Annotated in this window: 49 protein-coding genes and 1 other annotated feature (2 of these 50 cut by a window edge); of the genes, 37 read left to right on the top strand and 12 right to left on the bottom strand. The window is 54.6% G+C overall.

Features of this window, described 5'->3' with window-relative positions:
- The 3 genes from AC3WQH_RS09235 to AC3WQH_RS09225 all read left to right on the top strand — a co-directional run.
- Positions 1–1,262, top strand: the 3' portion of a protein-coding gene (locus tag AC3WQH_RS09235; protein ID WP_005832021.1) for a YcdB/YcdC domain-containing protein. The gene continues 106 nt to the left of window position 1, outside the view; 1,262 of the gene's 1,368 nt are visible here — the last part of the coding sequence; its start codon lies beyond the left edge, outside the window; its stop codon occupies positions 1,260–1,262.
- 250 nt (positions 1,263–1,512) lie between these two features.
- Positions 1,513–2,205: a hypothetical protein gene (locus AC3WQH_RS09230; protein ID WP_025847483.1), complete on the top strand. Its 693-nt coding sequence runs from the start codon at positions 1,513–1,515 to the stop codon at positions 2,203–2,205.
- Entirely contained in the window at positions 2,195–2,752 is a 558-nt protein-coding gene (locus AC3WQH_RS09225; RefSeq protein WP_221843362.1) for a peroxiredoxin family protein, read from the top strand. Before AC3WQH_RS09230 ends, AC3WQH_RS09225 begins: the two co-directional genes overlap by 11 nt.
- A 271-nt stretch (positions 2,753–3,023) precedes the next feature.
- On the opposite strand, the gene AC3WQH_RS09220 is transcribed toward AC3WQH_RS09225, so the two are convergent.
- Positions 3,024–4,253 carry a cation:proton antiporter gene (locus tag AC3WQH_RS09220; RefSeq protein ID WP_025847481.1) on the bottom strand — a complete coding sequence of 410 codons (1,230 nt, stop codon included), beginning with the start codon at positions 4,251–4,253 and terminating at the stop codon, positions 3,024–3,026.
- Positions 4,254–4,255: 2 nt separating this feature from the next.
- Positions 4,256–4,753 (bottom strand): cation:proton antiporter regulatory subunit, encoded by a 498-nt coding sequence (locus AC3WQH_RS09215; protein ID WP_025847479.1) that lies wholly within the window; start codon positions 4,751–4,753, stop codon positions 4,256–4,258.
- Positions 4,754–5,033: 280 nt separating this feature from the next.
- On the opposite strand from AC3WQH_RS09215, the gene AC3WQH_RS09210 reads away from it, so the two are divergent.
- Positions 5,034–5,288 (top strand): hypothetical protein, encoded by a 255-nt coding sequence (locus AC3WQH_RS09210; protein WP_005832027.1) that lies wholly within the window; start codon positions 5,034–5,036, stop codon positions 5,286–5,288.
- A gap of 171 nt (positions 5,289–5,459) precedes the next feature.
- Here AC3WQH_RS09210 and AC3WQH_RS09205 read toward each other — a convergent pair whose 3' ends face one another.
- Complete coding sequence (locus AC3WQH_RS09205; protein WP_005832028.1) at positions 5,460–6,755, bottom strand: dicarboxylate/amino acid:cation symporter; 1,296 nt, start codon at positions 6,753–6,755, stop codon at positions 5,460–5,462.
- Positions 6,756–7,112: 357 nt separating this feature from the next.
- Between AC3WQH_RS09205 and AC3WQH_RS09200 the strand changes: the two genes are divergently transcribed.
- From AC3WQH_RS09200 to AC3WQH_RS09185, 4 genes are all read left to right on the top strand, one after another.
- Positions 7,113–7,568: a hypothetical protein gene (locus AC3WQH_RS09200; RefSeq protein ID WP_309479446.1), complete on the top strand. Its 456-nt coding sequence runs from the start codon at positions 7,113–7,115 to the stop codon at positions 7,566–7,568.
- Between the two features lie 1,181 nt (positions 7,569–8,749).
- Positions 8,750–9,493, top strand: coding sequence for a stalk domain-containing protein (locus AC3WQH_RS09195; RefSeq protein ID WP_309479447.1), 744 nt, complete (start codon positions 8,750–8,752; stop codon positions 9,491–9,493).
- 168 nt (positions 9,494–9,661) lie between these two features.
- Positions 9,662–10,342 carry a response regulator transcription factor gene (locus tag AC3WQH_RS09190; protein ID WP_309479449.1) on the top strand — a complete coding sequence of 227 codons (681 nt, stop codon included), beginning with the start codon at positions 9,662–9,664 and terminating at the stop codon, positions 10,340–10,342.
- Positions 10,332–11,759, top strand: a complete 1,428-nt coding sequence (locus AC3WQH_RS09185; RefSeq protein WP_492331994.1) for a HAMP domain-containing sensor histidine kinase — start codon at positions 10,332–10,334, stop codon at positions 11,757–11,759. Before AC3WQH_RS09190 ends, AC3WQH_RS09185 begins: the two co-directional genes overlap by 11 nt.
- Before the next feature lie 23 nt (positions 11,760–11,782).
- Here AC3WQH_RS09185 and AC3WQH_RS09180 read toward each other — a convergent pair whose 3' ends face one another.
- Complete coding sequence (locus AC3WQH_RS09180; RefSeq protein WP_492331993.1) at positions 11,783–12,832, bottom strand: DctP family TRAP transporter solute-binding subunit; 1,050 nt, start codon at positions 12,830–12,832, stop codon at positions 11,783–11,785.
- Between the two features lie 127 nt (positions 12,833–12,959).
- Between AC3WQH_RS09180 and AC3WQH_RS09175 the strand changes: the two genes are divergently transcribed.
- From AC3WQH_RS09175 to AC3WQH_RS09130, 10 genes are all read left to right on the top strand, one after another.
- Positions 12,960–14,519 carry an ATP-binding protein gene (locus AC3WQH_RS09175; RefSeq protein WP_025847468.1) on the top strand — a complete coding sequence of 520 codons (1,560 nt, stop codon included), beginning with the start codon at positions 12,960–12,962 and terminating at the stop codon, positions 14,517–14,519.
- Positions 14,519–15,277, top strand: a complete 759-nt coding sequence (locus AC3WQH_RS09170) for a response regulator (protein WP_005832033.1) — start codon at positions 14,519–14,521, stop codon at positions 15,275–15,277. The genes AC3WQH_RS09175 and AC3WQH_RS09170 overlap by 1 nt, the downstream gene beginning before the upstream one ends.
- Positions 15,274–16,644 (top strand): sigma-54 interaction domain-containing protein, encoded by a 1,371-nt coding sequence (locus AC3WQH_RS09165; RefSeq protein WP_122952897.1) that lies wholly within the window; start codon positions 15,274–15,276, stop codon positions 16,642–16,644. Before AC3WQH_RS09170 ends, AC3WQH_RS09165 begins: the two co-directional genes overlap by 4 nt.
- A 231-nt stretch (positions 16,645–16,875) precedes the next feature.
- Positions 16,876–17,805 carry a S66 peptidase family protein gene (locus tag AC3WQH_RS09160; protein WP_007785781.1) on the top strand — a complete coding sequence of 310 codons (930 nt, stop codon included), beginning with the start codon at positions 16,876–16,878 and terminating at the stop codon, positions 17,803–17,805.
- Positions 17,802–19,016 carry a M20 metallopeptidase family protein gene (locus AC3WQH_RS09155; RefSeq protein WP_005832036.1) on the top strand — a complete coding sequence of 405 codons (1,215 nt, stop codon included), beginning with the start codon at positions 17,802–17,804 and terminating at the stop codon, positions 19,014–19,016. Before AC3WQH_RS09160 ends, AC3WQH_RS09155 begins: the two co-directional genes overlap by 4 nt.
- A 113-nt stretch (positions 19,017–19,129) precedes the next feature.
- The gene (locus AC3WQH_RS09150; protein ID WP_007785779.1) at positions 19,130–19,582 is read left to right on the top strand and encodes a Dps family protein; all 453 of its coding nucleotides are present in this window, start codon (positions 19,130–19,132) and stop codon (positions 19,580–19,582) included.
- Positions 19,583–19,604: 22 nt separating this feature from the next.
- Positions 19,605–20,270 (top strand): RNA polymerase sigma factor, encoded by a 666-nt coding sequence (locus AC3WQH_RS09145; RefSeq protein WP_005832038.1) that lies wholly within the window; start codon positions 19,605–19,607, stop codon positions 20,268–20,270.
- Positions 20,261–21,238, top strand: coding sequence for a hypothetical protein (locus tag AC3WQH_RS09140; protein WP_221843367.1), 978 nt, complete (start codon positions 20,261–20,263; stop codon positions 21,236–21,238). The genes AC3WQH_RS09145 and AC3WQH_RS09140 overlap by 10 nt, the downstream gene beginning before the upstream one ends.
- 169 nt (positions 21,239–21,407) lie before the next feature.
- Positions 21,408–22,340 (top strand): type I pantothenate kinase, encoded by a 933-nt coding sequence (gene coaA, locus AC3WQH_RS09135; RefSeq protein ID WP_005832040.1) that lies wholly within the window; start codon positions 21,408–21,410, stop codon positions 22,338–22,340.
- A gap of 22 nt (positions 22,341–22,362) precedes the next feature.
- Complete coding sequence (locus AC3WQH_RS09130) at positions 22,363–22,803, top strand: 2-thiouracil desulfurase family protein (RefSeq protein WP_005832041.1); 441 nt, start codon at positions 22,363–22,365, stop codon at positions 22,801–22,803.
- Between the two features lie 654 nt (positions 22,804–23,457).
- On the opposite strand, the gene AC3WQH_RS09125 is transcribed toward AC3WQH_RS09130, so the two are convergent.
- The gene (locus AC3WQH_RS09125; protein ID WP_327945097.1) at positions 23,458–24,327 is read right to left on the bottom strand and encodes a LysR family transcriptional regulator; all 870 of its coding nucleotides are present in this window, start codon (positions 24,325–24,327) and stop codon (positions 23,458–23,460) included.
- Positions 24,328–24,472: 145 nt separating this feature from the next.
- On the opposite strand from AC3WQH_RS09125, the gene AC3WQH_RS09120 reads away from it, so the two are divergent.
- The 9 genes from AC3WQH_RS09120 (at position 24,473) to AC3WQH_RS09080 (ending at position 34,816) form a co-directional block, all read left to right on the top strand.
- A complete protein-coding gene (locus AC3WQH_RS09120; RefSeq protein WP_221843368.1) occupies positions 24,473–25,765 on the top strand; it encodes an NCS2 family permease in 1,293 nt (430 codons plus the stop codon).
- An 83-nt stretch (positions 25,766–25,848) separates the two neighbouring features.
- Entirely contained in the window at positions 25,849–27,255 is a 1,407-nt protein-coding gene (locus AC3WQH_RS09115) for a competence protein CoiA (protein WP_310670341.1), read from the top strand.
- 135 nt (positions 27,256–27,390) lie between these two features.
- On the top strand, positions 27,391–28,176 hold the full coding sequence (locus AC3WQH_RS09110; RefSeq protein WP_007782858.1) for an ABC transporter ATP-binding protein: 786 nt from the start codon (positions 27,391–27,393) through the stop codon (positions 28,174–28,176).
- The gene (locus AC3WQH_RS09105; RefSeq protein ID WP_122952893.1) at positions 28,173–30,095 is read left to right on the top strand and encodes an AMP-binding protein; all 1,923 of its coding nucleotides are present in this window, start codon (positions 28,173–28,175) and stop codon (positions 30,093–30,095) included. Before AC3WQH_RS09110 ends, AC3WQH_RS09105 begins: the two co-directional genes overlap by 4 nt.
- Positions 30,095–30,979 (top strand): branched-chain amino acid ABC transporter permease, encoded by an 885-nt coding sequence (locus AC3WQH_RS09100; protein ID WP_005832048.1) that lies wholly within the window; start codon positions 30,095–30,097, stop codon positions 30,977–30,979. The genes AC3WQH_RS09105 and AC3WQH_RS09100 overlap by 1 nt, the downstream gene beginning before the upstream one ends.
- 4 nt (positions 30,980–30,983) lie before the next feature.
- A complete protein-coding gene (locus AC3WQH_RS09095; protein ID WP_310670340.1) occupies positions 30,984–32,045 on the top strand; it encodes a branched-chain amino acid ABC transporter permease in 1,062 nt (353 codons plus the stop codon).
- 47 nt (positions 32,046–32,092) lie between these two features.
- Entirely contained in the window at positions 32,093–33,337 is a 1,245-nt protein-coding gene (locus tag AC3WQH_RS09090) for an ABC transporter substrate-binding protein (protein WP_007782849.1), read from the top strand.
- Between the two features lie 20 nt (positions 33,338–33,357).
- Entirely contained in the window at positions 33,358–34,146 is a 789-nt protein-coding gene (locus AC3WQH_RS09085; protein WP_005832051.1) for an ABC transporter ATP-binding protein, read from the top strand.
- A 205-nt stretch (positions 34,147–34,351) separates the two neighbouring features.
- Positions 34,352–34,816: a GNAT family N-acetyltransferase gene (locus AC3WQH_RS09080; RefSeq protein ID WP_007782845.1), complete on the top strand. Its 465-nt coding sequence runs from the start codon at positions 34,352–34,354 to the stop codon at positions 34,814–34,816.
- 210 nt (positions 34,817–35,026) lie between these two features.
- On the opposite strand, the gene AC3WQH_RS09075 is transcribed toward AC3WQH_RS09080, so the two are convergent.
- The gene (locus AC3WQH_RS09075) at positions 35,027–36,085 is read right to left on the bottom strand and encodes a YybI family spore inner coat protein (RefSeq protein WP_005836656.1); all 1,059 of its coding nucleotides are present in this window, start codon (positions 36,083–36,085) and stop codon (positions 35,027–35,029) included.
- Between the two features lie 281 nt (positions 36,086–36,366).
- On the opposite strand from AC3WQH_RS09075, the gene AC3WQH_RS09070 reads away from it, so the two are divergent.
- From AC3WQH_RS09070 to AC3WQH_RS09055, 4 genes are all read left to right on the top strand, one after another.
- Complete coding sequence (locus tag AC3WQH_RS09070; RefSeq protein WP_007782840.1) at positions 36,367–37,047, top strand: queuosine precursor transporter; 681 nt, start codon at positions 36,367–36,369, stop codon at positions 37,045–37,047.
- 854 nt (positions 37,048–37,901) lie between these two features.
- Entirely contained in the window at positions 37,902–38,558 is a 657-nt protein-coding gene (locus tag AC3WQH_RS09065; protein WP_005836666.1) for a SurA N-terminal domain-containing protein, read from the top strand.
- Positions 38,559–38,611: 53 nt separating this feature from the next.
- The gene (locus AC3WQH_RS09060; RefSeq protein ID WP_005836668.1) at positions 38,612–38,833 is read left to right on the top strand and encodes a hypothetical protein; all 222 of its coding nucleotides are present in this window, start codon (positions 38,612–38,614) and stop codon (positions 38,831–38,833) included.
- Positions 38,834–39,443: 610 nt separating this feature from the next.
- Positions 39,444–44,960 carry a DUF8508 domain-containing protein gene (locus tag AC3WQH_RS09055; protein WP_492331992.1) on the top strand — a complete coding sequence of 1,839 codons (5,517 nt, stop codon included), beginning with the start codon at positions 39,444–39,446 and terminating at the stop codon, positions 44,958–44,960.
- 136 nt (positions 44,961–45,096) lie between these two features.
- Here AC3WQH_RS09055 and trpS read toward each other — a convergent pair whose 3' ends face one another.
- Positions 45,097–46,080 carry a tryptophan--tRNA ligase gene (trpS, locus tag AC3WQH_RS09050; protein ID WP_005836084.1) on the bottom strand — a complete coding sequence of 328 codons (984 nt, stop codon included), beginning with the start codon at positions 46,078–46,080 and terminating at the stop codon, positions 45,097–45,099.
- Positions 46,081–46,148: 68 nt separating this feature from the next.
- Positions 46,149–46,413: a binding site (T-box leader), on the bottom strand.
- Between the two features lie 138 nt (positions 46,414–46,551).
- Between trpS and AC3WQH_RS09045 the strand changes: the two genes are divergently transcribed.
- From AC3WQH_RS09045 to AC3WQH_RS09025, 5 genes are all read left to right on the top strand, one after another.
- Positions 46,552–47,160, top strand: a complete 609-nt coding sequence (locus AC3WQH_RS09045) for a TetR/AcrR family transcriptional regulator (RefSeq protein ID WP_007782827.1) — start codon at positions 46,552–46,554, stop codon at positions 47,158–47,160.
- Positions 47,153–47,692, top strand: coding sequence for an HXXEE domain-containing protein (locus tag AC3WQH_RS09040; protein ID WP_005836087.1), 540 nt, complete (start codon positions 47,153–47,155; stop codon positions 47,690–47,692). Before AC3WQH_RS09045 ends, AC3WQH_RS09040 begins: the two co-directional genes overlap by 8 nt.
- Before the next feature lie 72 nt (positions 47,693–47,764).
- Entirely contained in the window at positions 47,765–49,063 is a 1,299-nt protein-coding gene (locus AC3WQH_RS09035) for a helix-turn-helix domain-containing protein (RefSeq protein ID WP_327953273.1), read from the top strand.
- A gap of 227 nt (positions 49,064–49,290) precedes the next feature.
- A complete protein-coding gene (locus AC3WQH_RS09030; RefSeq protein WP_026557928.1) occupies positions 49,291–50,520 on the top strand; it encodes a Zn-dependent hydrolase in 1,230 nt (409 codons plus the stop codon).
- A gap of 102 nt (positions 50,521–50,622) precedes the next feature.
- Complete coding sequence (locus tag AC3WQH_RS09025) at positions 50,623–51,804, top strand: M20 family metallopeptidase (protein ID WP_007782819.1); 1,182 nt, start codon at positions 50,623–50,625, stop codon at positions 51,802–51,804.
- A 77-nt stretch (positions 51,805–51,881) separates the two neighbouring features.
- On the opposite strand, the gene AC3WQH_RS09020 is transcribed toward AC3WQH_RS09025, so the two are convergent.
- Genes AC3WQH_RS09020 through AC3WQH_RS09000 form a run of 5 tightly spaced genes read right to left on the bottom strand, consistent with a single transcriptional unit; the run spans position 51,882 to position 55,724 of the window.
- Positions 51,882–52,358, bottom strand: a complete 477-nt coding sequence (locus AC3WQH_RS09020) for a DinB family protein (RefSeq protein ID WP_005836091.1) — start codon at positions 52,356–52,358, stop codon at positions 51,882–51,884.
- Between the two features lie 28 nt (positions 52,359–52,386).
- Entirely contained in the window at positions 52,387–52,893 is a 507-nt protein-coding gene (locus tag AC3WQH_RS09015) for a HugZ family pyridoxamine 5'-phosphate oxidase (protein WP_007782816.1), read from the bottom strand.
- A 28-nt stretch (positions 52,894–52,921) separates the two neighbouring features.
- The gene (locus AC3WQH_RS09010) at positions 52,922–53,701 is read right to left on the bottom strand and encodes an ABC transporter ATP-binding protein (RefSeq protein ID WP_005836095.1); all 780 of its coding nucleotides are present in this window, start codon (positions 53,699–53,701) and stop codon (positions 52,922–52,924) included.
- Between the two features lies 1 nt (position 53,702).
- Positions 53,703–54,698: a FecCD family ABC transporter permease gene (locus AC3WQH_RS09005; RefSeq protein WP_007782812.1), complete on the bottom strand. Its 996-nt coding sequence runs from the start codon at positions 54,696–54,698 to the stop codon at positions 53,703–53,705.
- A gap of 15 nt (positions 54,699–54,713) precedes the next feature.
- A complete protein-coding gene (locus tag AC3WQH_RS09000; RefSeq protein ID WP_492329267.1) occupies positions 54,714–55,724 on the bottom strand; it encodes a helical backbone metal receptor in 1,011 nt (336 codons plus the stop codon).
- A 547-nt stretch (positions 55,725–56,271) separates the two neighbouring features.
- Between AC3WQH_RS09000 and AC3WQH_RS08995 the strand changes: the two genes are divergently transcribed.
- Positions 56,272–57,671, top strand: partial view of a polymorphic toxin-type HINT domain-containing protein gene (locus AC3WQH_RS08995; RefSeq protein WP_197187252.1) — the 5' portion only. 715 nt of this gene lie beyond the right edge of the window; the window shows 1,400 of its 2,115 coding nt (coding positions 1–1,400); its start codon is at positions 56,272–56,274; its stop codon lies off the right edge, out of view.

Below are 57,671 nucleotides of genomic sequence, written 5' to 3'. Positions count from 1 at the left end.
CAGTTGAGCAAAAATCCGCAAAGCTTCTTTCAGAACAACAGGCTGTAGAAGCGGCGAAGAAATGGATGGATATCCCCGCAGGCTACCAATATTCTTACGGATTATACTTCGAACCGTACGAAGAGGACAAGACACCGTACGGAGCATGGTTTCTCGCCTGGCATCACCCAGACGGTTCGTTCATTTCGTATAAAATTCATCCTGTCTCAAGCCGCCTGTTGAGCTACGATCGTTACGACAATGACACTAAACCCGCTGGCACTGCTCCCCCGATTCAAAAGCAAATGGCCCGTGAGAGAGCGTTGCAGTTTCTTGCAAAATTCGTTCCCTCAGAGGAGCGGGCAAAGCTGATGGAGCCAGAGGAATGTACATATACGAGATACGGTTCGCCAAGATATGGAATTAAATTTAAACGTGTTGAAAACAGCATTCCTTTCAAAAACAATTCGATTGACGTAGTTTTGGGAGGAGACGGAAAGCTTCTCCACTTCGTGCGGCACTGGTATGAGGGAGAGGTGCCCGACGCAAGCAAGATCATGGCAGAAAAGGCAGCGCGGGAACTTCTGGAGCAAAATGCGGAGCCGACCTTGTACTATAGGGAAACGCCTGATAACTTGCAAGGGAAATACAAGCAAAAATATATGTTAGTCTATGATTATTTGCGGGGCGACCCCCAATTCGTCGATGCGATCTCAGGTGTGATGGTGGACAAGTATGGAACCTTGGCAAAGCCGAAGCAACCGATCAAGAGCCTGAAAGATTTGCCGCTTGTAGCTGCTCCGAAAGAGGGAAACGGGATAAAAGGAACGTTTACTCTGGAGCAGGCGAAGGCCGCGGCAATTCATTTTTTACAAACCACACTCAAAGATCAACTAGATCATGTCTATCTGGAACCGGAGATTATACCGAGATCGGCTGATTGGAAAGATTACAGTTTCAAATTTAGCTGGTTGCATAAAGGGACTCTGGTTGACTACGCTACATTTGAAGTAAGGGTCAATCCGGACACCGCAGAAAGTCATTTTCGGGGAGAACATCCTCTCCCGCCTGTGATTGATGACAACAACGCGCAGAGAGTGGATGTGGCCACAGCGAAAAAAACGGAGCAGACGGTGAAAAAATCGCTTGAACTTTTCTACTTCCAGTCAAATCAATATGACGATGAGGCCAAGGAACCAAAAGCGTTGCTTCTGTACCGTTTCGTCCATGAGCCGGGCTTCGTCGACGGACATACCGGAAAATGGATCAGCCTTTCGGACTGAGCAGAAAACAAATAAGCAGCGGTGTCATCTGAAAAAACGCCACTTGATGAGGGTGGTGTTTTTCATTTGGGGATGATTCCTGCCCTGCTGCACGCGAAACTGCGCCGAACTCGTGCAGCAGGCACAGCCAAGTCGCCCATGCAACACAAATTTCCCCGGAGCATTCCATTATTCCCCTTTTCCTGATATGGTGATAGATGGTATGCAACCCCTTCAAGCGCAAGCCATCTTTTCCAAGGAGGAAACAGCTTTGTCGGACGCCTTTCAGATCGGTCCCTTTTTGTTGAAAATGAGCACGCTGGCCGTGATCGTGTCCATCGCCAGCGGCTTTCTTGCGATTACGTTTTTGTTTCCAAAAGAGAGGGCGACAAGAGTTGCCATCACAGAGCTGCTGAGCAACGCGGTCGTTCTCGCCTTTCTCGTCTGGAAGCTCAGCTATGCGCTGTTTCATCTGGAGCAAATGCTGCAAAATCCTTCGTCGATCCTCTACTTCTCCGGGGGCGAGAGCGGAGCGTGGCTGGCAGCCGTGGCGGTTGCGGTCTATCTCGTGGTGACGGTGCGCAAAAAAGCTTTGCCGGTCCAGCTCGTGGCCTGGGCGATGGCGACCGGCTTTTTGGCTGCGGCTGGCGTGCACCATCTGCTGACGGCTTTGCTGGAAAAAGGCGGCGTGTGGTACCATGGCCAGCAGCTCGTGCTCTGTCTGTTGTTCCTCGGCTGGCTGCAACGTGTGCGAGAAGCACTCACCGAGCTGCCTGCCTGGCTTGCGCCGCTCATGTGGTATGCGATCGGGCAGGTCTACGTGCTGTTTTACTTCGAGCCTCGCCAAGCGGTGCTGCTGGGACTTTCTGCGGAGCAGCTCGCTTATTACGGCTGCGCCCTGCTGCTGCTGTTTTTGTCCAGGCGCGCCACCCAAGCGAAAGGAGAGGCGTTGGATGAAGCGTAATCACATATGGGCGGTTGTCGTGCTGGTCGCCTTGCTGGCGTGGGGTGTCGTGGATGCATACGTCCTTGACACAGGAGCGGAAAATGCGGCGACAAGCGAGCCGGGCAGCGTGCCGATCGGGTTGAAAAAAGGCAACCTGGCGCCAGACTTTGAGCTGCGGCAGCTCGGTGGCGGCAAGGTGAAGCTGTCCGATTTGCGCGGAAAAAAAGTCATCGTCAACTTGTGGGCGACCTGGTGTCCGCCGTGTCGGGCGGAAATCCCGGACATGCAGCGGTTTTACGAAGCAAACAAGGCGAACGGTGTCGTCATCCTGGGCGTCAACCTGACAACAACGGAGACGAAGCCAGAAGATGTCGAAGCGTTTGTCCAGGCGTACGGCATGACTTTTCCCGTGCTGCTCGATGACGAAAAGCACGTATCCGGCGCGTACAAAGCCATTTCCATTCCGACCACTTTCCTCATCGACAGCAATGGCGTGATCCGCGAAAAGTACATCGGCCCGATGAGCTACGAATGGATGGAAAAGACGCTGGCGGGGATGCAGTAAAGTGAGCCGGGCACGCGCAGCGGCCGTTTTTGACGCCGGTCTTTGCGGGCGGCCATCTCTCATGCTCATGTACGGATGCGAGTTGCGTCGTCGCCTGACCCAAGACCAGCTCCAAAGCCAAAACGAGAACCTCGTGCGAGCGCGAAAAAAAGCAGCCCGCTGGATGAGAACAGGCTGACGTGCAGTCATTTTTGTTAAACGTGAAAGGATGGCAAAGGCCAACCACCACCAGCCTGACTGAGAAAGCTGCGAATATCCGCAATCGGTTCAATCAGTTGCCGGGATTGTTTTCCGGCGATTTGCTTTTGCTGCCCCGCTCCAGAGGAAGCACGGCATTCAGCAACTGGTAGATGAGCTTGGATTCCTTGGTCAAAAGAGGGCCTAATATCGCCAGGATCAGCACGTACAGCGCGGCGAACGGCTGCAGGATATCCATGAGTGCGCCCGCTTTTCCCAGATTAGCCATGATGATGGAAAACTCACCACGAGAAACGATTGTCAGCCCGATGTTCGTGGAAGCCTTGGGCGGCAGTCCGGCGCTGCGGCCTGCGAGCAGACCGGCGGCGACGTTGCCGACGAGCGTGATGATGACCGCCACGATGGACAGCCAGACGGCTCCCCCGAGCGACAAGGGATCAATCGTCAACCCGAAGCTGAAGAAAAACATGGCGCCGAAAAAGTCGCGAAATGGCAGTATCAGATGTTCGATGCGTTTCATATGTTGTGTTTCCGCTAATACGAGCCCCACGAGCAGTGCGCCGATGGCTTCAGCTACATGGATAGTCTCGGAAAAACCCGCAATCAAAAACAGGGCGGCGAACACCGTAATCATGAACACTTCGTTCGATTTGATGTTCAGCGCGCGGTTCAAAAAGGGGACGAGCTTGCGTCCGACGATGATGAGCAAAAGCATGTAGCCCAGCGCGATCAGGGCGGAAGAGAGCACGCCGCCAAGCGAAGTGGCACCAGAGAGGACAAGCCCGGAGACGATCGAGATGTACACCGCCAAAAAGATGTCCTCGAACATGATGATGCCGAGAATCATTTCGGTTTCGCGATTGGCGGTGCGCTTGAGATCGACCAGCACTTTGGCCACGATCGCGCTGGAGGAAATCGTGGTGATTCCGGCGACGATCAGCATTTCCTTGAGCGGAAAGCCGGCAGCCCAGCCAAACAGCAGACCGAGCGTAAAGTTGATGGCGATGTAGATCGTGCCGCCAATCGCAATAGAGCGGCCTGCCTTGACGAGCCGCCCTACCGAAAATTCAAGACCGAGGTAAAACAATAGAAAAAGCACCCCGACTCTGCCCATAAATTCGATGAGCGGAGCGCTGTCGATAAAGCGAAGGTCGAACAGGCCGATGTCGGGCGCGTGCGGACCGACGACCATCCCGACCAAAATGTAAAAAGGGACGATGGAGAACTTCAGCTTGATGGAGAGAAAGCCGGCGATGGCTATCAGAGCGAGCGCAAGGCCGACTTCAAACACGATGTGCTCCAAGGTCAATCACCCCCGTTGCTGAGAATAGTCTTGAGCGCCTTCACCTGCTTTCGTTCACCTGCTACAACTAGAGTGGAGCTTGCACAGAGCACATACTCGGGGCCCGGGTTGATCGTTTGCTTGTGATCTTTTTCAATGACCGCGATGATCGTGGCTCCGGTCTCCTGTCGTACGTCCAGCTCGCCGATGGTCTTGCCGATCGCGCGTGCACCCGGTTCGATCTTGTACCACTCGATCATTAGCTTGTCCAATGCGACCTCGACTGTTTCCAAAGCGGATGGCTTGTACGTCAGCCCGCCGACGATTGCGGCAATTTGCCGGGCCTCGTCATCATCGAGGGTCACCATCGAAATGTTGTCGTCCGGATCTTCGCGATCAAAATGGTACATTTCCCGGCGTCCGTCATCGTGAATGACGATGACCAGCTTATCGCCGCTTTTTGTTTCCACCTGGTATTTTCTGCCGATGCCCGGCAAATCTGTTTCTCGAATAGAGAACATGCAACAGCCTCCTCCAAATTCACATCTGTAATTTATATTAGGTAGTCGCTCTTTGGCGCGAAAGAGCGCTTTTGCATGTCGCCGATAATCATTTGGAATTATAACCATTCCGGTGCTATTTTAGTAATAATCCCGGTGCATGCACGGTGGCATTGTCGACATACGTACCTATTATCCATTATTATACACGAAGCGGCATCCGCTTTTTGGAATGAATCCAAATTCACATAGATGCAACAAATTCGCACAGATTTGACACATTTTTTAAGGGTGATGAAGCGTGGCCAACAAGCAATATCGTTTAACCGAAGCCGAATGGCATTTTATTCAGGACATGCGCTCCATGGAGATGGATGAGCTGCTGGACATCGTGATTGCCTTGCGCAATGAGGTGCGGGAGCTGGAGAAAAAAGCAGAAATCATCCGCGAGCGGGAAAAGGAGCACTGGCTGGAGGAATACCAGGCTGCGCAGAAGCGGATCAAACATCTGCGCCAGTTCGAGCAGGACCTGCGCAAGACATGGCCACATGACTGAGCAAGGAGCACCCTTCTTCCACCATTTTCCACCAGTGCGCATGAATTTTGGCGGATGGTGTATCCGTGTCAAAAACTTGCCTGAGAAAAGAAGAGCCTGTCACGAAACAAGGGAACCCACGAGAAGGGTTCCCTTGTGTTATAGCCAGAAGCAGCGGCACATATCATGTTGTTAGGCCAAGATCGCTTTGCTCTCTGCTTCCTGCCCAGAGTCTGGCTCTGGCGTGTCACTCGCTTGCTGGACGCGTTCCGGATGGAATTCGTCCTCTTGTTTGGCGATGACAACCGCTGCTACGCCGTTTCCGATCAGGTTCGTAATCGCACGCGCCTCGGACATGAAGCGGTCAACCCCGAGCAGCAAGGCAATGCCTTCGACCGGAATCATCGGGAAAGCTGCCAGTGTAGCCGCCAGCGTAATGAAGCCGGAGCCTGTCACGCCCGCCGCGCCTTTGGACGTAATCATCAAAATGCCGAGCAGCGTCAACTGTTGCCAGATGCTGAGATCAACCCCGTAAGCCTGGGCGATGAACATGGCCGCCATCGACAGGTAGATCGAGGTTCCGTCCAGGTTGAACGAATAGCCTGTAGGAACGACGAGGCCAACGACCGATTTGGAGCAGCCGTACTTTTCCAGACGATCCATCATCCGCGGGAGTGCAGATTCCGAGGAGGAGGTGCCAAGCACGAGCAAAATTTCTTCGCGAATGTATTTGATAAACGAAAAGATGCTGAATTTGTAGTAGCGGGCGATACCGCCCAACACCAGGACGATGAACAAAAACATGGTGATGTACACCGCTGTCATCAGCAGGCCCAGACGGGTGAGAGAGTCGATGCCGAATTTGCCGATCGTGTAAGCCATTGCACCGAATGCCGCCAGCGGGGACACTTTCATAATCATGTTGACGACGCCGAAAAATCCGTGTGTCAGCTTGTCAAACAGCTTGATGACAGGCTGGGAGGCAGGACCCATTGCCGCGAGCGACAGCCCGAACAGGACAGCGAAGAACAGGATAGGAAGCAGTTCGCCTTTTGCCATGGCACCGACGACGTTTTCCGGGATGATGCTGGCGATAAAATCAACGAAGCCGTGGCTCGACTGCGCAGCCGCCTCTGTGTACTTGCTTACGTCGCCGCTTGTCAGGCCCGTTTTGTCGAAGCCTTCGCCCGGTTTGATGAGGTTGACGACGAGCAGCCCGATGGCGAGCGCGATCGTGGTAACGATTTCAAAATAAATCAGCGCCTTGCCGCCGATCTTCCCGACCTTTTTCATGTCGCCCATGCTCGCGATTCCGTTGACGACGGTGAAAAACACAATCGGCGGAATGACCATTTTAATCAGCTTCACAAAAATATCTGCCAATACTTTCAGTTCTGCGCCGAACTTGGGAGCAAAATGCCCGACGATAATCCCGAGGATGATGGCAATCACAACCTGAACGGTCAGGTTTTTAAAGTTGATCCGCATCGAACCGACCCCTTTTCTCTTTCGTCTTTAGAAATGCTGTTGTAAGCGCTTCACTCATCTATTTCGCATTGTATAGAATGGACCATGTTGCATTAATATAGTTGAAATATACGCAAGAGAGCGTGCTTCTAATCTATCGGTGGTTGCGGGTAATGCTGTGGGTAGGTTACCATTCCGTTCTTAGCATTTTGGAGACGGAATTATGTTCAGAAAAAACAGTTTATTTTATACAAAGGAGTTTATGCAACGCTAGTAAAAAAGAGTATATGAAGTATTTTTCAATAATTGACAATTGAAGAAGCAGTTACTATAATATAATTGTTTACAAAATAACCAATTACTGGAGGTTTGGTGCAAATGAAAAAAGTATTATTATCTGGAGCTATGGCGATGGTAATGGCCGTATCTGCCATTACACCTGCGTTCGCTGCTCCTCAAGAGCGATCAATACAGGAAGCACAAGCTAAAGCAAAATGGGACGGGTCTTTTAGCAACAGCTACACAATTCCTAAAAGTTCCATAGTTGCAGCTATTGCAGGTGGAACTGCCACAATCGCTAAACTATTGGAAAAACGTGGAGTACCAACTGAATGGACAGCTCCTGTTGCGGCTGCCATTTCTGCTGGGGTAGGTTCCTCTATAACTGGCGACATCAAAGTTTCTGGAACTACATACTATAAATGGATAAAATTCCCGACAAAAGCTTTCTATCGAGTTGAAACTACAATAAAAATGGGCAGTACTGTTATTTCTAAAGATGTGATCGAGTATGAAGCTGATGCAAATCACGGCGGGGACGTCGCGCCGAAATAATGAAAAAGACCCAACTCCTACCGAATAAGAGGAGTTGGGTCTTTTTGGTTGTAAGTTACCCCCAATCAATCATCGGAGGTATTGTTGCCTGTTTTAAATAGTAATTCGAATAAAACTGATGCACACAGATAAGCAAGCGAAGATATTAACCACACATGGAAACTATCATGGTAGTCTACATACCCAACACGATAAAAGGAAATGAAACCCAATATACCAATTAGTGTAACCGTAAAAAAAGAAAAGTTTTTAAGTATCTTTTTTATAGTCATTCCAGTTATAGCAATCCCCCCTTTTTTCAGAATGATACTACAGAAACCATTTTTTATTCATTATGATACCAAATCGATAAGTGAATTGGAAATAAATCCCTTGAGTTTCGATGTATATACCTGTTAAAAAATGCAATATGATTTACTAACGTTGCATTAATTTTGTCAAATCATTCAAAAACGTCGTATTATTAGGTATTCAATTGTTTTCAGTCATAAAAAATCCTTTACATTTGGTAAGGGGTCAGGTAGTTCCGGTCCAAATCCAACGAAAAGGATAAGACCATGGACAAGAATATCCTATTTTCTTCATTTGTTGACGACCCAAGCATATCTATGCGTTCCCGTTACCGGTGGACAGCTCTGTGTTATCGGATTCGATAATCTTGCTTGGAACGCCACTGAAACGGATAGACACAACGTGTTATGCCTGATGGAAACGCTTGATTCGATAGGAAATCTCATTCGAATCGTTACCAATCGCTTCGATCTGGGAGCCGAAGTATTGAGTGATATCTACCGTTGGTGTTGAGCAATGGATCGGTAGAATGGATTACCAGGCAGCACAAACATCCAGAGGCTGACAGAAACGGAAATAGCCGTTGTCTATTCTTATTGCTGTTGTAATAAGTGTATAAAAAAACCAAATGGCTAGTGGATACCTTTTGCTCCGATGTTATCGTTTTTGTAAGTTTATTTATGATTTATGCAACGTTAGTGAGAATGGTCAAAAAATTGAAAATGATACGGTCATATTGGTTGTTTTGGTCGTTTTGGTCATGGACTCTCCTGAAACTGGAAAGGAAAAAATGCAATGTTGACATACGCTCGACACGATCAGTAGGTAAAGTAAGTTATGTACATAGCGACATGACATGAAAAAGACAACCGGGAGAAGGAGGATTTTCGATGTTCAAAAAGCAGTATCTGGCAGTTTTCTCAGCGGTGGTTCTTGCGACAAGCTTGCTGCCGACAGGCTCTCAGGCAGCGACTGGAACAAAAAACTTGCAGGCAAAGTACAACAATATCAAGGTTTTGTATAACGGCGTAGCCGTTCCGACTACCATCGAACCATTTATCGTCAACGGAACCACCTACATTCCGCTGCGCATGATGGCTGGCGTGTTCAACAAGGAAGTCGTCTGGGATGGCAATACGTACACCATCACGGTAAAAGATCAGGCTGATGCCCAGCACGCGGCTGAACTGGCGGCGCGCGATGCGCAAATCCGCAGCCTGCAAAGCAAGATCGACTCGCTGAACAAACAAATCGCTGACCTGGAAGACGATCTGGAAGATGCGAAGAAGAAAAAAGACGACGATTTCGACGATGAACTGGATGACTTGGAAGATCAACTGAACGACGACTACGAAGATTTCCGCGGCGCTGAGTGGGATATTTCCCTGAGCGGCGACGAGGATGAGATCGAGGTGGAAATCGCTCTCGACTTCGACGAGTATGAGGACGAATTGGACGATTCCGACTTTGAAGACCTCGTGATTAACGTCATCGAAGACATCTGGGATGAATTCGACGATGCAGACGTAGTCGGCGAGATCGTCGACAGCAGCAACAACGACAAGACAAAATACGATTTTGAAGGCGATGCAAGAGATGGCGACATCTCCTTCGAGGACGACATTATCAACTAATCGCATTCAAATAAGGCCTTGCCTCTTATACAGGGGCAAGGCTTTTTTCCTATTTTCCATAATCCGCAAATCCAAATATAAAAAGAACGAGGTAAACTGATAGTATAGTAGTACCTACTAGAAGGAGAGAACCATGCGAGCAATCGCAAATGGGAGAATAGGGAGCTTATGAAAAGCATTTTGTTGGTAGAAGACGAACTGGTGATCTCGCGTGTACTGAAAGCGTACCTGCAAAAAGCGGGCTATCAGGTCTGGCAGGCTGAAGACGGAGTAGAAGCGATCCGCCTGTTTGACGAAAAAAAGCCGGCTCTCGTTCTATTGGATCTCATGCTCCCCGAGCGGAGCGGTTGGGAGATTCTGCAGTATATTCGGGAAAAAAGCGCCTGTCCGGTCATTATCATGACAGCGCTGGGGCAAACCGATCAAAAGCTGAAAGGGCTGAATCAGGGAGCCGACGATTACATAACAAAGCCGTTTGTCGCCGAGGAAGTGGTGGCGAGGGTCAATGCCGTGCTGCGTCGGTCGGTTATTTTGGTGAAGGATCAGGAGACGCGTTTTTTCGGCAGTCTGAAAATCAATTTCCAGTCCCATAACGTCACGCTGCACGGGCTGGAACTGGTGTTTCATCCGCGCGATCTGTCCCTGCTGCTTTTTCTCGCGCAAAATCCGAACCAGACATTTACCCGCGAGCAGTTGATTGAGCAGGTGTGGGGAATGGACTACGGAGGCAGTGACCGTGCTGTGGACCTGGCCATCAAGCGCGTGAGAAAAACATTGGAAAATTGGCCCGCCCATGAAGGCGAGATTAAAACGCTGCGAGGGGTGGGTTATCAGTTCTGTGTTTACTAAGAAAAAGGAGCCCGTTTCGCTCCTGCGCTACTGGACGACCCGTTACCTGCTGACTCTTGCCGTAGGCTTGCTCATCGTCGGGGCGGTGTCTGCCTATTGGATCAAATATGCTGCGGTTGAAAAGCAAATCGAGGTGACGCGGCTGTTTGCCGAGGAAGTGGCGGATCGGGTCGTAGACGACGAAGGCAACATTTTGGTCGGAGACAAGCTGCATCAGGTGCTGGACAATCGGCGCAGGTTCATGGGAGTGGATCGCAACCTTGTTCTGTTCATCAAAAACAGTGAGGGAGAGGTCATCTACAGACGCCCGGGGATACTGCCGCCCGTGCTTGAAAAGACGCTTCCCAGTTTGCTTGAGCGGGCGGATACGGACGACACGATCAGGCAAGCATCAGGCGACACGCTTTACGTAATCAGGGAAAATTTGGAATATAATGACAATCGGATCGGGAAGGTCATCCTGCTGTTTCCGGAAACCGACATCAAGATCGGCAGGGAGCAACTGCAGTATTTGGTCATCATGCTCGTCAGCCTTGGCATACTCGGCTGGGCCGTCATTTACTTTCACTCCCGGCGGCTGTCGGAGCCGATTCAGCAAGTCGTGCTGTCGGCGCGCAAAATCGTGGAAGGCAACTACGATGTCGCGATCACGCAGCCAATCCAGGAACGGGAAATTCACGAGCTGGTCTACACGTTCAAGGAGATGGCTGACCGCCTGCGCCAACTGGAAAGCATGCGGACAGAGCTGTTGGCCGGAGTAACGCACGAGCTGAAAACGCCCGTGACCTCGATCAGCGGGCTGGTCCAGGCGATTAACGATGAAGTCGTATCGGGGGCAGAGCAGAAGGAATTTTTGGAGATATGCCTGCGCGAAACAAGGCGTCTGCAAAAAATGGTCGAGGACTTGCTCGATTTCAACTCGTTTGCCGTAGGGGCGATTACCGTCCACAAGGAGGAGCAGGACATCAGCAAGCTGGTCAGGGAAATCGCCTCGCAGTGGCGAATCGTGCAAGACCTGGGGGCGATCTCGTTTGAGGTCGTCATCCCGGAAAAATCTGTGACCGTTTTTGTTGACCCGGGCCGCGTCCAGCAAATTTTGACCAACCTGCTCAACAACGCGAGACAGGCGATCGGAAAAGCAGAGGCCGAGGGGAGCATCCAGCTTGTTTTGTACGAAACCGAAGGCGACATGCGCATCGACGTGAAGGACAACGGACACGGGATTCCGGCAGAGGAGCAGCCGCTTGTCTTCGAGCGGTTTTTTCGCGGCAGCAACAAAAAAGACAAGGTGCGGGGGCTGGGACTTGGGCTGTCGTACTCGCGCATGATGGCCAAAGCGCTGGGCGGCGACCTCATGCTTCGGCAAAGCAGTGAACAGGGCTCGGTCTTTACCCTCATCCTGCCTAAGCAGACGTAAAGACGGGCGAGAGCGGAAGAGCTTCACCGTCTCTGGTGAAGCTCTCTGATTTTTTCCATCAAGTCAGCCCCGATGCTGTCTGCGAACTTGTCGTAGACTGGCTGCACGGCTTGAATCCAGGCTGCGCGCTCTTCTTCTGTCTGCACGTGGATCTGGATGTTTTTCTGCTCCTGGAGCATGCGCAGTTGGCTCGCGTTCATGGAAATAGCCAGTTGATTGTTGTACGCGGTCGCTTCCTGCATCGCCTCTGTGATCGCTTGCTGAATATCCGGGGGGAGCTTGTTCCAGAACGATTGATTAATGACGACCGCGTAGCCGAGAAAGCCGTGGTCGCTGATGGTCATATACTTTTGCACTTGATACAGCCGCTTCGTGTACACGTTGGAAATCGTGTTTTCCTCGCCGTCCACTTTTCCGCTCGCCAGCATGCTGTACAGGTCGCCGAAGTACGAGCCGATCGGAATGGCATGAAAAGAGCGAAACTGTGCTTCCAGCACGGCGCTCGGGATGATGCGAAAACGTTGGCCGACGAAGTCGTCTGGCGTAATCAGCGGGCGATTCGCCGTCATCTGCTTGAAGCCGCTCGACCAGAAGGCCAGCCCCTTCATATCGGATTGTTCCAGCGTGGAAAACAGCATTTGCCCGATTTCGCCGTTGAATACGTTTTCCACGTCCTCCTGCGTCCGAAACAGATAGGGCAATTCGAGCACAGCCCAGGCGGGAATCATGCTCGACAGGTGGGAGAACGCAGGCGCGATCATTTGCACCTCGCCGTTTTGCAGGGCCGATATCTCCGTCTTTTCGGAGTGCAGCACGCTGTTGGGGAACACTTGCACCTCGACGCGTCCGTGAGTCTTGTCTTTGACAAGCTGCGCGAACCGTTCCACCGTCAAGCCTTTTGGCGTGTTTTCCGCAACCACGTGGCTGAATTTGATGATGATGCGCTCGGACAGTCCCTCCTGCACCTCGTCATAGCCGAGCTTCGCCATCGACAGGTCTGTCCCGAAGCCGATCATGACAGCGCTCACAAGCGCGATCATCACAAACAGCGCGATGCTCAGAAAAGATTTCATCTTTTTTCACCTGCCCACGATCAGTTGATTTGCTGGATGTACTGTACCAAAATATAGAGAAGCAAGCAATCCCCACTGGAAAGGAAGAGCTGGTCTGTTCAAACAGTTAACGATCAAATGGAAGATTATGCTGCTTTCGGTGGGAATCGTGCTGTTCTCTCTGGTTATTGGGCTGCTGATTATTGTGGGAGGCATGATTCGGGTCACGGAAAATCAGCTTGGCCAACGGCTGATGACGATCGCCCGCACTGTCGCCCAGATTCCGCTGGTGCAGGAAAGCATCCAGGAGCCGGACGGCTGGCGGCAGATCAACCCGACGGCGCACAAGCTGAGAGTCGTCAATGACGTGACGTACATCGTCGTCTTGAATATGGAGCGGGTGCGCTACTCCGACCCGCTGGACGAGCGGATTGGCACCGTGTTCGAGGATGCGGCTGTCGAGGAGGCGTATTCTGAGCACTCCTATTTGCAAAAGGTGAAAGGGGACATGGGCACGGCGCTTCGTGCTTACGTGCCGATCATGGACGAGCAGCACCAGCAGGTCGGGGTGGTGCTGGTGGGCCGGGTGATGCCCGGCACGTGGGAGGTCATGAAAAGCGAGCGCGGCAACATCGCGCTGACGCTGATTCTCTCGCTTTTGGTCGGCGTCTGGGGCAGCTATTTGCTGGCTCGCCACATCAAAAAGCAGATGCTCGATCTGGAGCCGGAGCAGATCGCGCGCATCCTGGTCGAGCGGACGGCAACCTTCCACGCCATGCACGAAGGGGTCATCGCCATCGACAACCGGGAGCACATCACGATTTTCAACGATCGGGCCAAGCAAATTTTCGGGATCGAGGGAGACGTATTGGGAAAATCCATTCGCTCGGTACTGCCCGACACCCGCTTGCCCGAGGTGCTGGAACTGCGGCAAAACTTTACGAACACCGAACTGCACGTAGGCAATGCCTTGCTCTGGTCCAACCGCTTTTTGATTAAAGTCGAGGACAAGATCGTCGGCGCCCTCGCCATCTTCCAGGACAGGACAGAGGTTGCGCGGATGGCGGAGGAACTGACAGGGGTCAAGGAGTTTGTCGGCGCCCTCCGCGTCCAAAACCACGAGCACATGAACAAGCTGCACACGATCGCGGGCTTGCTGCAGCTCAACCAATACGACAAGGCGCTCGCCTACCTGTTCGAGATCAACGAGGAGCAGGAGGAACTGACGTCTTTTCTGACGACGCGGATCATGGATGAAAACTTGTCCGGGCTGTTGATCGGCAAGGTCAGTCGCGGCAAGGAACTGGGCATTCGCGTGGTCATCGACAGGATGAGCCACCTGGAGAAATTTCCACCCTACATGGACCACCACAACTTCGTGCTCATTCTGGGCAATCTGATCGAAAATGCATTTGACTCGCTGGAGCAGTGCGAGCGTGCGGACAAGGAGATTACGATCAGCATCGAGCAGGATGAAGAGGTGTGCTCGATTCTCGTGGAGGACAACGGGATCGGGATGGACGAAGAGACGCGCGAGAAGATGCTGGAAAGAGGCTTCTCCACCAAAAGCCGGGCGAACCGCGGACTCGGTCTGCACCTGGTGCATCAACTGGTGCGAAAAGGAAGGGGCGAGCTGGTCTGCCATTCCCGGCCGGGAGCAGGAGCGAGCTTCATGATTACATTCCCGATGAAGGAGGTGGACGAATAGTGGAGACGGACAGCATTCGCGTACTGGTAGTGGAAGACGATCCGATGGTGCAGGAGATCAACAAGCAGTTTATCGAGCGCGTGCCAGGCTTCACCGTCGTCGGGATGGCGGCGAACGGGGCCGACGGCGTGTGGATGGTGCAGGAGCTGGGGCCGGACTTGGTCATCATGGACATTTTCATGCCGATTCAGGACGGGGTCAAAGCGCTCGCGGAGCTGCGCGCGGCCGGTCAGGACGTCGATGTCATTGTGGTGACCGCGGCCAAGGACAAGGCGACGATTCAGGCGATGCTGCGCGGCGGCGCGATGGACTACATCATCAAGCCGTTCGCGTTTGACCGGATGAAAAAGTCGCTGGAAACCTACCGCGAGTTTCGCCAGAAGATCGAACAGGCAGGGGCGGCTTCGCAGGATGAGGTAGACCAGCTTTTGTTTCGCGGGGCGTCAGAGCGCGAAGAGGAACAGGCTCGCTCGGCTTCGGCAGGCACAGGCAGCAAGCTGAGTCCGCTGCCAAAAGGGCTACACGCCGTGACGTTAGAGCAGATCATTCGCCAGCTCGACAACGAGGACCAGGCGCTGTCGGCGGAAGATGTGGCGGAGCGGGTAGGCATCGCCAGGGTGACGGCGAGGCGCTATCTGGACTACCTGGAGAAGGCCGGGATGGTGAGAATCGACGTCAGCTACGGCGGAGTCGGCAGGCCGACGAATCGCTACGTGCGCGTCGACGAGCATGAGACAGGGGGTGGCAGGCGGGCATGATCGACTTTGAAGCCATATTGGACGGGCTGTTTGACATCGTTCACGTGACGGATGAAAAAGGACGGACACTGTATTGCTCCGGGCGCTACGAAGAGTTTTTCGGGATCGATCCGCAGGAAATGATCGGCAAGCCGATTGAGGAATTTTACCATCTGGGCTATTTTTCCCCGACGATTACGATGCGCGTCATTCGCGATCGGAAAAAGGTGCACACGATCCAGACGACCCGGAAAAAACGCCGGCTGCTGGTCGAGGGCACCCCGCTCTGGGACGCGGACGGCAACTTTTGTGGAGTCGTCAACACGTCGATTGACATTACCGACCACGAGCAGTTGCAGCAGGAGCAAAATGAGCGCAAGTACGTCGGCGGCCTTTTGCAAAGCGAAATGACAAAGGAGAACAGCAGGCGAAAAGGCAAAATCAGTCTCGTCTACCGCAGCCAGTCGATGGAGCAGGTCACCGCGCTGGCGGAAAAGCTGGCGCAGGTCGAGTCGTCCATGATTTTGCTGGGAGAATCGGGCGTCGGTAAAGGCGTGCTCGCGAAGTACATCCACGAATGCAGCCCGCGCGCAGACAAGCCGTTCGTCCACATCAACTGCGGAGCGATCCCGGAGACGTTGCTGGAATCGGAGCTGTTCGGATACGAAAAAGGAGCGTTTACCGGAGCGGACAAGGACGGCAAAGCGGGCCTGATCGAAAAGGCGAACGGCGGCACGCTGTTTTTGGACGAGATCGGAGAGATGCCGCTCGTCTTGCAGGTGAAGCTGCTCAACGTCTTGCAGGAAAAAACGATTACGCCCGTAGGCAGCGCCGTTCCGCGCAAGGTCGATGTGAAGCTGATTACCGCCACCAACCAAAACTTGCGGCAAATGGTCAAAGAGGGCAGGTTTCGCGAAGATTTGTACTACCGGATTCACGTCGTGCCGCTGGAAATTCCGCCGCTGCGGGAACGCCGCGAGGAAATTCCGGTGCTCGTCCATTATTTCCTGGGCGTTTTTTGCGAAAAGTACTGTCTGGATCGGCAGCTTTCCGACGCCTGCTTCCGGATTCTCGCGGAATACGATTGGCCAGGCAATGTGCGCGAATTGGAAAATGTAGTGGAGCGGCTCGTGGTGACCGCCCCTGACGTCCTCATTACGCCGACGCAAATCCCCCGGTACATCCACAGCCATGAGGATAGCGCCTTGGGCGGCATCAAGGTCGAGCGGGTGATGCAGATGCAGGAGGCGATGGAGGAAGTCGAACGGCAGTTGCTGCAGCGCGCCTACGAGCAGCACAAGACGACGACAAAAGTAGCGGAAGCGCTCGGCATCAGCCAGCCATCCGCCAGCCGGAAGCTGAGAAAGTGGGTATTCACAGGTGAATAATCGCTATTCGCGCGTGAATAGCATGCAGGATGGTTCCTGCGCGAATGGGCGGTGCTTGTATGCGGCCGTGAATAGCCGCTGTACATACAGGGAGCGGGCAGCTTGTTGGCATTGTTTTTGCAATATTGAAAAAGTCATGAACGGATGAGGGAACGCATACGTGTGTGCAAAAGCTGCTTGCGCAAGGGCCGCTGTGGACAGATGGACAATTGATAAAGGGAGACGTGTCGGATGAATAAAGGAAAAGCATTGCGGGCAGGAGATACAATCGGGCTGGTCGCCACTTCCAGTCCCGCTACGGAAGAGGTGCTGGGCAAGGCAGTGGCCGCGATCATGGAGATGGGCTTCAAGGTAAAGGTCGGGCAGACGTGCTATGAGACGTACGGCGGCTATTTGGCGGGCACCCCGGAGCAGCGGGCAGGCGAGCTGAACGCGATGTTTGCCGACGACGAGGTGGACGGCATCATGTGCATGCGCGGCGGTTACGGGTCCCCGCAAATTTTGCCGCTGCTCGATTACGACCTCATTGCGCAAAATCCGAAGCTGTTTGTCGGGTACAGCGACATTACTGCGCTGCACGCCGCTTTTGGACAGGTATCGCATCTGGCGACCTTGCACGGGCCAATGGCGACCTCGGATATTGCGCACGGCCTGGACGACTGGACCAGGCAGTATTTGCTGCGGGCGCTGACCCGGCCTGAGCCGCTCGGGCCGATCATCAACCCGCCGGGAGAGGACATTCTCTGTCTCGTGGAAGGGCAGGCGTACGGCCCGATTGTCGGCGGAAACCTCGCTTTGATCGCCACGCTAATGGGCACGCCGTATCAGGTGGATACCCGCGGCAAAATCCTGTTTCTGGAAGACATTGACGAGGAGCCGTATCGCGTAGATCGCATGCTGACACAGCTTGCGCTCGGCGGCCTGTTCGCCGATTGCGCAGGCATCGTCATCGGCACGTGGACCAACTGCGAGCCGAAGAAGCGCGAAGGCTTTTCCGTCTGGGACGTGTTCCAAAACATCGTCGTGCCTTACGGAAAGCCGACGATCTGGAACGTGCAGATCGGGCACGGCTCTTACAATATGGCGCTGCCCTTCGGCGTCGAGGCTACGCTTGACGCGACTTCAAGAATACTCGCGGTAGAGGAGAGTGTGACCGTATGAGTCCCGGACAAAACGACTGGATCATGCAGCAAGCGCAGGAGCTGCTTCCTTGGCTGAGGGCAGTTCGCCGCGATTTTCATCAATTTCCCGAGTTTGGGCTGGAGGAGTTTCGCACACAGGAAAAAATTAGCGCCTACTTGAACGAGTTGGGGATTCCGCATGCAAAAGTGGCGGGCACAGGTGTCGTCGGACTGATTGAAGGCGCACGGCCAGGAGCTGTCGTCGGGCTGCGCGGCGACATGGACGCGCTGCCGATTGTAGAGGAAAACGCCGTGGAGTACCGCTCGCAAATCGCCGGACGGATGCACGCCTGCGGCCACGATGCCCACATGACGTGCCTGCTCGGTGCGGCGCGGCTGCTCGCGGCGCAGAAGCAGCAACTGTCCGGCAGCGTGAAGCTGTTTTTCCAGCCTGCGGAAGAGACGGTGGGCGGGGCGCTGCCGATGATCCGCGAAGGCGTGCTCGACAACCCGCGCGTGGAAGCGGTTTTTGGCTTGCACGTATCGCCTGAGCTGGCTGTCGGTAGCATCGCGGTCAAGTACGGACAGATGAATGCGGCCTCTGACGATGTGCACATTGTCGTCCGCGGGGAAAACGGGCACGGAGCCTACCCGCACAACGGCAAGGACGCAATCGTGATCGCGGCTCACGTCATTACCGCCCTGCAGACGATCATCAGCCGCAACGTCGACCCGCGCGACTCGGCGGTGCTTTCGCTCGGCATGATCGCTGGCGGGACGGCAAGCAACATCATCGCCTCGGAAGTGAAGCTGACCGGAACGATTCGGACGCTGGACAAAAAGGTGCGGGCAATGGTGAAAGAGCGCGTGCGCGAGGTAGCCGAACTGACGGCGAAAAGTCTCGGCGGCTCGGCAGAGGTGGCGTTCGAGGAAGGCTACACCTCGCTCATCAACGACAACGCTATGGTCGACCTGGTGAAAAAGTGCGGCGAAGAACTGCTCGGAAGAGAGCGGGTCAAGGTGAACGAGCTGCCGAGCCTGGGCGTGGAAGATTTCGCCTTTTTCGCGGAGCATGTCCCGAGCGCCTTTTACCACCTCGGGGTGCGCAATGAGGAAGCGGGCTTCGTCTATCCTGTCCACCATCCGCGCTTTGACCTCGATGAGCGTAGCCTGGTGATCGGCACAGCGATGCAGACGTACAACGCGATCACCTTTTTGCAGGAGCGGGCGGCCAGCTTGCAGGAAAAATAACGCAGGCTTCTCACACGCCGTTTTTCAAGGCAGGGTCCGGGTATAGGATGAGGCGAGCGGCGGAACACTACAGACGCTGTATCTTTTTCATCAGAGAAAGGAGCGTCTTTTTCATGAGCATGACGATAAGTCGGCCCGTCACCGATGTCTTAAATAAACAGGTTGCCAACTGGTCTGTGATGTATGTGAAACTGCACCATTTCCACTGGTATGTAAAAGGTCCGCACTTCTTTACGCTCCACGCCAAGTTCGAGGAACTGTACAACGAGGCGGCGACATATGTGGACGATCTGGCGGAGCGGCTGCTTGCCGTCGGCGGCCAGCCTGTCTCGACCATGAAGGCCTGTATCGAGCAGGCTTCGATCAAGGAAGCGGCTTCTGGCGAGACAGCCGAGCAGATGGTGCAGGCGGTCGTGAACGACTTTACGACGTTGATCGGCGAGCTGAAGGAAGGGATCGTCGCCGCAGAGGCAGCCGATGACGAAGCGACGGGCGACATGTTTTTGGGAATGAGCGAAAGCCTGCAAAAGCATGTGTGGATGCTGCAGGCGTATTTGGGAAAATAAGCGCAAGCAGGAGAGCAAGCTGATGCCGTCGGTGTCAGCTTGCTTTTTTATCCAGATAAGAATTTGTGGATTCGCCAAAAAACGTGTAAGAAAATGCGGGCTGCGGTATCTAAATGCTGAAAGGGAGGGGAGGACGCTGAGAGACAAAGAACTGCTGCCGTCGCTCTCGATTCTTCGCACGACAGTCGACGTCTCGCTGGAAGCGATCATGGACGCTCATCTGTACCGGATTTACCGTCTCTGCTGCTGGCTTGTCCAGGACAGGCAGGTCGCAGAAGATATTGCCCAGGAAGTGTTTTTGCGCGCGTACCAGCACCTGCCACGCTTTCGCGGAGAGAGCAAAATCGAGACGTGGCTGTATCGGATTGCGGTAAATGAGTGCAAACGCTACATGCGCTCGTGGTCGTTTCGGCATTTGCTGTATCAGGCGGAACCGGCTGTGCCTGGCTTTTCCGGGCTGGAAGAGGAAGTGCTGCAAAAAGAAGAGTGGCGCCAACTGGCAGGCTGTATGGCGAAGCTTTCGTATCGTCATCGGCAAATGCTGGTTCTCCACTACTACGAAGAACTAAGCGCGGAAGAGATCGCGGCGGTTCTCGGCATATCGCCCGGCGCTGTCTACACCCGTTTGCACCGCGCGCGCGAAAAGCTGAAAAAGCTGTTGCTAAAGGAGGGAGAACCGTGGACGTAGAAAAAGGATTGCGCCAATTGGCAACAGTCGAACGGCAAGCGTGGAAGCTCGACGACGAGCGGAAGGCACGCATGGAGCAGAACATTCTCACACAGGCGAAAAGACGGAAAAGCGCGCTCCCGCGAATCGGAGGGGCGGTTGCTGCCGGAATCGTGCTGGCGGTCACGGTCGGCGTCGGCCTTCAGGTTGGTGTGAGCAATCAAGGGGGCAAACATCCGTTGGAAGCGCCCTATGGCGAAGCGGTACTCAGTCAGCGCGCGGCTCAGCTAATCGAGATCATGGCCTTGTACGGCGGAGTACACGCAGCGAAAATTTCCGCTTCTCCGTTGGCGGGAGTTTTTGCCGAGGCGCAGGAAGCCGTTCTGTTGGAGGAACCGTACAGGAAGGTGCACATCCTCTTTTTTCCGGAAGGGTACAGGGCCGATCAAATCAAGATCGTGGAGGACTTCACTCGCCCGAAGGAGGTCACTTATACGTTTCAGGGGGCGAAGCTGCGGGAGGATCTCCTGCCGCTTTCGGCGAGCGGCCCGACGTATTTGTATGCGGTCAAAAACGTCCTGTTTCTGACCAACAGCTTGTCGCTGCATGCGGACGTGAAATTTGCGCTGGACCGCGAGCAGCGGCATGAACAGTTTTTGCAAAGCTTCGGGCTGTCGCTGTCGGCGTATGCGTACCTCCACGATTACAAGCAAAACGCGATCTATACAGACATGGGTTGGAAGCAAGACGCGCTGAAACAGATCGGGCTGCTTTCCCGCCAGCCGATGGTGGAGCGCGGAACGGCCTACAAGGGCAGTATTCCTGCCGTCTTTTTGAAAAAAGACGAGCCAGTGGCTGTCGTCATATACAATGACGGGCTGGGAAGCAACCACCTTGCCAAATATCGCTGGGACGAGCAGGCGCAAAAGTGGGAGCTGGAAGAAAAAAAGCGCATGCCCGCAACAGGTCCGGCAGCGACGGCGACGTAACAGCGAGGCGGGATTTTCCGTGGGTGCGCATCTGTTTTCCATAAACAAAGAAGGTGCTGTGGCTCTATTTGGGACATCCCTCTTGTTCCCAAGAGAGGCATGCTAGTGTAAACTTACCTTGTGATGAAACAAAGAAAGCACTTTCATGATGGAAAGGATGTACATTCCCATGGCATCACCCTACGTTACGTTTAATCGCGAGCAGTGGAGAGCGCTGCGGGCCTCCACACCGCTTACCATATCAGACGAAGAGCTCGCCTGTTTGCAGGGGTTGAACGAAAATATATCCATGACTGAAGTGACCGATATTTACTTGCCGCTGTCTCGGCTGCTGAATTTGTACGTCGGCGGCATGCAGGAGCTGTATCAGGCGACGCATACGTTTTTGGGCAACCAGGACGGCAAGGTGCCGTTTATCATCGGGATCGCCGGAAGCGTGGCGGTCGGAAAAAGCACGACAGCGCGTATTTTGCAGACGCTTTTGTCGCGCTGGCCGAATCATCCCAAGGTCGATCTGGTGACGACGGACGGCTTTTTGTATCCGAACCGCGTCTTGGAAGAGCGGGGGATCATGAAGCGCAAAGGCTTCCCGGAAAGCTACGACCTGCGCCGCTTTATCAACTTTTTGGCCGATGTGAAGTCCGGTCTTCCCGAGGTCAAGGCCCCGGTCTACTCCCACCTCGTCTATGACATCGTGCCAGGGGAATGGCAGACTGTCCGCCAGCCCGACATCCTGATCGTGGAAGGCTTGAACGTGCTCCAGCCGCCAAAAGGCGACGAGCCGCATATTTCCGAGGTGATCGTCTCCGACTTTTTCGATTTTTCGATTTACGTGCACGCCGAGGAAAAAGATATTTTGCAATGGTACGTGGAGCGGTTCAAGCTGCTGCGCCAGACGGCATTTTCCGATCCGAACTCGTATTTCCGGCGCTACGCGAGCCTGTCTGATGAGGAAGCGACAGAGGTGGCGACAGGCATCTGGACGGAGATCAACGGAGCCAACTTGGTGCAAAACATTTTGCCGACGCGCGTCCGTGCCCAGTTGATTTTGAACAAGGGACAGGACCACATGGTGCAAAGCGTCAAGCTGCGCAAGCTGTAAACACATGGGAGGGGGATCGCTTGTGAAAATGATTAGCGCTTGCCTGATCGGCTGCGAATGCCGCTACGACCAAAAATCGTGTCTGGACAAGGAACTGGAGCAGTTGCTACGGGACGGCAAAGTAATCCCTGTCTGTCCGGAGCAGTTGGGCGGCTTGCCTACTCCGCGTCCGCCAGCGGAGATTGTCGGGGGAGACGGAAACGACGTGCTGGATGGGCGGGCAAAAATTATCGACCAGACAGGCTGTGACGTGACGGCTGAATTTGTGGCGGGCGCTTATCAGGCGCTGAGGCTGGCGCAAACGGTCGGGGCGACGTCTGCCATCCTGAAAGAAAACAGCCCGTCCTGTGGCAGCTCGTTCGTGTACGACGGCCAGTTTTCCGGGAAAAAGGTGCCGGGAGCTGGCGTGACGGCGGCGCTGTTTCGCAGACACGGCATAGAGGTGAAGTCGGAGCGGAACTAGCTTTAGCGCATTGGAAAACTTGGCTGCGCCAAGCCATCGGCGCAGCCTTGGTTGCCCTTGTACTCACCCACGCATCCCCAGCCGAAAAGCAGAGGAAAAGAAAGAACCCGCCGCAAAGCAATAGCGCCGTTTTTCGGAAGCGAAGCTGCGAATAGTAGGGGCGGAAAATAAGGGCAGAGAGCAGGAAATAGACGATATTGGCGAGGAAAAAGACTAGCTCTTGTTCCCCGTGAAGCAAGCGGTGCACTTCGTTTTGCAGCTTTATCCATGTGGACTCGGTGCTCTCGGCAGGAATCAGCCGCTCCCGAACGTAGTCAGGGCCGGAAACCGTATGGTACGCGACGGCATTTCCTGTCTGATCCCGTTCGTATTCGATTTTGTACATGACGTCGGAAAAGAGCGACTTCGTGTAAACCAGCTCATCGGTGGCAAAGTGGTGGCGCTCCTTTGCGTTTTCCCAGACGATGAACCAACTGAAAAAGAGCGCGATCACTACCGTCAATTGCCAGTATGATTTTGGTTGTACGCGTCCTTTTGGTGTGCTTTGCAAATTCGATCATGCCTTTTTTGTGGTTTTTTACAAATTATACCACAAAAACCCGTGCGCGTAGCAGATGGCTGTGCGCACGGGTTTTTGTTTCGGTTTCTACTCGTTTACGAAAACGTCTCGATAAACCGCTTGGCAGCCTTGGACAAGTGTCGGCCCGACTGCCAGACGACAGCGGCAGACGAGTAAATGGACGTCCCGGCAAGCCTGATTCCGCGGATTTGTTCGCTCTTGTGCGTCTCCCAGGCGGAAATCGGGACGATGGACGAGCCGACGGAAGCGGCGACCATGCTGACGATCAGCGAGATGTCCGGGCATTCGCAGATGACGTGCGGCGCAACGCCAAGGCGCGAAAACTCTTTGACGATCAGGTCGTAAATGCCAAGGCCGGGCAGGCTGGGCATGATGAGCGGAAGCTGAGCGATTTCCCGCATGTGAATCTCGGTGCGGTCCGCATACGGCGAGCTTGCGGGGACGATCAGGACGAACGCCTCTTCCTCCAGCGGAATCATCGTGCAGTTGTTGAGCGAGTGGGGCAGGCGCACGATCGCGACCTCGATGGTGCGTCGCTCCAGCCACTGGTTGAGCAGTTGGGTATCGCCCTTCCAGACTTTGTAGGTAATGAGCGGATATTTTTGCTGAAACAGGCGAATCTGCTCCGGCAGACGGTAGGCGGACAAGGCGCTCACCCCGATGGACAGCGTCCCGCGAATGCCTTCGCCCGTTTCTTTTACTTCGGAGAGCGCTTCCTCCATCTGGTGGACGATGTTGAGCGCCTGGCGGTACAAGGTAAGCCCGGCTTCGGTCAGCTCCATCCGCTTCCCGGAGCGCTCCACGAGCGTGACGCCCAGCTCGTCCTCCATTTGCTTGAGCTGCTGGCTCAAAGGAGGCTGGGCCATGTTCAGCCGTTTCGCCGCCCCTGTAATTTGGCCTTCCTCCGCGATGGCGATAAAGTAGCGCAATTGCCGTATATCCACGTGTCATCCTTCTTTCGTTTTGCTCAACTATATGATTTCGATATGAAAATCAGATTTACTCGATATTTTTCATATTGTTGTTGCTATGATAGCATATGTTTCAGCAAAACATCGAGAGACGACGAAAGAAGGAAGGGAAATAGACGTGCGTACGTGGCTGGATAAGCTGTTTCACTTGCGCGCTTGCGACACGACGTTTCAACGGGAGCTGATCGCCGGATTTATCGGCTTTGTCACCATTGTCTACATTGTTGCCGTAAACGCTTCGATTTTGCAGGATGCCGGAATCCCGATGGAGGCAGGGATTTTGGCAACTGTTCTGACCGCTTTTATCGGATCGCTGTTAATGGCCTTCTGGGCGAATGCCCCGATCATCCTCGTCCCCGGCATGGGGATTAATGCGCTGTTCACCTATACGCTCTGCCAGTCGATGGGCCTCTCCTGGCAGGAAGCGCTGGCGGCTGTATTCGTTTCCGGCCTGATCTTTACCGTCATCGCCTTTACCCGCGCGGCGGCGATTTTGTCCAATGCGATTCCCGCTTCGCTGAAGGAAGCGATTACGGTAGGCATCGGCTTGTTTTTGACCTTTATCGGGCTGCAAAAAGGCGGCCTGATCGTCACCAATCCGTCCACATTCGTCGCGCTGGGCGATTTGTCCAGCCCGCATGTGCTCGTGACGTTGGTAACGCTCCTCCTCACGCTGATCCTGTTTGTGCGCAATGTCCCCGGCAACTTCCTGATCGGGATTGCGGCTGGTACGGGACTTGGCTTTTTGTTCGGGATCGTCGAGCCGGGGACAGGAGAGACGTTTTCGTTTGCGCAGTACGGACAAGTATTGGGCGGCATGTCGTTTTCCGCCATCTGGACCTTGCCGTTCTGGATCGCGACCTTTTCGCTTGCGATGGTGATCGTGTTTGAAAACATCGGCTTGCTGCACGGGCATACGGCGATGATCGGCCAGCCGCAAAAGTTCCGCCGCTCGCTGCAAGCAAATGCTTTGTCGGCGGCTATCTCCGGCATCCTGGGAACGAGTCCGACCGTATCCACGGTAGAGACGGCAGCCGGAATCGCGGCAGGTGGGCGGACCGGGCTGACCACGCTCGTCACCGGGACGCTTCTGTTGTTCTCGCTCGGCCTGATTCCGGTGGTGAAAATGATTCCGGACGGCGCGGTTGCGCCTGTGCTCATCATCATCGGGGCACTGATGCTGCAAAATGTGCAAAACATCAATCTGAAAGACTTTTCGGAGGGCTTCCCCGCCTTTTTGATTATCGCGATCATTCCGCTGTCCTACAGCATCGTGGACGGCATCGCTTTCGGCTTCGTGGCGTACCCGCTGATGAAGCTCGCGCTGGGCAAGCGCCGGGAAGTGCCTGCCTTGCTGTACGTCATCGCCGGGTTGTTTTTGCTCAATCTGATGCTGCCTGTATTCACGTAAGGAAGAGATACCCCGACTTTCCGGTGGGGTATTTTTTTTGTCCTTCTGCCTTCTGGTACGGTATGGCCGAGGGGGAATGGACAGTGAGACAGTGTGTGCACGGAGAGGGCTTTTCGGTTGATCCGCAGACGCATTCGCCGGAGTTGCTGCGGACATGGTCCGGCAAGCAGTTGTTTTGTCAACAGTGTGGGGCGAAAGTGATCTTTCGGCACGGACAGCGCGTGGCTCCGCACTTTGCCCATGTAGCGAGCAGTTGCTGTGACGCTGGCGAGCCGGAGACAGCCGAGCACAAGGCGGGAAAACAACTGCTGGTGGAGTGGGTCCGGGAGCTGTATCCCGCGAATCACACGCGTCAGGAAGCGTATTTGGAAGAGATCGGGCAGCGCGCAGATGTTTTGACGATTTTCCCGAACGGACAGCGGCTTTGTATCGAATACCAATGCTCACGGATCGAGGACAAGGCATTGCGCAAACGAATCGAGGGATATGACCAGGCGCAGATCGCGCAAATCTGGATCATCGGGAAAAGCGTCTTTGCGAGCAGGTCTGTCAATCGCTTTCGTCTGCAAGCCTGGGAGAAAACGATTTGGGAGAGGCAGCGCCTGCTGTGCCTGCTCGATCCGCTCGGGAGGAAGCGCCTGGACGTGCTCCTGGATTTGGCAGCAGTGGCGGGAGCGAAGACGCTGTTTTCCTGCAAGCGCAGGGCGGAGTGGGAGCTTTCGCGGTTGAAGCTCACGCCGGAAGCGCAGCTTTTGCAGGCAGACGATGCCCCGCTGGCGGCGGAAAAGACGCGACAAAGCCCGCAAGCCCAAAAAACATCCCGGCGCAGGGCAACAAGAGGAAAGGCGGCGCTGGCACATAAAAAAACGGAACGCGAGCGAGAGCGCGAGTTTTTGGCCCACCCGTTGCGAAAGTTCGCGCTGGCGAGAGTGGGCGACTATCTTTCGCATCCGCTGTTCAACCAGAAGCTGGAGGGCGACCAACTGTTTGTCATCGACCATCGCCTGTGGCAAAGCTATCTGTTTTTGACGGAAATTCACAAGGTCTATCAAAGGAAGGCTGTATTTGCCACCGGAACGGAAATTCCCCGGCTCTTTATCAAGCACATTTTGACGAAGGATGACCGCTTTTTCGAGCGGCCGTTTCGCAGCGTAGTGACCAGGTACGTCGACCAGCGGCTGGCGCAAACGATCCGTCGCCCGAACGAGCGAGAGTCGCCTGGCAAAGCGGTTCACGAGCTGGTGTACGAGTACTTTTGCCGCCTGGAGGCGCTTGGCTTTTTGCGAAATACAACGCCAAACAAAGAGCGCATTTCGGCGAGCGGTATGCTGTACGGAAGGTTTGACGTGCTGTTTGACCGTTTTTGTCCCGACTTGTTCGGCCATACGGAGCGGGAGCTGGTCGCCTTTTTTCGGCAGCACGACCTTTGCTATCTGAAGGGCAGGTGGTTTGACAAAAAGCAAACGCGGAAAACGCCGCTGGATGTATAGGGAGAAAGAATGGAAAATCAATTAGATTGAAAATAAAGAAAATTTTAAAAATTTAAGAAGGGCTTTGCGGTACAAGCAACGAATGTAATGTTTACATCCAGCATATACATTGCGAAAAAGAAGGGGGGATTTCAGATGGCGTTGCTTGAGGTAGACCGGCTGTCGCTGCAGTTTGGCGGGGTAGCAGCGTTGTCGGAGGTGAGTTTTCACGTGGAAAAGGGCGAGATTTTTGCCCTCATCGGGCCGAACGGAGCAGGCAAGACGAGCATGCTCAACTGCATCAGCGGCCTGTACAAACCGACCTCTGGCACCATCCGCTTCCAGGGCGAGCCGATTCTTGCGCTTCCTCCCTACAAGCGGGCGGAAAAAGGCATTGCGCGCGCCTTTCAAAACATCGAGTTGTTCAAACATATGACTGTTTTGGACAACATCATGCTGGGCAGGCACGTGCGGATGCGGGCCGGGCTTTTGTCGTGCGGATTTTACTGGGGGAAGGCACAGCAGGAAGAGATCGAACATCGGCGGGCTGTGGAGGAGATCATCTCGTTTCTCGAGATTGAGTCCATTCGGCACAAGCCAGTGGGCACTTTGTCGTACGGCCTGCAAAAACGCGTGGAAGTCGGGCGAGCGCTCGCTCTGTTTCCGGAGCTGCTGTTGCTCGACGAGCCGATGGCGGGGATGAACAGCGAAGAAAAAGAAGATATGGCGCGGTTTATTCTCGATATTCACGAGGAGCGGGGCACGACGATGATCTTGATCGAGCACGACATGGGCGTAGTCATGGAGCTGTCTCAGCACATTGCCGTACTGGACTTCGGCAAATGCATCGCTTTTGGCACGCCGGAACAGATTCAGACCGACCCGCAAGTGATCGAGGCGTATTTGGGGCAGGAAGGGACAAAAGAGGGGAGGAGCGCATGAAGCTGAAGACCATTCCGCAATATTTGCTGGCAAGGGGAGTGCAGTGGCCGAACAAGACAGCCATGCGCCAAAAAAAGCTGGGCATCTGGCAGGAGCTGACCTGGAGGCAACTGTCGGAAGAAGTGAAAGCGCTGTCAAGTGGGCTTAGAGAGCTGGGCTTTTCGCGCGGCGACAAGCTGGCGATCATCGGGGACAACCGTCCGGAGTGGGTGATGGCCGAGGCAGCCGCGCAAGCGCTCGGGGGCGTATCCGTCGGCTTGTACCAGGATTCGCTGCCAAAAGAGATCGCCTACATTTTGAACCACTCCGATGCAAAAATCGTCGTAGTCGAGGATCAGGAGCAGGTCGACAAGCTGCTGGAAATTGCCGACGAGCTGCCGTTTGTGCAAAAGATCGTGTTTTACAAGGACAAAGGGATGCGCGGCTACGATCACCCGCTGCTCTCCCCGTTTCGCGACGTCCAGCAGCTTGGGAGGCAATGCGCTTATTACGCATCAGGCGAGTGGGAGCGGGAGGTTGAGCAGGGAAGCGTGGAGGACATCGCGATATTGTGCTATACCGCCGGAACGACCGGACCGCCAAAAGGGGCGATGCTGTCGCACCGCAATCTGCTGCACATGACGGAGAGCCTGTTTTCCATCGACCCTGTGGACGTGTCCGACGAGTACGTCTCGTTTTTGCCGCTGGCCTGGATCGGGGAGCAGATGATGAGCGTCTCCGGCGCGTTTCTCGCAGGCTACACGGTCAACTTCCCGGAGGATACGTCTACGGTACAGGCGGATTTGCGCGAGATTGGCCCGCACCTGATTTTTTCCCCGCCGAGAATATGGGAGGACATGGTGTCGCGCGTGCAGGTCAAGCTGCAGGACGCTGGCTGGCTGAAGCGCTCGTTGTACGAATGGTTCCGTCCGTACGGCGAAGCGAAGGCGCAGACTGCGATTGCGGGAGGCCGGCTGACGGTCTGGCAGCGCTTGATGTACACGCTCGGAGACTATCTCGTCTTTTCCGCGATCAAGGATCATCTGGGGCTTTTGCGCATCAAGCGCGCCTATACGGGAGGCGCCGCGCTGGGAGCAGACGTCTCCCGGTTTTTTCAGAGCCTTGGGGTCAATCTGAAGCAAATATACGGGCAGACGGAAGTGTCCGGGATCGCCGCCGTTCACCGCGACGGTAAAATCAAGCCGGATACGGTCGGCGAACCGCTCCCGGGGACGGAAATCAACGTTTCGGACAAAAGGGAAATCTGGATCAAAAGCCCGAGCGTCTTTTCCGGCTACTACAAAAACGAGCGGGCGACGGAAGACGCTTTGGTGGATGGCTGGCTGCGGACGGGAGACGTCGGCTATATGGACGAGAGCGGACAGTTGGTCGTGCTCGACCGTTTGCAGGATGTGATCCGCTTGGACAACGACGAGCTGGTGTCTCCGCAGTTGATCGAAAACAAGCTGAAATTCAGCCCCTATATCAAGGAGGTGATGGCGATTGGCACGGATCGCCCGTATGTGACGGCGATTCTCAATATCGACATGGCGAATGTCGGCCGCTATGCCGAGCTGAATCAGGTCGCCTACACGACGTACAGCGACCTGGCGCAAAAGCAGGAGGTGCTGCTGCTCATTCGCCGCGAAGTCGAGCGGATGAACAGCGAGCTTGCGGAAAAGGAAAAAGTGAAGCGGTTTGTGCTGCTCCACAAGGAACTGGATGCGGATGACGAAGAGCTGACGCGGACGAAAAAAGTGCGGCGGAGCTACGTCGCAGACAAGTACGAAGCGGTAATTGACGGCATGTACAGCGATTTGAACGCGGTCTGGGTAGAGGGCGCGGTCCGCTACCGAGATGGTCGGGAAACAGCCGTCCGCACGCAACTGAAAATCGTCGATGTGGACGCGCCGCTGGCGTCGGATGGGGAGGTGGCGTAATGGATATGTTTTGGCAACTGCTGGTCATGGGGCTGGCGGTAGGGAGCATTTACGGCTTGATCGCGCTCGGATTTGTCCTCATTTACAAATCGAGTGACGCGATCAACTTCGCGCAGGGCGAGTTCGTGCTGGTCGGCTCGTACGTCTGCCTGACGCTGATTACTTCCTACCAGATACCGTTTTTGCCCGCCTTGCTGCTGACGCTCGTCTTCAGCGCGGTGCTCGGCTGGGCGGTGGAGCGCGTCGTCTTGCGGCCGTTCATCGGCGTGCCCGTCATCTCCATGATTATGGCGACGATCGGTCTGTCCAGTGTCATGGCGGGGATCGTCCACCTGTTCTGGGGGACGGATACACGGGTGTTTCCGGCGATTTTTCCTGTGCAGCCGCTTGCGCTCGGTGGCGTAGTCGTCCCACAAGTGTACGTCTGGTCGCTGGTTACCGTACTCATTTTGCTCGGGTTGTTTACGTTGTTTTTCAAGTTTTCCAAGCTCGGAATCGCCATGCGCGCAACGGCGGACGATCAGCAGGCAGCTCTCTCCATGGGGATCAGCGTAAAAGTGATTTTTGCCGTCACTTGGGCGATTTCCGCGATTGTCTCGTCAGTCGGCGGCGTACTGCTCGGCAATATTAATGGGGTCAACTCCTCGCTGGCGCTGATCGGGCTGAAGGTGCTGCCAGTAGCTTTGCTCGGCGGACTGGACAGCATTCCCGGCGCGATTGTCGGCGGCTTTATCATCGGCGTGCTGGAGACGCTGGCGGGCGGGTACCTCGATCCGATTTTGGGCGGCGGGGTCAAGGAAGTGTTGCCGTTTGTTGTACTCGTGCTGATTCTCATGTTCAAGCCGTACGGGTTGTTTGGCAAACGTGAGATTGAAAGGGTGTGAGCGGATGAGTAGTCCATTTGTCAGTGAATGCGGAGAGTTTCGCACGACGTATCGGGAAGACATGGCGCTGTACAAAATTCCGCGCATCCGCTACCGGGTGTACGCGCTGCTCGGTTGTTTTCTCCTGCTGCCCTGGGTGGTCAGCGAGTATGTGACCAGTCTGGCTGTCTTGTGTGCCATCGCCTCGATCGGCACTATCGGTCTGAATATTTTGACAGGTTTTACCGGGCAAATTTCCATCGGGGTCGGCGCTTTTCTCGGAGTGGGCGGGTACGCATCGGCGCTGCTCACGACGTCGCTTGGCCTGAGCTTCTGGATTTCGCTGCCGCTGGCCGGAATTGCGACAGCATTGGTCGGGGCGCTGTTCGGAATCCCTTCCTTGCGGCTAAAAGGGCTGTACCTCGCGATGGCGACTTTGGCCGCGCAAGTGATTATTTTGTATGCGATGAATCATTGGGATGGGCTTACGGGCGGTACAGCCGGGATGATTTTGTCCCGCCCGACGCTGGGCAGCTTTTCGTTCGATTCGGAGATGAGCTATTACTATTTGACGCTGGCTGTGCTCGTGGTTACGTTCGTCTTTTCGGCAAACCTGTTTCGCTCCCGCACCGGACGCGCGTTTGTCGCCGTGCGCGACCGCGATCTCGCCGCAGAGGTCATGGGGATCAACCTGTTTCGCTACAAAGTGCTGGCTTTTGCCACCAGCTCGTTTTTCATCGGGATCGCAGGCGCGCTGATGGGCCATTACACGCTGGTGATTTCCCCGGAGCACTTCGACATCGGGGTGTCGATCGAGTATTTGGCGATGATTTTGATCGGCGGGCTGGGGAGTGTCGTCGGCTCGATTTTCGGCGCGGTGTTTCTCACCTTGCTGCCCGTGCTGTTGCGCGAGCTGATGGATTTGCTCGCTGTGCTGTTGCCGCAGGTGACCGAGCATTACGGCGCCATTCGCCAAATCATTTTTGGCGGCATCGTCATCGGCTTTCTCATCTACGAGCCGGAGGGACTGGCGAAGATGTGGCGCAATTTCAAGGAGAAGTGCAAGCTGTGGCCGTTTTCCTACTAACGCTCTTTGGGCAGCGCCTGTAAAAAATAAAAAGGGGGATTTTCAGGATGAAAAAACGGATGCAAGCGATTTCGGTTGCGATTCTCTCTGCGGTATTGATCGCAGGCTGCGGGGGAGGCGGACAGTCAAGCGCTCCGGCCGCGACAGGCGGCTCGTCGGGCAATTCGTCGGGCGGCACAAGCGCTCCGGCTGCAACTGCGCCTGCGGCCACGATCAAAATCGGCGGGCTGTTTGACGAAACGGGCGGAACCGGAGACGTCGGCAAGCCGTACGCAGAGGGCGAAAAGGCGTACATTGACTACCTCAACTCCAAAGGCGGCATCGAGGGGGCGAAGGTCGAGCTGATCGGCGTGGACTACGCCTATAAAGTCCCGGAGGCGGTGAAAATTTATCAAAAGTTCATCAAGCAGGATAAAGTCTCGGCGATTTTGGGCTGGGGAACCGGAGACACGGAAGCGATGAAGGAGCTGATCGCCAAAGACAAAGTGCCGTTCATCTCCGCCTCCTACTCCGAAGCGCTGACGCAGGTCAACCAGCATCCGTACAACTTCATGACGGCTGCCACCTACTCCGATCAGGCCAAAGTCGCGATCAAATGGTTCCGCGACAACTGGAAAGGCAGCGGCAATCCGAAGCTGGCCTTGCTCTACAACGACACCCCGTTCGGCAAGTCGCCGATTGAGGACGCCAAAGCGTACGCCGCTTCCGTAGGCGTGGACGTCGTGGATGAGCAGATTGTCGATCTCAAGGCGCTCGACGCGACACCGCAGCTTCTTAACATGCAAAAGAAAAATCCCGACTTCGCCATCATCCAGCAGACGTGGGGAGCGACGGCTACCATTTTGAAGGATGCGAAAAAGCTCGGGCTGACGACCAAATTCATCGGCTTGAACTGGGCGGCGGGCGAAGGCGTCATCACGCTGGCGGGCGACGCGGCGGAAGGCTACATCGGTGTCATCACTCACGCCTTCCCGTACGAAAATTTGCCGGGACTGAAAGAAATCGAAGACTACCTCGCCACCAAAGGAGAGAAGCTGGCGGACAAAAACCAGAAGTTCGTCCAAGGCTGGGTCGCAGCGAAAATCATGGTGGAAGGAATTAAAAATGCGGGCGACAATTTGACAGGCGAAGGAATCAAGGCGGGCATCGAAAAAATTTCCAACCTGGAGTTTGGCGGCCTGGCTGCTCCTGTCTCCTTCTCGGCTGATAATCACCGCGGAACGACGCAGGTGCGGCTCGGCGAAGTGAAAAACGGCAAGTTCGAGATCATTACGGACTACATCGGCTACTAAAGGCTGGATCGGGGGAAGCCATGCTAACACTGAACAACGTGGAAGTGATGTACGGCAAGGTGATTCTCGTCCTGAAGGGGATGTCGATGCACGTGCCGGAGGGGAAAATTGTCGCGCTGCTCGGCAGCAACGGCGCGGGCAAGACGACGACGCTGCGGGCGATATCCGGCCTGCTGAAAAGCGAGAACGGCGAAGTGACGGACGGCAGCCTGGAGTACGCGGGAAGCGTCATCACCGGGAGAGAGCCGGAGGAAATCGTCAAAAGCGGAATTTTTCAGGTGATGGAAGGCAGGCGCGTGTTCGAGCATCTCAGCGTGGAGGAAAATCTCATCGCCGGAGCCCATACGCGGCGGGAACGCGGCTCGCTCAAGGACGAGATGGAGCAGGTCTACCACTACTTTCCCAAGCTGAAAATGCTGCGCACAAGAACGGCTGGCTACTTGAGCGGCGGCGAACAGCAGATGCTGGCGATCGGCCGGGCGCTGATGGCCCGTCCAAGGTTGCTCTTGCTCGATGAGCCATCGCTCGGTTTGGCCCCGCTGCTCGTGAAGGAAATTTTTTCGATCATCAAAAAGATCAACGAGGAGCAAGGCACAACGATACTCGTCGTCGAGCAAAACGCGAATGTCGCCCTGTCCATTGCCGATTACGGCTACATCATGGAAAACGGCAGGATCGTGCTGGAAGGGGACGTGGAGTCGTTGCAGTCCAACGAGGACGTTCGCGAGTTTTACTTGGGTATGAGTGACGGGAAGCGAAAAAGCTTTCGCCAGGTGAAGCACTACAAACGGCGGAAGCGCTGGTTGTGACGGCAGAAAGCGGCAAAGGCAGCCATCCTCTTTGGGGGGTGGCTGTTTGCTTATTGATCTTTTCATCCAGCCAGTGGTAAATTTAGGGGTGCTGTAGCGGGTGCGCACCATGGCGTGCCTCGCTGCCACACGTCCATTCACGGGCTTTAACGCAAGGCTGGCCGCTTTGCGAAAAGACTGCACGGCCCGATCAAGGAGGGAAAGCATGCTTCCGTTAACGTTACAACAGGTCGATGAGCTGACCGCCGATGTCGCGGCCGTAATCGCGCCGTGCCTGTACAACCCGACACCGGAAAAGCTGAACGTGCTCATGAGATTGTACAAGACCGATCCGAATCGGAGCTTGTACGCCTGCGTCGATGGCGACAGCGTCTTCGCGATTATCGGGCTGAAAAGGAATCCGACTGAGAATACGGCGGTCATTTTGCATATTGCGGTCACAGAAGAGCGGCGGGGACAAGGCGTCGGACGCCAATTGATCGACGACGTCTTGGCCCTGCACTCGTTGGCTGCCATTCAGGCGGAAACCGATCGGGAGGCGGTTGCTTTTTATCGGTCGTGCGGGTTTGCGGTGGAGAGTCTGGGGGAAGTCTACCCCGGTGTTGAGCGTTTTTTATGTATGAAAAAGAATGAGGCTGGACTTGCGGGGAAGAGGGAAAGCGCCAGGTAAGCCAGTTTTTGCAAAAAAGGACACCTTTTGCTTCGTCATGAGCAGAAGGTGTCCTTGCTTGTTGAGCGAGTTGCTTGTTGAGCGAGTTGCTTTGTTGAGTGAGCTGCTCTGCTTGGTGAGTTACTTGTTTGCTGAGCTACTTGTCTGCTAAGCTGCTTGTTTGGTCCGTCGCCCATCTCCCTCAGTTGCCCGAAGCGTCTGTTGCCAAGCTTAGCGCTTCACCAGCACGAACGCCTTTTTCACTTCATCCAGCGTCATGACGAGCGATTGAAACTTTTTGCCTTTGTCAGTCGCCGGGTCAAACACGCTGTCTTGTGGCAGAGCCGCGACGTAGACGGTGTTGGTTGCGGGATTTTGCGCGATTTCGTAGCCGACTGGCGGTTCATTTGGCGTGTTCAGCTTTTTCCAGTCGCTTTTGTCAAAAGCGTAAATCACGACGACCGCTGCCTGGTCTTCCGCCTTGCTGCTGTTGAACAGGAAGGAGGTCACGCTCTTGGCCTCTGGCAAGTATGGATCGGCATGCGGGCCTGTTTTCTCGTCGATCAGGATGTTCCCGTTCCACGATTGTGGAGCGAGAAAATCATAAGCGGAGTCGTAGCTGCGAAAAGAGCCTTGATACACTGTTTTCTCCGCTTTGGTCGGCTCAAAATGGGCGCTCATCAGTTCCCACTTGCTTTGGCTCCATTTCCATTTCGATTTGAGGTAGCCGCGCACGTCTGCGTTGTAGTCTCCGGTCAGGCGCTCTGTGCCTTCCAGCACGTAAAGACCGTTTTTGTTGTTGTCGATTGGCTTCAACTCGACAAATCCGTCTCCAACGATGCCTTGTTTGTCTTTATCAAGGCCAGGCAGGCTGAGCTTTTCGGCTTTGCCGTTTTGGACGGTGTAGATGTGCTGGGTGGTGTAGCCGCCGCTGCCGCCCGTATTTGCGGTAACCATGATCTCGCCTTTTTTGTCGTAGGTGAAGTCTTGCACGGACAGCTTGGGCTCATAGCCGCCGTCTTTGACGTCAATCGGAAACGACTTCTTGGTTTGGCCATCTGTTACTTTGACAGTGAGGGCGGAAATGTACGGGCTGTTTTTGTCCTTTTTCCCGTAGAGCGTGATCGTGTCGGCCTTTTTGTCGCCTGTCACGTCAGCCGTTTTTTCCGCGAGCGCCTGCAGGTCTTTTGTGGCAGAGCCTGTGCTTGCGGCGTCGGCGGTCAGGGCTTGTCCGGTGAAAAGCACCGAGGTGAGCAATGTCCCTGTGACGATTTTGTTCCAGTTGTTCATGTTGAATGTTCTCTCCCATCTTGGTGTTTGTTCATGGTGTCAGGTGAGTGTGTGGTGAGTGAGTTCATGTGTCTTGCTACACGTTCATTATGTACGATAGAGTGGATCCGATGGTTACAGACAAGTGACAGCCCGCCTACAAAACAGTAACAGGGAAAAAGCGGGCGGGGCAGCTTCCTGCGAGCATTGCGCAAACAGCCGATTCCAAGTAGAATGATGAAATGCCCAAAAGGGCCGCGGTTCGAAAAACTCCCGCGTTATCAAAACTAGGAGGCTATCATATGTTTAATCTTGCACTCGGAGTATGTTTTGCTCTGGTGAATTTCGGGCTGTTTCTGCTCTGCTACCGCCTGTTCGGCAGAATGGGGCTGTACGCCTGGATCGGAATGGCTACGGTGCTGGCGAACATTCAGGTGGTCAAAACCATCGAGATGTTCGGGCTGGTCATGACGCTCGGCAATACGATTTATGCATCCATCTACCTGGTGTCAGACCTGCTGAATGAAAAGTACGGCGAGCGGGCGGCGAAAAAGGCGGTCTGGTTCGGCTTTTTCACCTTGATCGCGACGACGATCATCATGCAGCTCGTGCTGTTGTTTGATCCGCAGCCGGAAGACATTGCCCAGGAATCGCTGGAAAAGCTGTTCGGCCTGATGCCAAGGCTCGCTTTGGGCAGCCTGTGCGCGTACTTGCTGAGCCAGTTCGTGGACGTGAAAATTTACTCCTGGCTGAAGATAAAGTGCCCGGGACGCAACCAGTTGTGGATTCGCAACAACGGGAGTACGCTGTTCAGCCAGTTGCTCGATTCCTTGACGTTTTGCACGATCGCTTTTTGGGGCGTCTACCCGCTGGAAGTGTGGTGGCAAATTTTATTGACCACGTATTTAATCAAGTTCGTCGTCTCGGCTGCTTCGACGCCGTTTCTCTATATCGCACGCAATATGAAGGTGTCGGAAGAGTAAGCACAAAAAGACAAAAAAAAGCCACCTGATCTTACCCTTGTAAAGTAGACAGTCTATAAACAAGCCTTTATAAGTCTATCGCCACACACGTTTTGGGCTCTGGGTGGAGAGGTCCGCCTCTTCCCCGTCCGCACTCGCAGATTTTCACAAAGAAATCATGTTCAACATTCATCCTACAAACAAAGTCTCGTTATATCCCTTCAATTAGTGAGTTTTGAAGATACACCATACTGCCCCCCAAAAAATAAATTGTATTTTTTGTAACTTTTTGTAACATTCATCCGTCTTTATTAGTGTAATATTCCAAAAAAATTAGAACTAGAGGAATCACTAGTGAAAAAAGGCTCTGCAATTTTTACGGCAGCAACACTTTTAGTGGGAGTACTGTCTTTTTCGACACCGAGTCACGCGACAACCACTTCGTTTACTGATACCGACTGGTTAAATGCCTGGAGGGTTTCTTCATCAGGCTATATATACACGCCTGTTGCTTTAACCACGAAGGTCATCTCAGATTTTTCAATTGACTACACAGCTAAAACAAAAGTAGCAACTAGGTGGGATCTAAGTGCAAGCATTAGTTCGAGTGCCGCAAGTACTTTTGGAGGTAGCCTAGGTGTGGGTACACTAAATGTCAGAGGGTCCTCGGTATCTTTGCCTAACACAAGCTCTTACGTTTCTGAGCCTAATACAGTGGTTACAGGACGAAATTGGACAGGTACAAAATCATATAATGCGACAGAAGGCAGTAGTTATGGCACGAGTGCATATATTGTATCATCGAGCAAAGGTTATCAAACGAATACAACTGGCCAAGTAGACTTTAGCTGGTAAAAAAAGGAGGTAGAAAAAGGATGAAAAAACTCTCAATTTCCCTCTCTCTATTGACTGTATTGGGCTCAGCTTTAGCAATATCCTCTTTTGCGACAAACGAACAAACTGAAGTTTTCAAGTCCCTTAAAGAAGAGATAGTCAACATCAAATCAACTAAAGAAAGCACCTTAGTTCAAGTTGAAAATGAAAGTATTACTGATAAGGAATTTAAAATCTATAAGGCTTACATGAAGGCTAATCAAAAGCTCAATAAAGCCTCGAATGAAATATCAGATAATGATTTGTTGACGGAATTGGTAATGGATGAACTATTAGTTCAGGAAGCTGAAAATCAAGGTGTGTCAGTTAGTTTAAATACAGCAAAAGAATATTCGATCAAAATGAAAGAAATATTAGAAAATGCTGATGAGAAATCCAAAGAATTTCAAAGGAATGCTATAGAAGTAACTGGTTTAAGTGAAGACAAATACTGGGAAGAATATGCTCCGGACATGTATAGGAAGCAGCTAAGTACTTCAAACTTGGTTGAAAAACTCGTAAAAGACGGGGTACTCCCAAATGCAATAGACAATCTTGATGACTTTAATAAAGCATTCGAGAAATACAAGAAAGAATTGTATAAAAAGGCTTCGAAAAAGGTGAAAGTTCTAAATGACGAAGTTCAATTGCAGGACTAAACAAGCTGGGGCTGAGTAGCCCCGGCTTGTTTCCTATGAGGGAGGGATAATAAATGAATGAAAAGAATGAAACGATGCCCACAGATAAATCCGTTTCAGAGCGCAATCCTATAAATGAAATGTTGGAGGATGCGCAGCGAATAGAAGGAAGCGGGCCACCTAAAAAAATAAATATGAAAACAATGCCAAGATGGTTGAGAATATTTGGTTATTCATTTCTGATTCTGTTTTTTGTCTTTGTATTATTGATCCTTATTTCGAGTTTGGTGAGATAAACGCATAGTTCGATCCTCTCAGTGAAGGATGCACGTACCCCTGTCAAGTAGACAGCTATAAAAAAGCCTAAGCGGCCAGTGTGTTTCCGTACGCAGCGGGAGCATGTCAACGCCGGAATTAATTTGACCCACTAGCGCCGGGATATTTTAGACCCACCTGTGCGCCTGGCGTCGAATAGATCCCGGTTTTTAGTTTTTCTTCGAGTCGCTTGTTGTACTGCTGGGACGTGTATGGGAAGCTTTGATCCGAATGGAGAATCGCTCCCTGCACGTCTCTTTCCTTATGCAGCTCTTCTACGGTGTCTATGACCAATGGGAGATCGTTCCTTTTGAAGACCTGCCAAGCGACAATCTCATTGATAGAAAAGATCCTGTATCGCTGACAAGAAATAGAACTTGTCCATCAAAGCAATACAGGAAATATCCGTTACAAACAGCCGATTCGGTTGCTCTGCTTTGAAGTTGCGTTCACTCGCTTTGAAGGTTTTTATTTTACAAGAATGGAAGGAATATACATTCTTTACATCCAATTTACATAAAATTCGGATTGTATGTTTACGATGTGTATAGTTTATGGTTTCGCATGTTTGAGAGGAGGAAGAAAAAGAGAATGCAAAGCAAAAAGGGAAGATTGCGCTGTCTCTCGAAGCTGGCGCTGATCGCGGCGGTTGTCGCGAGCGCGGTTTTGCCGAGCAGATGGGAGCCGCAGGCAAAAGCGCAGCAAGCCGGACATGTCGTCATCAGCGAGGTGTACGGAGGCGGAGGAAACAGCGGGGCCGATTACAAAAACGACTTTATTGAGCTGTACAATCCGACGGGCACGACCGTCTCGCTTGCAGGCTGGTCTGTGCAGTACGCTTCAGCAAGCGGGCCGACATGGAGCAAGACAGACTTGACGGGCAGCATCGCTCCATACGGATATTACTTGATTAAGCAGGCGGCAGGAACAGGGGGAACGATCGGGCTGCCCGCCGCAGATGACGAGGGCGCGATTGCCATGGGAAGCACGGCTGGAAAAGTGGCCCTCGTCAGCAGCGGAACTATCTTGACGGGAGCCGATGTGTCCGCCCGGCCCGATGTAGTCGATCTGGTCGGCTTCGGAGCGGCCAATGGCTATGAGGGGGCTGGTCCTGCTCCCGCTACGTCGAACTCCGCCAGCGCTTCCCGCAAAAGCCGAGCGGATGGCATCGTACCAAACGGCGGAAACGGCTGGGACACGGACAACAACAGCGCCGACTTCGTGGTGGGAGAGCCTACTCCGAAAAATACGCAGAGTCCGGCAGAGCCGCCGCCGACAGAGAGCGATGTCAGCGAGAAGCCGAGCGGCCGGGAGCTGCTGTTTGACAATACGAATCCGGCGGAAGCCGTCATTCGCGGCCAAGTCCGTCCGCACGTCACCATCAAGGTGTACGCAAGCCCGCCTGCTGGCAGCGAAACGCCTTTGGCTGAGCAGGTGTCGAACGATTCCGGCCAGGTCGAACTGACTTTTGCCCATCCGACTTCGGCAGCGGTCTATCTCACAGCGACGGAGAGCGGCAAACAGGAGAGCGAAAGCATCGAGCTGCTGCCAGCCGAGGCAAGCCCGGCCTTGACGGCTGAAAAAATCAGCTTGCAGCAAACGGGAAGTGCAGCGGAGTTAAACGGCCAAGCGGGGGCAGCCGCAGGCAAGGCGATTTTGCGCGCCTATGATGCGCCAGATGGCAACAGCCTGCTGCTCAGCGGCAATCCGACAGGCAACGCAGGGGAGAACGGCGCGTTTTCTTATTTGCTGCAAGGCATCGAGCAGTTGGAAACCGTCTACGTGACGCAGCAGCTCGCAAGCGAGCACGGCAAGATGTTCGAGAGCGAGCCTGTGCCGATTGCCAAGTCTGTGCTTTCGACCAGCACGATTGCCGAGGCGAGGGCGCTGGCAAAAGGAACAACCGCGAGCGTTGCCGGAACCGTGACGGCCATCTTTGAGGCGGGGGGCCAAAACAACGTCTACATGCAGGACGAAACGGCCGGGCTGGTCGTGCGCGGTCCAGGGTTTGCCGCCAAAATCGCGGTCGGAGACAAAATCCGGGCGACCGGAAAAATGAATGACTACTACGGGCTGGCCCAGCTCGAAGCCGCAACCGACGACGTGACAGTCGTGGAAAAGCAGGCAGGTGTGCCAACGCCGCAGTCGGTTACATCGGTGAATTTTGCGTCCCATGCGGGGGAAGCCATCGAAGGCCAACTGGTGACGGTCCGCAATGTGACGGTCCAGTCTGTACAAAGCGGCAATTATACGTTGCAAGACGATCAGGGCAACTTCCTCTCCCGCCCGCCCGTCACTCTCCTGCTGGAACCGGGCACGACTTACGCCAGCATCACCGGAGTGGTCAACTACGATTTTAACGAATACAAACTGGTGCCGCGGACGCAGGCAGATTTGGTCGAGGATGAGACGCGGGTGCCGACGGTGACGGCGTATCCGCAAGGCCCGCTGGTCGCGGCAGGCACCAAAGTGAGCTTGTCCACGTCCATGGCAGACGCGAAAATTTACTACACGACAGACGGCACGGAGCCGACCAGAGACAGTGCCGTCTATACGGAGCCGATCCAGCTCGACGCGGATACGACGATTCAGGCGTTTGCCGTCAAGGAAGGTTTCACGGACAGCAAAGTCGCCAGCTTCCGCTACACGATCCAAAAAGAGAGCGTGCGCATTCGCGATATTCAGGGAGCCTCCCACCAGTCCCCACTGGAAAACGGCACGGTAAAAGCCGTCACGGGAATCGTCACGGCAGTCGTGAAAAGCGGCGGAACAATACAAGGCTTCTACATGCAAGACCCGCTTCCGGACGACGATCCGCGCACGTCCGAGGGCATCTACGTGTACGAGCCGAAAGCGGCGGTAAACGCGGGCGATGAAGTGAAGGTAGACGGTACGGTGAAGGAGTACGTGTCGCAAAACCGAGCGGCGACCGATCTCACCCAGACGCAGATTGACGCGGCGAGAGTCACCGTTGTCAAAAAGGCGCAGCCGCTCCCGGACCCGGTTGTTTTAGGGAAAGGAAGCTACCGCTATCCGAAGGGGATCATTGACAACGACAGCCTGGGCACATTCGATCCGGAGGAGGACGGCATTGACTTCTGGGAGAGCCTCGAAGGGATGCTGGTGCAGGTCGACAATCCGGTCGTAGTCGGGGAAACAAAAGTTTTCACGAACCCGGCAAGCGTAGAGTTCGTCGTCATTGACGACGAGGCGCATCGCGGACAGCCGCGTACGCCGGCAGGCGGCGTGGTGCTTGCAGCCGACGATTTTCACCCTGAGCGCATCACTGTAGCAGACAAACTCGTGCCGATTTTGGAGCGTCCAATGGTTGGCGACAAAATCTCCGAGCCTCTGGTAGGGATCATTGATTACAGCTTTGCCAATTACAAGCTGTATCCCACCGAAACGGTTTCCGTCCAGTCGGGCGGCAACAAACCGACTGTGACGACACTCGCCCCGAAAGACGATGAGTTGACGATTGCTTCCTACAACATTGAAAATTTTTCGGCCAAAACCGAGTCCCAAAAAATAACGCGAATCGCGGAAACGATCGTCGAGAACATGAAAGCGCCGGATATTATCGGCGTAGTGGAAATGCAGGACAACAACGGACCGACGGACGACGGCGAAACAAATGCCGCGAAATCCGCAGATGCCTTGCGCAAGGCAATCCAGCAAAAGAACGGCCCTGCCTATCGCTACATCGACATCGCGCCAGAGAACAACCAGGACGGGGGCCAGCCAGGCGGCAACATCCGCGTCGGGTTTTTCTACAACCCGGCTCGCGTGCAACTGGCAGAGGGCGTAGCGGGAACGGCAACAGAGGCAGTACAGGTCGAGACACGCGACGGAGCGGCGTACCTCTCGCGCAATCCAGGCCGGGTCGACCCGAACAACGAGGCATTCGCGTCCAGCCGCAAGCCGTTGGCGGCGCAGTTCGTCTTCCAGGGCAAGCCTGTGTTTGTCATCGCCAACCATTTCAATTCCAAGGGCGGGGATGGGGCGCTGTTCGGCAAACAGCAGCCGCCGGAGCTGGTTAGCGAGAAGCAGCGAATGAAAATCGCCCGCGTGCTGAACGGCTTTGTGAAACAAATCCACGCAGCAGATCCCAAGGCCAATGTGGTCGTGTTGGGCGACCTGAACGACTTTCCGTTTTCCAATCCAGTGAAAGCGCTGACGGATGGCGCTCTGACCAATATGGTCGAGAAGCTGCCGCCGGGCAGACAGTACACCTACGTGTACCAGGGCAATTCCCAGGTGCTCGATCAAATTTTGGTCAGCCCCCATCTGGAAAAAAGCACAAAGGTGGACATCGTGCATATCAATGCCGGATTCACCGAGGGCGAGGGCCGGGTGAGCGACCACGATCCGGTGCTTGTGCAAATCCATTTGCAAGATCAGGGCGAGCACGAGACGACGGCGCAGGAAGTGGCGGACGGCATCACGGGTCTTGCGCAGCCGGCAGCGGGGGCGACAAGGCTGCGTTTGCCTGAAGTGCCCGCAGGATTTACGGTCGCGATCAAGCAATCGAGTGACACAGGCGTCATCGCGCTGGATGGCACGATCACGCCGCCGAGTCGCCGGACGGACATCGAGCTGATTTTGCTAGTAACCCGGGGGTCGGACGGTACGAGCGCCAGCACCGAAAAGCTGACCGTCCAGGTGCCAGCCAAACCGACAACCCCGCCGCCTCCTGTCACTCCGCCAGATCCGACACCGACGCCAGACAGGCAAAAAGAAACAAACAAGCAGGCAGAACAGGCCATTTTGTCTGCAAAAGATGAACAGAGCATCGAGGAACAGGTGCAGCGGGTGCTTGCCAGCCTGGAAAAGCTGCTCGCCGCCAAACAGGTCAACCAGGCCGAGAAGTGGGACGCGGTCGCGCATTCCGTTTCGACCGTGCTGGCTGCTGTAGCGGAGCAGGCGGAGCGCGGAGTCGTTCGGGAAAAGACGCTGCTTGCGCTTGGCGAAAGCTTTTTGGACGAAGCATTTGCGCCCCTCGCAAGCGACGAGGAAGCGGATGCGGAGCTGGCAAGGTTGGGGCTCGCCGCCTTGGCGAATTTTGCAAACACAGTGCTGGAACCGCTCGCGCCAAAGGCGGTTCCTAAGGACGTAGCCAAGCGTGTTCGCCTGCTGGCAGAAACGCTGCTGAAACAGGCAAGCACATTGGCCGTCGAGCCTGGGGCCGAGATCAAAGCCCAAGACGAGCAAGTGGGCGACGCGCTCGACACGCTGGACGATTTTTTGGAAGCCATCGAAGACGTGCAGGAAAAAATCGGCTTTTCCCCGGTGCTGTTCATTCGCATGGAAGGCGAGGGGGCAGAGGAAGACGGTGCGGATGCCGATACGGCCGACCGTCCCCGCAGCAAAAAAGCAGGGCAGGCAGATCAGCGGATTACATTGGAGCAGAAGCTGGTCGAGCTGCTGAAGAAAAAAGAGGTCGGCATCAGGCTGACCGTTCCGGCAGGAGCATGGGTAGAAGTACCGGGAGCTTATTTTGCCAAGGAAAGCGGAAGAAAATTTGCCCTCTCCCTGACAGCGGCAGAAGCAAGCGGCTGGAAGGGCGTTTCCCATCCGGGTGAAGCCTATTTGCTCGAAGCGTGGAGCAACGGAAAAGCGCTGGGCAGCCTTGGCGAGCCAGGGTTTACGCTCGCGCTGCCGCTGGCGTCCGATGCAGGTGAAAAGCTGCAAGCTTACACGTACCGCAACAAGCAGTGGCGGGCAGTAACAGGGGCGAAGGGCAAGCCGCTCCAGGTGGCGCAAGAAGCTGACCTGGCCGTCTTCACAGTCAAGTCGGCGGCGACCTACGTCGCGGGGAACGCTGCCTTGGAGGCGCTCGAAGCCAAACTGAAGTCGTTGAAGCTCGCTCCCGGAGAGGAAGCGCAGCTTGAGGTGCTGGCGATATTCGGCGACGGCACTTCGGAAGACGTGACAAAGGCAGAAGGAATCGAGTTCGAGTCCAGCCGTCCCGCGCAGATCGAGGTGGACGAGGAAGGCCGGGTGTCAGTTCTGGCCGATGCGGAAGCGGGCACGCGCGCGACGATTTCGATTCGCTATGCCGGAAAAACGGCGAAGGTGCATCTTTTTGTCAGAAGCGCAGAAAAGTAAGGGCCGCGGGGGAGAGCTTCACGCAGGAGCGGGCGGCACAACTGCTTGCCGTCGCAAAGCCGCGCGTCTCGTCTGCCTCACAAATGAAAAAACGGGTCGGGAGAAGCTTCCCGGCCCGTTTTGCGTCTCGATTTTCCTAGCGCGCCATTCCCATTGCTCTTTCTACTTTGTGCAGCATTTCATTCGCCACGGCATTTGCCTTTTCTGCGCCCGCCGAGAGGATGTCGTCCAGCTCGGAGGAATGGAACAGTTGCTCGTAGCGCTCCTGGATCGGACGCAGCGTCTCCACCACGACTTCCGCCAGGTCGGTTTTGAATGCGCCATAGCCTTTGCCCTCGTACATCGCTTCGATCTCTTCCAGCGACTTGCCGGAGCAGAGCGAGTAGATCGTCATGAGGTTCGATACGGCAGGCTTTTCTGCCTTGTCATAGCGCACGCTGCTGTCCGAGTCGGTCTGCGCGCGCTTGATTTTTTTCGTAATTGTCGCCGGGTCGTCGAGCATGGAGATGAAAGCGCCCTGGTTCGGATCGGACTTGCTCATTTTTTTCGTGCCGTCGGCAAGCGACATGATGCGTGCGCCCGTTTCCGGCAGGCGTACTTCCGGAATGGTGAAAATGTCGCCGTAACGGTTGTTGAAGCGGGTCGCCAGGTCGCGGGTCAGCTCCAGGTGCTGTTTCTGGTCCTCGCCGACCGGAACGTAGTCTGTGCCGTACAGCAAAATGTCTGCGGCCATCAGTGGCGGATACGCCAGCAAGCCGGCCGGAATCGATTCGCCCCGTCCGTCGGATTTGTCCTTGAACTGGGTCATGCGCTCAAGCTCGCCGAGGTACGAGGTGCACAGCATGATCCAGCCGAGTTTGGCATGGGCTGGCACTTCCGATTGGACGAACAAAGTCATTTTGTTCGGGTCGAGGCCGACTGCCAGGTAGAGCGCTGCCAGACGGCGGATGTTTTCGCGCAAGACGGCTGGCTCCTGCGGAACTGTGATCGCGTGCTGATCGACGATGCAGTAAAAGCAGTTGAACTGGTCCTGCAGCGGAACGAAATGCTTCATCGCGCCGAGGTAGTTGCCAAGGGTCAAAATACCGCTCGGCTGAATACCGGAAAAAATGGTTTTCATGAGAGTGCTGCTCCTTTCCATAGAGGGAAATCTGTTTGGGAGAAAAACAAAAAGGTCCATCCGCCCTGGACAGGGACGAATGAACCGTGGTGCCACCCTTGTTATTTTGCACACGGGAAAAGCCATGCGCAAAATCGCTTTGTTCCGTACCGTTTTGATACGGTGTCCTTTGTAACGTACGGACGTCACGCCAAAGCCTACTGCCGCTTTTGAAAAACGGGTTCGGTTTGGAGCTCGGGAGCCCATTCACCATTTCCTTGACACTGATTCGCACCAACCATCAGCTCTCTGCCGTCTCGAAAAATGACTACTCTTCTCCCTCATTGCCATCGAAAGATACCCTTTGAGCAATCATTTTACGCAGTCCAAACCAAAAAAGCAAGAGGGGATTGACAATATCATCCAAAAGTTGTAAAAGTAACTCAAGAGTTATATAACTGAAAAGTTACTTTTTAGGAGTGAACAACACGGATGGACAGCAAATTTTCCAAAGGGGAGCAAAGCCGCGGACGGTTGCTGGCAGCAGCGGCTTCCGAATTTGCGGCCAAAGGCTTTCACCGTGCCAGGGTGAGTGACATCGTGAAGGCGGCCGGGCTGACGCAAGCGTCTTTTTACCAGTATTTCGAGAGCAAGGAAGGGCTGTACCAGCAGCTCATGGACGAGTTTTTCGCGAAGCTGTGGGAGCTGGCCGACGGAGGGAGCAAGGTGACGGCGCTGGACGAAGCGGATGTGTACGGGCAGGTGCGGGAAAATCTCTTGGCGCTGTTCCGCTTCTTTCAGGGGCGGCCGGAGCTGACGCAGATGGTGCTCTATCAGGCGGAGGCGGGAGATGAGCTGCACCGCAAGCTGGCAGCCATGGTCAGCGCCAATCTGCGGCAAAACCAGGCGGCGGGCCACGTCCGCGCCGACCTGTCGCCGGAGGTGGCGGCAGAAGCAATGGTCGCCGTCTGCTACCGCCTGACGTCCCGCTTTTTGCTGGCGGGGGAAAAGACGGCCGAGCAGCTCGCCGACGAGGCGGTGTCGTTTTTGGCGCACGGAATCTTGCAGGAAAAGACGAGGGAGGGGGCACGGCATGAGTGAGCTTGTGAATCTGATCTGGCTGTTGCTGGTCGTGTTTGTGTTTCACGATCTGGAGGAAATCATCACGGTCGAGGGCTGGCTTGCGCAGAAGCGGGAGCAGGTTTTGCGCGCGCTGCCGAGTTGGCTGCAAAAGTTCGTGGAGCCGTCGCTTGCGATGAACACCGCGCAGTTTGCCGTAGCCGTCACGTGCGTCTTCGCCGTCCTCGCCGCTGCCGTCGTGCTTGCGGCTGCCACGCTGCCGCTCGGGACGTACTTGCCGTTTTTTCTCGTCTGCCTGCACGTTATGTTTTTGCACGTTTTCACGCACATCGGACACACGATTGCGCTGCGCACGTACACACCGGGCGTCGTGACGGCAGTCGTGCTCGTTTTGCCGTACAGCGTCTACACCTATGTCCGCCTGTTTGAAGCAGGGGTGCTTACGTGGCCGCTCGTCTGGAGTACGCTGCCGTTCTGCTTGCTGGCCGTGCCGATTTTGTACGCTGCGCACTGGCTCGGGCAGGCGGCAGGAGGGCTGGTCAGCCGCGGATGAGGCGGGGGTGGCTGTAAGTGCGGGCATATTTTTGCTATTCTAGGAAAAAACGCTGTGAAAGAGGGACGTGTATTGAAGCTGCGACTAGGCGTGATCGGCGCGGATGATTCGCTTGTGATTATCCAATCGGTCATGCAGGAGTTTCCCGAGATCGAATGCTTGCCGATTGTGTATTGGAGAGAAGAGGAAATCGTCGAGCTGCTCATGGCGCATCTGGATGAGGTGGACATGTGGCTTTTCTCGGGTCAGGTTCCTTATGCGATGGCGAGCCAGACCGGAAAAATCCAGGTGCCGATGGCGTATGTGCCGCATATTGGCGCGAGCCTGTACCGGACCTTGCTGCATCTGTCCCATCAGCTCGGGATTCGCGTGGATGAGGTGAGCTTCGATACGTTTTCGGGCGAGGAGCTGGGGCATTTTCTCATGGAAGCGGGAATCGCGGAAGGCTACAAATGGCTGAAGCATTACGAAGGTGCGATCTCTGCCAATGAGCTGGCGGATTTTCATGAGGCATTGTGGAAGGAAGGCAAGACGAAGGCGGCGGTGACCTGCCTGCGGACGGCAGAGCTGGAGCTTGTGCGCAGAGGCGTTCCCGTGCATCGCGTCGTGCCGACGCGAGCGGGCGTGCTGTCGGTCGTCCACATGCTTTTGCGCACGCATGAGATGCTGCATTTCAAAGACACGCAAATCGCTGTGCAGATGATGGAGATTGATCCGTTTCGGGAGCTGGCAGGCGGGAGTTTTTCCACGGACGAATGGCAAAACGCCGAGATCAAGACGATGGAAAAGCTGTTGCGCTACGCCAGGTATTTGCAAGGCTCGCTGAAGACGGCGGGGCCGGGGCGCTACGTCATTTTCACGACGCGCGGAAAAGTGCAGGAAGTCACCGGCGACTATGCGACGATCCCCGACCTGGAGGAGCTGTTCGGGATTCGCGCCGATCTGGTGACGTGCGGAATCGGGATCGGCAAGACGGCGTACGAAGCGGAAATCCACGGCGGCACTGCGCTTTTGCACGCCAAGGAGCGGGGCGCGGGCAACTGGATGGTTTTCCTGGACGACAAAAGCGTCGTGGGGCCGCTCGGACGCGACGAGCAGATCGCCTATCGGTACGACTCGAAGAAGCTGCAGGAGTTGAGCCAGCTTACTTCGCTGAGCGTCATGACGCTGTCGAAGCTGGAGTCGATCTTGAAAAAGCGGGGCAAGCAGGAGATCAACGCGCACGAGCTGGCTTCGCACATGCAGATTCAGCCGCGCAGCGCCCGCCGCATTTTGGTCGAGCTGGAATCGAAGGGCATCGCGCAGGTGGTCGGGGAGGAAAACCCGCATCCGCGGGGGCGTCCGCGCAAGGTGTACCGGATCCATTTTTGAGAAGCTAGGGGGCCTGCCTCTCTACTCAACCAATTGCAATCGTGAACATAGAAAAGGCGTGCAACGAGCAAGCGCATTTGCACGCCTTTTTCCGTGAAAACCAACTGGAAAAATCAGCATGATGCAGGCTTTTCTCCTTTTCAAAATAGACAGACTATTATACAATTAGGGACATAGCCGTAAATCAACCGTTAATAGACGGTTTTACGAAGGAGGAGTCTCTTGTCATGATTAATGCGGACCGATTGTGGGACCGACTAGGGCAGGTAGGCAAGATTGGCGCCCAGGAGGCCGGAGGGGTAACGAGGCTGTCATTTACACCTGAGGAACGGGCAGCAAAAGACATCGTCGCCGGCTTCATGAAGGAAGCGGGACTGGCAGTTCGCGAAGATGCGGTAGGCAATCTGATTGGACGAAAAGAGGGGAAAAACCCTTCGGCACCTGTTGTTCTCGTAGGCTCGCACATCGACTCCGTACCGAATGGCGGAGATTTCGACGGGCCGCTTGGCGTTTTGGCAGGCGTAGAAATTTTGCAGACGATGCAGGAACAAGGCATAGAGACCGAGCATCCGATTGAAGTGATCGCTTTCACGGATGAAGAGGGCACGCGCTTCGGCTACGGCATGATCGGCAGCCGCGGGATCGCCGGGCTGATTAAGCGCAGCGAGCTGGAGCAGGCGGACAAGGACGGCATCACGATTGCCGAAGCCATGCGCCAGGTCGGATTGGACCCGGATCAGACAGGTCAGGCGGCGCGCACGCCCGGCAGCGTCAAAGCGTACGTGGAGCTGCACATCGAGCAGGGCAAGGTGCTGGAAAGCCGCGATTTGTCCGTCGGGATCGTGACGGGTGTCGCAGGACCGCTCTGGATGAAATTCGTGCTGGAGGGCGAAGCGGGCCACGCTGGAGCTACGCCGATGAACTTGCGCCGCGATCCGCTGGCTGCGGCAGCGCTCGTGATGCTTGCCATCGAGGAAGAGGCAGCGCGGACGGGCACAAGCGTAGGGACGGTCGGACAGGTGCAGGCGTTCCCTGGCGGAGTCAACGTCATTCCGGGCCGGGTAGAGTTTTCGCTCGACTTGCGCGATGTGGACGAAGCGGTTCGCGATCAGGTCGAGCAGCGCATAATCGAGCGGGCGAAAACGATCTGTGCCGAGCGGAACGTGACGCTGAAAGTGGAATTGTTGCAGCGGATCGCTCCTGCCGTATGCTCCGAGAGCATCCAGCAGGCGGCGGCAGAGGCGTGTGCCCAGGAAGGTTTGGAGGCGTTCCGGTTGCCGAGCGGCGCAGGCCACGACTGCATGCAACTGGTTGACCTGTGTCCGGTCGGCATGATTTTCATTCGCTCCAAAGACGGTATCAGCCACAATCCGGCCGAGTATTCGACAATTGAGGATTGCGCGGACGGAGCCAACGTGCTGTACCGCACCGTGCTGGCTTTGGCGAAGCAAATATAGAGAGACTGACGGAAAAGCAACAGGCGTACAAACAAAAGAGACGAGGGTTCGGCAGCTTGGCGACGACGGGCAAAAAGCGCACCGAACGAGGAGGAGAACCGGATGACAGCGACAGCAACAACATTGAATCAGGCGGCAGAGGCGGTCAAAGAGCAAGTAATCGCGTGGAGACGCTATTTGCACGAGCATCCCGAACTGTCTTTTCACGAAGAGAAAACAGCGCAGTTCGTGTACGAGACGCTTCTGTCTTTTGGCAATCTGGAAGTGAGTCGGCCGACGAAAAACAGCGTAATGGCCCGCCTGATCGGTTCGCAGCCGGGAAAAGTGCTGGCGATGCGCGCCGACATGGACGCTTTGCCGATTACGGAAGAAAACACGTTTGAGTTCGTCTCGAAAAATCCGGGCGTGATGCATGCGTGCGGACATGACGGTCATACGTCGATGCTGCTCGGAACCGCGAAAATTTTGTCCGGGATGAAGGACCAGATCAAAGGCGAGGTGCGCTTTTTGTTCCAGCACGCGGAAGAAGTATTTCCGGGCGGCGCGGAGGAAATGGTGCAGGCGGGAGTCATGGATGGCGTGGACATCGTGATCGGTACGCATCTGTGGGCGACGATGGAGTACGGCACCGTAGGCATTTGCCCTGGGCCGATGATGGCAGCTCCTGATACGTTCTGGATTACCGTGCTCGGAAAAGGCGGGCACGCGGCTCTTCCGCACGAGACGATCGACAGCATCGCGGTTGCGGCGCAAGTGGTGACCAACCTGCAGCACATCGTCTCGCGCAACGCCGACCCGCTCGACAACCTCGTCTTGTCCGTGACGCAATTTGTGGGCGGCACGACACACAACGTCATTCCGGGCACAGTGGAAATTTGCGGGACAGTGCGCAGCTTTGACCAGACGCTGCGCGAATCCGTTCCCGGCCTGATGGAGCGCGTCATCAAAGGGATTACGGAAGCGCACGGCGCAAGCTACAAGTTCAAGTACGAGTTCGGCTACCGTCCGGTCATCAACGACGAGGAAGTGACCCGCTTGATGGAAGAAGTAGTCGTGGAATCGCTGGGAGCGGAGTGGGTGGAGCATATGCGCCCGACCATGGGCGGCGAGGATTTCTCGGCGTTCCAGCAAAAAGCGCCAGGCTGCTTTTTCTACGTCGCTGCCGGCAACAAGGAAAAAGGCATTACGTATCCGCACCATCACCCGCGCTTTACCATCGACGAGGATGCGCTGGAAGTCGGCGTGAAAATGTTCGTCAACGCGGCGAGAAAAATCGTCATGTAAAAATGTTAAACCCAAGCATGAAAAAAGCGCCCCCTGTCCAGGTCGGATGGGGGCGCTTTTTGCGTGAATAGGGTGCTTTAGTGCGTGCGCTCTTTTTCTCTTGTATGAAACGCTTTTTGGATTTGCGAAATCTGTCCGGCGTGGATGCCTGTATGGTACATCAGACGCCCCAGCGCTTCGAGCGGAGTCGAGCTGCCGAGCGGCGTATTGACAGGCGTATGCCACGCTTCCTCGGACAAGCTTTTCATGCCTTCGAGCAAATGCTCGTTGGAAGCCGTCATAAAATCGGCAAGCTCCTGCAAGTTCGTAAACTGCCGCCCCTCGACAGGGCCGTTTTTCGTCAGTAGCTCCACGTCCGCCGGGATGCTGCGGCCGAAAAACCACTCGGCAAACATGTATTCCACTTCGGCGTTATGTCTGAGCATATACCCGATGGAGGCAGGGCCGAGCCCGAGCGTCAAGTCTTGTTCCGGCATGCTTTTGGCTGTCTTGTGGAATCTTTCCTGGATCGTGAGCCAGAGTGTCAGTGCAGTTGAATACGTTGAATTGGTCATGAATTTGCCCTCCTGTTGGCGCGAATGATTATTTGGCGGTTTGGGTGTGGCCGTCGCGATTGACGTGTTCGAACTTGTCGGCGGAAAGATCAATGTCGTACGCCTGGCCAAATCCGGCGACGTAGCGGCCTTCGGATGGCGTCAGCTCAAACAGGGAGAAGTCGAGGCCGCGCAGCATATCCATCATGCTTTTGCCAAAGCGCTGTTCGAACAGCGCGAAAATCTCGTCGCAGTCCGCGTTGCCGATATTTCTCGCTGTGCAGACGAAGCGGACGCGCTGGCGGGCGAACAGATTGGCCGTCTTCGCTTCATCTTCAATCAGCATGGCATCGACTGCCGGCGTTTCTTCCAGATAGCGATAATGGTTGGCGATTTTGCTGATGTAGATATAAAACTTTCCGTTGGTTTTGACAAAAGGGGCATAGGAGACAAACGGCTTTCCATGCTCGTCGACCGTGCTGAGCATGAGCGTCTTCATTCCGGCAGCAAACGTTTGGTACTGGACCTTCATCGCTTCCTTCGCCATTGCTTTCATACGAGCATCCCTCGCTTTTCCTGTAGTTTTATTGCGCTTTTTTCAGGACGTGAATACGCGGGCTGGTGCTGTCTGGCGCGTACCGGATTTCTGTGTCGACCCCGTAGACGCTGCGGATCAGCTCCAGCGTAAACACATCCTGAGGCTTGCCGAAAACACGAATGTCCCCGTCTTTGATGACGCAAATTTTATCGCTGTAGGTGCTGGCGTGATTCAAGTCATGCAGCACCATGACAACCGTGAGCTTCAATTCCCGATTCAGCTTGGCGATCAGCTCAAGCACATCGAGCTGGTGGGCAATATCCAGATACGTCGTCGGCTCATCGAGCAGCAGCAGCTTCGGCTTCTGGGCCAAGGCCATGGCGATCCAGGCGCGCTGGGCTTCCCCGCCCGACAGAGAAGCGAGATAGCGGCCCCGGTAGCTTTCCAGTCCTGTTTGCTGCAACGCCCAGTCGACGATTTCGTAGTCGGCTGCATCCAGCCGTTCATACCATTTTTTGTGGGGGACGCGACCGTAGCCGACCAGCTCCTCGACAGTCACATCCGAAGGACAGGAGTTGGACTGGCACAGCATGCACATGATGCGGGAAAGCTGCTTCATGCTCATGTTGTCGGCTGGCTCCCCTGCGATGCGCACCGAGCCGCTCTCGCAAGGAATCAGCCGGGAGATGGCTTTGAGGACCGTCGATTTGCCGGAGCCGTTTGGCCCGATGAGCGAGACAATCTCTCCTTCATGTATATCCAGCGAAAAGTCATTTACGATTCGTTTTTTGCCGTAACAGACGTTCATTGACTGCACGTTCAGCACATCACGTTCCTCCTTTGCGCATCAGATAAAGGAAGTAAGGCCCGCCGACGATGGCCATGACGATCCCCGCCGGAATTTCGAGTGGAGCAAAAAGCGTCCGGCCCAGCGTGTCTGCCACAAGCAGGACGAGCGAGCCGAGCACGAGTCCAAACGGCAAGTTCATCCGGTAATCGGAGCCCATCAGCATGCGCGACATGTGCGGGACGATCAGCCCGACGAAACCGACCAGGCCCACGGTCGAAACGGAGATGGCCGCGAGGTAGACCGCGATCAGGGACAGGGTGAAGCGAAGCCGGTTCAGGTTTTGCCCGAGATTGTGCGCGACCTGCTCGCCGAGACGCAAGATGTTGGCCTGGCGGATACACATCAGCGCAGCGATCCACCCGACGACCGAGTAGGGGAGAATCGTCAGCACGTCGCTTGTGCTTTTCCCGGACAGGCTTCCGTTCATCCATTGCAGAGCCGCTGGCAGCTTGTCGCTGTAGAGGATGGACAACAGGCCGATGACGCCGCCAAATACAGCATTGACGGCGACACCGGACAAAATAATGCGGATCGGGGTGAAGCCCCCTTGCTTTTTCCAGGCCCACAAGTAGACCATCACGGCTGCGATGCCCCCGCCGACAATGGCAAAGAGCGGAATCAGCGCGGAATAACCGGGGACGACCAGCATGATGAACAACACCGTGACCGCTGCCCCGCTGGATACCCCGGTCAGCCCCGGATCAGCCAGCGGATTTTGCATGACAGCTTGCAGCAGCGCCCCGGACGCAGCGAGGTTGGCCCCGATCAGCAGCGCGAGAAACACGCGGGGAATCCGAATGTCCCAGAGAATCGTATGGTTGGCTTCATTGCCTTGGCCGAGTACGGTCGTCATCGTTTCCCACAGCGAGAGCTGCACGCTCCCAAGCCCGACAGACAGGACGATTGCCGCTACGAGCAGCAGGCAAGCGACGCTGAGAAGGACTGGTTTCCTGGTTGAATGGTTCTGGCTCACTGCAAAAACTCCTTATCACTTGTACAGAATTTCCGCGAGCTGCTGGTAGGCGGCAGGGGCGTTGACGATCGAGGCAGTGCCGAACGTGCTGAAATCAAGCGACTGCATTTTGCCGTTTTTGAAGGCGTTCATTTTTTCCCAGGCGCCGTTCTTTTTCACGTCTTCTTCGAATTTTTTCGCTAAGGCATTCGGATCGCCGTGCGCCACGAGCAAAATCACGTCCGGGTTGGCCGCGACGATGCTCTCCATGTTCAGCGGCGCGTACGTTTGCGTTTGCTTCAACGTGTCGGTAGCGACGTTGACGGCTCCTAGGTTGTGCGCGATGCTTCCGGCGAAAGTCTGGTCGCTCATGACCATGAGCGATTCCGCCGAGCCGAACAGGAACAGCACCTTTGGCGTCGGTTTGCCCTTCGTCGTTTCGATGATGCTTTTTTCCTGCTCCGCAATTTTGCTCAGGAGCTGCTCTGCTTTTGCCTCTTGCTTGAACAGCCGTCCGAGTACGACAGTGGACAATTTCAGCTCATCCAAGGAATCGACAGGCAAGTAAGCGGTAGGTGTGCCGGCAGGCTTTAATTTTTTGTCGACGCTGTCCTTGATCGAGGACGGACCGAGCACGAACTCCGGCTGCAGCTTCGCGATTTGCTCCAGGTCCGGCTGGTGCGACGTCCCGATGCGCGGAACGCTGTCCAGAGCCGCTGGCAGCTTGCTGCTCGTCGTCGGTACTCCTACGGGGGCGATCCCGAGTTCATGCAAAATTTCCGTAATCGCGACAGAGATGGTCACGACTTTTGTGGGAGTTTGGTTTTGAAACTGGGCGAGCAGTTCTTCCGCCTTTTTCTCATCAATGCTGACAGAGGGAGCAGCCTGCTCGCTGGATGCCGCTTGCGTGGAGGTGGTTTGGCTCGGTTGTTCGCTGGTTTGGTTCTGCTGAGTGGTTGCCTGTTCGGGAGACTGTGCACTGCTGCACCCGACAGCGCTTGTCAAAAGTAGGGCAATCATGCCCATTTTCCATCCTGATTGCTTCACTATGTATAGCCTCCTGATCTTGATAATGAGAATCAATACCGTTTGGCTTGATTATATAGAGAATGATTACTATTATCAATAAGGATTTTGTAATGAAAAAGGGCCACGAGTGCAGGGGAACCGCCGGAAACCGCAGATTTGTCGAAGGGTGGAAATGGTAGTGAGTTAGAGGAGGTTGTTATTTTGTATATTAATTTGTTCCATTTTTATACAGCAGGACTAGGGGGCGTTATTGTTATGCATACTCGTTTTGTTTGGAGATATTACAAGGGGAGTTTTGAGGGGGGATTGTCAAGATAAGCGGTGTTGAATGGGCGCGGTTTAGTGAGGGCGTGGCGACTTGCGGATACGGAAGCGAGCGGGGGAGTGATGCGGAGGCAATCGTGACGGGGTATTTTGGATCATCGACAAATTCGTTTGTCTATGAATCATCTTGCACGCAGAGTATTTAAGAGTATAATCAAGTCTGCATATCAATTAATTGGAAATGGAGGAAGGGATGTGTAAGATTTGATTCACTTAAAACGACTTTTGTGAGTTTGAGAACTTGGGTGTCGATTCCTTTGTAGATGTAAATAAAAGTAATAGCACAGCGGCTTTCTTTAAAGTGACGCCAGCCCATTCTGGTAAGCACCGAATTTTTTCGTCTCCGTATTTCAATAATGGACTTGAACAAGATACAAGACTGTCTATTTATTCGGATGCAAATTTGCAGAATGAAGTGACAAGCAACGACGATCATGAAGGTCCTTTTGGCACCAAATTTTCAAAAGTCGAATGGGACGCGACAGCGAATACAACATACTACGTTAAGCTTGAAACAACAGCACCTGCCTTGCAGTCTCGACTTACCTTTGAAGAAGACTTGGACAGCACGAGAGAAACAGCCATTCCGGCTGAATGGGATGAAATTTATACGGACAAATTGTCGTCTCCCTATGACGTTGACTACTTTGTGCTCACGGCTGAAGAAATGGCTTACATGAACCTGTATGTGACAAATAACATGCTCATCTTGGAGGACTCGCAAGGAACTGAGCTTAAAACCTTCCACGCGAATGAGGAAGACACGTTGTTTGTTACAGAAGCGGCTGGGACCTACTATGCAAAGGTAGTTTGGAATCAAAGCCAGGCACCAGTCCAATTAAATTCTGGTATTTCGCTATTGTCCGCTGAAATCGGTCAAAGCTATCAAGCAGGCTTTCATGGTCCAAAACGAATTTCAAGTAATTTCGCAGTGGATACAACACCAGGTTTTGAAAAATCAGTAACTGTACAATGGAGATTTTCAAATCCCCATCCAAGCGTAACGATTCAGGTACTCAAGCAGGGAAGACCAGTCTATGAAGAGACCAGAACGAACCAGCCAGCAGGATACCATACGTTCAGTTGGAATGGCATCTACACAAAAGTGAATCCCGGACACCGGGCTGAAAGTGGCGTCTACTTTGTTAAAGTCGTAGCTTCCGATGCACAACAATATCAAATTCTTGTGCCAATAAGTGTTGTGAATACAAACCCGAATGAAGAGCTTGATATCCAATATTTAATCTCTCGCTACAACAGCACCATTCCAAGCGCCACGATCCGTCAAGCACAAGAGAATCTGCAGGCTATGCTGTTCTATGATGGCCCGATCACGGGGGCGTACAATGAAGACTTTTTAATGTCTGTCATTGCTTTTGAAGTAATTCTGAACAGAAGCGTGCATGTTTCTCTCAACGTAAACGTTGGTGGTGGAGAAGTACTAGAAGAGAAAGGGGAGTTAACGAATCAGTTAGTTTATTACATCCATTCAGGAAGAGCGACTGGGCGGGATAAATATGGAAAGTTTGCCGAGTTTCTCTTTAATGGAGATGTTGTTATATATGAGACTGGTGCAGCCACGGTTCCTGTGCTTCGTTTGTCCAAGGTTGGTGGAAAGCTAGTCAAGAAAGCGGGTAAGAC

It is taken from the genome of Brevibacillus sp. FW301-21C12A, from assembly GCF_058788915.1.
This window is presented reverse-complemented; position numbering and strand designations above follow the sequence as displayed.

Excerpts from the sequence above, each read along its gene's own strand:
- AC3WQH_RS09195 (WP_309479447.1), top strand. The coding sequence starts at position 8,750 with ATGTTCAAAAAGCAGTATCTGGCAGTTTTCTCAGCGGTGGTTCTTGCG.
- coaA (WP_005832040.1), top strand. The coding sequence starts at position 21,408 with ATGGCATCACCCTACGTTACGTTTAATCGCGAGCAGTGGAGAGCGCTG.
- AC3WQH_RS09200 (WP_309479446.1), top strand. The coding sequence starts at position 7,113 with ATGAAAAAAGTATTATTATCTGGAGCTATGGCGATGGTAATGGCCGTA.
- AC3WQH_RS09070 (WP_007782840.1), top strand. The coding sequence starts at position 36,367 with ATGTTTAATCTTGCACTCGGAGTATGTTTTGCTCTGGTGAATTTCGGG.
- AC3WQH_RS09180 (WP_492331993.1), bottom strand. The coding sequence starts at position 12,832 with ATGAAATCTTTTCTGAGCATCGCGCTGTTTGTGATGATCGCGCTTGTG.
- AC3WQH_RS09080 (WP_007782845.1), top strand. The coding sequence starts at position 34,352 with ATGCTTCCGTTAACGTTACAACAGGTCGATGAGCTGACCGCCGATGTC.
- AC3WQH_RS09160 (WP_007785781.1), top strand. The coding sequence starts at position 16,876 with ATGAATAAAGGAAAAGCATTGCGGGCAGGAGATACAATCGGGCTGGTC.
- AC3WQH_RS09025 (WP_007782819.1), top strand. The coding sequence starts at position 50,623 with ATGACAGCGACAGCAACAACATTGAATCAGGCGGCAGAGGCGGTCAAA.
- AC3WQH_RS09020 (WP_005836091.1), bottom strand. The coding sequence starts at position 52,358 with ATGACCAATTCAACGTATTCAACTGCACTGACACTCTGGCTCACGATC.
- AC3WQH_RS09190 (WP_309479449.1), top strand. The coding sequence starts at position 9,662 with ATGAAAAGCATTTTGTTGGTAGAAGACGAACTGGTGATCTCGCGTGTA.
- AC3WQH_RS09205 (WP_005832028.1), bottom strand. The coding sequence starts at position 6,755 with ATGCGGATCAACTTTAAAAACCTGACCGTTCAGGTTGTGATTGCCATC.
- AC3WQH_RS09095 (WP_310670340.1), top strand. The coding sequence starts at position 30,984 with ATGAGTAGTCCATTTGTCAGTGAATGCGGAGAGTTTCGCACGACGTAT.
- AC3WQH_RS09165 (WP_122952897.1), top strand. The coding sequence starts at position 15,274 with ATGATCGACTTTGAAGCCATATTGGACGGGCTGTTTGACATCGTTCAC.
- AC3WQH_RS09085 (WP_005832051.1), top strand. The coding sequence starts at position 33,358 with ATGCTAACACTGAACAACGTGGAAGTGATGTACGGCAAGGTGATTCTC.
- AC3WQH_RS09150 (WP_007785779.1), top strand. The coding sequence starts at position 19,130 with ATGAGCATGACGATAAGTCGGCCCGTCACCGATGTCTTAAATAAACAG.
- AC3WQH_RS09100 (WP_005832048.1), top strand. The coding sequence starts at position 30,095 with ATGGATATGTTTTGGCAACTGCTGGTCATGGGGCTGGCGGTAGGGAGC.
- AC3WQH_RS09075 (WP_005836656.1), bottom strand. The coding sequence starts at position 36,085 with ATGAACAACTGGAACAAAATCGTCACAGGGACATTGCTCACCTCGGTG.
- AC3WQH_RS09060 (WP_005836668.1), top strand. The coding sequence starts at position 38,612 with ATGAATGAAAAGAATGAAACGATGCCCACAGATAAATCCGTTTCAGAG.
- AC3WQH_RS09015 (WP_007782816.1), bottom strand. The coding sequence starts at position 52,893 with ATGAAAGCAATGGCGAAGGAAGCGATGAAGGTCCAGTACCAAACGTTT.
- AC3WQH_RS09055 (WP_492331992.1), top strand. The coding sequence starts at position 39,444 with ATGCAAAGCAAAAAGGGAAGATTGCGCTGTCTCTCGAAGCTGGCGCTG.
- AC3WQH_RS09045 (WP_007782827.1), top strand. The coding sequence starts at position 46,552 with ATGGACAGCAAATTTTCCAAAGGGGAGCAAAGCCGCGGACGGTTGCTG.
- AC3WQH_RS09040 (WP_005836087.1), top strand. The coding sequence starts at position 47,153 with ATGAGTGAGCTTGTGAATCTGATCTGGCTGTTGCTGGTCGTGTTTGTG.
- AC3WQH_RS09065 (WP_005836666.1), top strand. The coding sequence starts at position 37,902 with ATGAAAAAACTCTCAATTTCCCTCTCTCTATTGACTGTATTGGGCTCA.
- AC3WQH_RS09145 (WP_005832038.1), top strand. The coding sequence starts at position 19,605 with ATGCCGTCGGTGTCAGCTTGCTTTTTTATCCAGATAAGAATTTGTGGA.
- trpS (WP_005836084.1), bottom strand. The coding sequence starts at position 46,080 with ATGAAAACCATTTTTTCCGGTATTCAGCCGAGCGGTATTTTGACCCTT.
- AC3WQH_RS09225 (WP_221843362.1), top strand. The coding sequence starts at position 2,195 with ATGAAGCGTAATCACATATGGGCGGTTGTCGTGCTGGTCGCCTTGCTG.
- AC3WQH_RS09090 (WP_007782849.1), top strand. The coding sequence starts at position 32,093 with ATGAAAAAACGGATGCAAGCGATTTCGGTTGCGATTCTCTCTGCGGTA.
- AC3WQH_RS09105 (WP_122952893.1), top strand. The coding sequence starts at position 28,173 with ATGAAGCTGAAGACCATTCCGCAATATTTGCTGGCAAGGGGAGTGCAG.
- AC3WQH_RS09175 (WP_025847468.1), top strand. The coding sequence starts at position 12,960 with ATGCTGCTTTCGGTGGGAATCGTGCTGTTCTCTCTGGTTATTGGGCTG.
- AC3WQH_RS09215 (WP_025847479.1), bottom strand. The coding sequence starts at position 4,753 with ATGTTCTCTATTCGAGAAACAGATTTGCCGGGCATCGGCAGAAAATAC.
- AC3WQH_RS09155 (WP_005832036.1), top strand. The coding sequence starts at position 17,802 with ATGAGTCCCGGACAAAACGACTGGATCATGCAGCAAGCGCAGGAGCTG.
- AC3WQH_RS09030 (WP_026557928.1), top strand. The coding sequence starts at position 49,291 with ATGATTAATGCGGACCGATTGTGGGACCGACTAGGGCAGGTAGGCAAG.
- AC3WQH_RS09110 (WP_007782858.1), top strand. The coding sequence starts at position 27,391 with ATGGCGTTGCTTGAGGTAGACCGGCTGTCGCTGCAGTTTGGCGGGGTA.